Origin of the sequence: Brevibacillus antibioticus (assembly GCF_005217615.1) — a bacterium.
GTDB classification, from domain to species: Bacteria; Bacillota; Bacilli; order Brevibacillales; family Brevibacillaceae; genus Brevibacillus; species Brevibacillus antibioticus.
The window spans coordinates 6,092,579-6,150,249 of sequence record NZ_SZNK01000001.1; the positions used below are offsets into that span (position 1 = coordinate 6,092,579).

Sequence of the window (57,671 nt, forward strand, 5' to 3'; positions counted from 1 at the left end):
AGAAAGGAAGGAGGTTTTCTTATGAGAATCACAACCAAATTACCACAGTATCATGAAAATGTACATGTCGAGTTGATGAAAGATGAATGGGTTCCACTGAAAGAACCACAGAGTTTGAGCAGGGCCACTCTTTTATCGATTCCTTTCATGCTGATCAATGCCCTCATCGCCTTTGGGATCATCCATATTTTTTCGCCAATAACCTTTCAGGAATTGGGGCTGACATCTGACTCGCTATCCATATCCATTGACTTCAGCGTGATATTCTCTCTACTCGCCTTGGTCATTATTCATGAATGCTTGCATTTGATCTTTATCCCGAATTTCTTGAGATCAGAAAAAACATGGATGGGGCTAACGTTGTTTGGCGGGTTTGTAGCAACAGAAGAAAAGATTCCAAAAGCAAGCTACATCCTGATTACCGTCGCTCCATTCATTCTCATTTCGGTTATGTTGCCATTTCTTCTAGGTTTTTTGGGGCTGTTCACTACTGTATTAAAATTTATGATTTTGATAAACGCAATCGCTTCATCGGTTGATATGCTGAATCTTTTCCTGGTGATGAAGCAAGTTCCGAAACAAGCAATCTTGATCAGTAACGGACAAAAGACGTACTGGAAAGCGCTCGGAAACGATTAAAGCCAAAGGAGAAGCAACGAACAAATAAGTAAAATTCCTGCATTTATCGCCATGACGGGTTTATGCTTTGCCCGAAAAAGATGGGCATGGATAGCACCGAGCATGAGGATGGCGAACAGGATACAAGCGAATGTTAAGACTCCAGGAATCCAAAAGGAGCTAATTACGCCGATAACTCCGACCAGCTCAAGTGAGGCAATCACGTCCATAAACCAAAGGGGGTACCCATATTCCTTCCAGTGCTGAAGCATAGAGTTTGCGCGTAAAAATTTCATTAACACAGAGATGGAAAACATCAAAGCCAAAATCAGTGAAAGAATCATGATGAATGTGTTCAACGATTTACACTCCTTTGTTCATTCGAAATCCATTGCTTAACGAGGAGTATAATGGGAGTGATCCATACAATATGTAGTCCAGCCTACAGTGAGCAGGAGGAAGTACAGGGTGATCGAAAAGGAGAAATTTTTATCCCGCATCCATTTGTTTCAGTCGTTAAGTGAAGCAGAGCTAGCCCAATTGGAACCGGCGACTCCTATGGAAGTGGTCAAAAAAGGAACGATAATTTCCTCCCCTCATCTGGAGCTAAAAAGGCTGTTTTTGATCAAGGCTGGGAAGGTTCGCCTATACAAGCTTTCGGCTGACGGCAAAGAGCTAACGATTGATTTGCTCGGCACAGGCCATGTTTTTGGCGAGATCGGGTCTTTTACGATTAGTTCAACCAATATGTACGCCGAAGCGTGGGAAGATTCGGTGATTTGTTCGATTGATAAAGGACAATTTGAAGAGCTGATGCTGGAGAAACCGAGGCTTGCCTTGCATTTTATCGAGATTGTCTCGAATCGCTTGCAAGAGGTAGAAGAAATGATGGAGCTCATGGCGTATGGAAGTGTGCGACAGCGTCTTGTATATTTGCTCGACAGGCTGTGCGAAAAATATGGAGGAGAGCGCCAGGCTGACGCACCAGAATGGATCGAGCTGGCAGTGAACCTGACGCATCAGGAGCTGGCGACGATGATGGGGTGTATTCGTGAAACAGTAACAGAGACGCTTCATGAGCTAACAGTAGAAGGTATCGTGAAGAAAGCGGGACTGCGTAAGCCGTTATGGGTGCATCGGGAGCGATTGAGGGAAGCGCTGGCCCCTCATTCATTCACAAATGTATTCTTTACTCGTATGGACAAGCGGAAATAGGGAATCCAGATCATTGCGGTAATGCCAGTCTGGAGCAATCTTAGTCCTGATTGCTTGACAAGCTGACTTGTGTCTCCGAAAAGACTATCAAAGCTCGCCCAAGCCAACAAATCGATCACGTTTAAGATGATATAAAGAAGAATCATACCAACAAATAAATGGGGAGCACGTTTCTTTTTCTGGAAATAAAAAACGAGAAGGGTCAGTGAAAATGCGAGTAAACCTATCTCTAACAAAATGTTGCTGTAGTAATACAAAGTGAACGACAGACTTTGCTCCATAAACGGTTGGAGCTCTTCAATTGCTTCAGCATGATCTTGAAAAATGCCGATGATGGATGCAAGCACGGAAAATGGGCTGAGAACGACCATAATGGTCGGCCAGATTAACCAGCCGCCCAATCCGTTTGGCTTCTTTACAGTTTCTTCTACTTGGACATTCATTCGTGTTTTCTTACCTCTCTGTTCGTAATGTTGTGGGTACCAGATAATGGTATAGAATGAAAGGCAGAAGGTCAATTGTGAAAACTAAGATTTTTGCAAGGAAGCTGGCAAGAGGTAATCCCAAGATACGATAGAAGAAGGGAAGAAAAGCATGAACAAAATCCGTTACCATCGCAGAAAATACACGCAGGGTCATACACCAATCGAAAGGCTGGAGCGACTGTCCAAGGAGTTAGGCGGACCGAGCATTTCTATCAAGCGAGACGACATGCTTGGCTTGACAGCAGGGGGAAACAAGACGCGAAAGCTGGAGTATTTGGTGGCAGAGGCGATCGAACAAGGAGCAGACACGTTGATTACATGTGGAGCTGTCCAATCCAATCACTGTCGATTGACCCTGGCTGCGGCAGTTCGCGAAGGTCTGCACTGCCAGCTCGTGCTGTCCGCGCCTGAGACGGGCGACTACCAACCGCAAGCGAGTGGGAATCATCTGTTGTTCCACTTGCTCGGAGCAGAAAAAATCGAGGTCATTCCCGCTGAGGCAGATTTGCTTGCAGCTATGGAAGAGCTCGCTGAAAGTCTGAGAAAACAAGGCAGAAAACCATATCTGATTCCTGTAGGAGGCTCCAACGAAGTCGGGTCTTTGGGGTACATGGCGTGTGCGGAAGAAATCGAGCAGCAGGCCTGGGAAACGACGACTCCGTACGATTATGTCGTGACGGCAACGGGAAGTGGCGGTACGCAAGCAGGTCTCATTGTCGGTTTTATGGCGCGTCAGTCCAACACAAAAGTAATCGGGATCAATGTCAGCCGAGATCGGGCTGCACAAGAAGCAAAGGTGATGGGGTTGCTGCGCAGTACAGCGGCACGGATCGGTTTGCAAGGGGACATACGAGCAGAAGCTGTGCTTTGCGACGACAGATTTGTCGGGCCAGGCTATGCGATTCCGACGGATGGCATGATCGAAGCCGTTCGGCTGGTTGCGCGGACAGAAGGGATATTGCTAGATCCTGTCTATACCGGAAAAGGAATGGCAGGGTTGATCGGCTTGATTCGCGAAGGGCATTTTACCAAGAGTGATCACGTATTGTTCCTGCATACGGGTGGTTCACCTGCACTCTATACGGTACCACAGTTGTTTTTGCCGTAAAAAAACAGGCAGTGGCAGCGATGACGTACCATTGCGTTCAGAGCTACCACTGCCTGTTCAGCAACCACCCATCCGATAAGACCCTTCCCATTTATTTGGAGAAGGGTGGATTTGTTTGGGTGAATCTGTATAGAATGGTCGTATGTAAGGCTCGTCTAAATAGAAACGCAGAGGTTGGTTGATCGATGTTTAAAATCGGCGTGGTTGGTCCCAAGCAATCGGTAGAGAGAATCCTTGCGGTTGCCAAGGAATTCGATGAAGGAATGAATTTTATTCCCTATATCTATACAGAAACAAAAGAAACCGAAAAAATCGTTTTGGAAAATGACCAGTACGTGGATCATTGGCTTTTTTCGGGACCACTTCCGTACTTGATTGCCAAAAATGCCCTGGACGATGAAAAGCGGATGGAGCATATTTTTCCGACGGAATCCAGCATCTATAAAGGCTTTTTGGAAATGGTGTACACACGGGAAGAGCTTTTGGATCGGGTCAGTATCGATATGCTCTCATCTGCTAAGTACATGGAAGATTCCCTGTACAACAGCAGCATTTCCGTGAGCCAACTATACGTGAAGACATTTGAGGTTACGATTAATCCGCAAGAGCTGCTGGCCTTTCATCTCGATCTATGGAACAAGAAAAAGATTGATGCTGCGATGACCTGCTATCCGACCGTCTATCAATCGTTAGTTGATGCAGGTATCCCGGCCTATTGGATTTCTCCCAGTAATATGGACATTCATCAAACAGTCCGCGTGTTTGTCGAGAAAGTGCGGACGTCGTATTTCAAGGATACACAAATCGGGATCGAGATGATTGAGGTCGAGCAATTTGACAGAATCAAGGAAAGCGCAAAGACCCCGTATCATTTACAATATTTAGGACTGCGTATAAAAGAAGCCTTGATCAAGCTGTGCGAGCAAGTGGACGGATCACTTCTTGAGCAAGGCAATGGCCGATACGTCATCTTCAGCACGCGCGGGACGATTCACAGGGAGATTCCTACCTTGCAAAACACTGTAGAGTATTTGGCGAAGGAAGCAGATACGACGGTCGCAGTCGGAATCGGTTTTGGAGAGACGGCTTTTGCAGCAGAGATGAATGCCCATCGAGCCCTGCGCCAATCGAAGGAAAAAGCAGCGCGAGATATCGTCATGATTCAGGATGACGGAACGATCGTGGAGTGGGTCGGTCAGGAAGAGGAGCTCATCTATTCGTATCGTGCCTGCGATGATGAGGTTTTGGAAAAGCTGAAGAAGGGGAACATCAGCGTCAAAAGCTATAAAAAGCTCGATGCCTTGCTGCAAAAAATGGGTTGGACCGATTTCACGACAAAGGATCTGGCCAAATATTTGCAAATGAGCGAGCGAAATGCACAGCGAATCGTCGCGGATTTGTGCGCCGTTGAGCTGGCGGAAAGCGCAGGGGAGGAATCACAATCAACGCGAGGAAGACCCATCAAACGATACCGACTTTTGTAAGCACCCTGTTACGGGTGCTTTTTGCATTGCCCAGACACAACATGTTAAAAAAACCGTTGCCAATAGTCTCAACATTTCGTAGAGTATATATAACGACATGTCGTAATATATGCGGTAAATAAGAGAGCTGGACCATATTTGCGCGGATCGTCAGTCATCGAACGAGATGAATGCGCTTTCGCCGAAATGAAAGACTAGCTTCGTCATGCATCTAGAAGGAGGTATCCACACGTATGGTATCAGCACGCACGAGAAACTGGATTTTAGCGCTACTCTTCCTGGGCTGGGCATTAGGGAACCTGGATCGATACGTCATGAACTATGCCATTTTGTCGATCACACAAGACTTGCAGCTTAGTGCTTCATCCACAGGATTATTGCTCAGTAGTTTTTTTGCTGGTTATGCACTCATGCAAATGCCTGGAGGTTGGCTGGCAGACCGATTTGGTGCCAGAAAAGTACTCATCGCTTCTGTTGTCATGTGGTCTATTTTTACGGGGCTGACCGGAGCCGCTTGGTCTATGGCTTCGATGATTCTCATCCGTTTTCTCTTCGGGATCGGCGAAGGTGGTTTCCAACCAGCCAGCTCGAAGATTATCGCCACCATCTTTCCTGTCAAGGAACGCTCACGAGCTATGTCCGTCATGCTCTCTTCTAGTGCCATTGTTGGACTTTTCTCTCCGATTTTATCCGTTTGGATGATTCAAACCATGGGCTGGCGGACCATGTTCGTCGTCATTGGTGCAGTTGGTGCCGTGATTGCTTTTCTGTACTGGCGTCATATTAAACTTCCGCAAGATGAGTCTGCAACGAATACACTGAATGGCTCCGAGCAACGAAAAAGCTCCGTGTCCTTGTTGTTAAAAACGCCTTTGCTATGGAGTCTATTAATCGCTTACTTTAGCATATATGCAGTAAACTGGGGCCTCGCAACCTGGATGCCGACTTACTTGAGCAAGGTACGCGGACTGGATATGGTATCGCTCGGCTGGCTACAAACGATCCCAGGCTTCGCTACGTTGGTCGGTATTTATGTGAGCGGCTATGTACTGGACAAGCTGCCTAAAGGTCGCGAAAAACTGATTGGTAGTTTCTCCTGTGTGGTAGTCGCGGTCCTCTTGTACTTCATGTTTACTGCATCGAGCGTGACGATGTTTATTACGTACCAAGCAATTGTGTCGCTGTTCCTTGCCTTTGTGATCATTCTGTTGCCATCTGTTGTCCTGAAAAATCTTCCGGCTGCGGTAGCGGGAACAGGGATGGGCATCGTGAATACAGGTGGACAGCTAGCTGGCTTTATCACGCCAATAGCGATTGGTTTTATCGTAGAAGCGTTTAACGGTTCATTTGATGCAGCGTTTTGGATGCTGATCGGCTTCGCGATCATCTGCATCGGCGCACTCTTATCGTTGAACTATGAAAAAGGCGAGCTGTTGAAGCAAAACGCCGACAGTGCATCCGCCTGAATATCGAGAGAAAGGAGCGTATGAAATGAACAGAACCGAGATCATTTCTGCGTTAATTGAACAAAAAAGAGACGCGTTTATTCGCGTTAGCGATAAAATTTGGGAAACACCCGAAATTTACTTCGAGGAGCATCGCTCTGCCGAGTATTTGTGTCAAGCACTGGCAGCAGAGGGCTTTGCAGTGGAGAAAGGAATCGCTGGACTGGGCACTGGTTTTGTTGCCAGCTTTGGAAGCGGCAAGCCCGTCGTAGCCATCCTGGGTGAGTATGATGCGCTGGCAGGCTTGAGCCAGAAAAAAGGTGCGATCAACCATGAGCCGATTGTGACTGACGGTCATGGGCATGGATGTGGACATAATCTCTTAGGTGCCGGTGCGTTGGCAGCAGCCGTTGCCGTTAAAGATTACATGGAGAAAACCGGCTTACAAGGTACAGTTCGCTACTATGGGTGCCCAGCAGAAGAAGCGGGCTCTGGAAAAGCGTATTTGGCAAGGGCTGGCGTATTTGCTGACGTCGATTTTGCACTCTCTTGGCACCCTGCGACAGCGCCAAGCATCATGAACATCAGTTCGCTTGCGAACTACTCTGTTCGTTTTCAGTTTCACGGAAAAAGCGCGCATGCAGCCGCCGCTCCGCATTTGGGACGCAGTGCCCTGGATGCCGTGGAACTGATGAACGTAGGTGTGAACTACATGAGAGAGCATATGATCCCGGAAGCACGGGTTCACTACGCGATTACGAATACAGGCGGAATTTCGCCAAACGTCGTCCAACCGTTTGCGGAGGTTGTGTACCTGATTCGCGCTCCGAAAAAGCAGCAAGTGAAGGAACTGTATGGAAGAGTTTACGACATCGCACGGGGAGCCGCCTTGATGACGGGAACCACCATGGAAGCGGTGTTTGAGGGTACAGCTTCTGATCTCGTGCCGAATACGGTATTAGCGAAGGTCATGCACAAAAATCTGCTGGAAGTCGGCGTGCCTGTGTACGATGAAGCAGATCAGCAATATGCCAAACAAATTCAGGCTACCTTAACAGCAGAGGATATGAGAGCTTCGTTGTTCGGTTTGGATCGTGAAACAGCGAAGCAATTGAAGGACAAAGCGATTGCGGATGTGATCGGGCCACTTTCTACGCATGAGTTTACGCTTGCTGGGTCTACGGATGTGGGAGATGTCAGTTGGCAAGTTCCGACGATGCAATGCATGACGACATGCTGGGCACTGGGAACGCCTTTCCATACGTGGCAGGTCGTCTCACAGGGGGCTATGCCAATCGCACACAAAGGGATGCTGCAAGCAGGAAAGGTCATGGCTGCTACAGCGATCGAGGCGATGGAAAACCCGGCGTTGATCGAACAGGCAAAAGCCGAATTGCAGGAACGTTTGGAAGGAGAAGAATATTTCTCGCTCATTCCTGACGATGTTCAACCACCTCAAAAAGCGTAAATCGAAGGTGAAAAGGAAGTTGGTTAGTCAAGTGGCGCAGCAAACAAGAACGATTGAAACAGACTGCTTGGAACAATGGACCAAGCAATATCGCGGGGAATCTAGCAAGGGGAAATGCGCTGCCTATATCCCTGCTCTGAAAGAGGCTGACCCAACACAGCTAGGGATTTGTGTGATGGGACCAGATGGACAAATCAGCAGGGCAGGCAACTACGATGCTCCTTTCACCCTGCAAAGCATTTCCAAAGTCATCAGCTTTCTCGCAGCATGTACGCACCACGGGATTGCGAATGTCTTGGAGCAGGTGGATGTAGAGCCTACGGGAGACGCATTTGATTCGATGGTTCGGCTGGAAATGCACAAGCCGGGAAGGCCTTTTAATCCCATGATCAATGCAGGGGCCATTACGGTGTCTTCCTTATTGCAGGGGAACGGAGTCCAGGAAAAATTCCTATCCTTTCAAGACATGGTCGAGCGCATGACAGGACGCAAGCATCAGATCAACGAGGAAGTGTATCGCTCCGAGTGGCAAACGGCCAACCGCAATCGTTCCCTCGCCTACTATCTCGCAGCGACTGGCTTTTTGGCTTGCCCGGTAGAGGATGCTTTGGACGTGTACATCCAGCAATGCTCTCTGGAGGTAACGGCAGAGGATATCGCAAAAATCGGCTTGATCCTGGCGCATGATGGCTATGATCCGATACGCAAGGAACAGCTTTTCGGCAAAGAGCTGGCTCGCGTGACCAAAGCACTGATGGTCACATGCGGAATGTACAACGCTTCCGGCAATTTTGCCGCTTTTGTGGGTGTGCCAGCGAAAAGCGGCGTGTCAGGAGGCATTATGGCTGCCGTCCCTCCGCGTGGGCGTTCCCGGGAGCTGCCTTTTGCTGGTGGCTGCGGAATCGGTGTGTATGGCCCTGCTATTGACCAGTACGGAAACAGCGTAGCAGGTGTAGCGCTGCTCAAGCATATGGCAAGTGCGTGGGATTTGACGATTTATTAAAAAGAAAAGGCTAGAGATCACAGATCATGTCTGGATCTTTAGCCATTTCTTTTTGTCCATTGTACCTTGATTCATTTATAAACAACTAATTACTCAAGGAAATTGTCATTGTTCCTCTTATTCCTTTACCAGCACTTTGGTTTGTGTGAAGTACAATTTTATTAAAACCATTTGGAATGGATGTATTAGGATAATTGTAATTTTGACCTGAACCAGGTATAGGAATTTCTTTTCGCAATGTTGAATCTTGATAAAATTGCAGTACCGCTGGTTCAGTAGAAACATTTGCGGTTCCTGCTATAGAAATACGGCTGTTAATGGTATCACCTTTCCAAAGCGTTTTTGAAAAAGGATAACCATCCGGAGCATAAAGGTAGTATGGACCTGAAAATAAATTTGCATGAGTTTGAACTGGAACAAACTCAATCCGATCAATAAACAGATTACCCTGCGTTTGACTGGTGGATTGTCCGAGACGTACATCAATCTCTCCTAAAGGTAGGGAGATAGGATCAGGAAGAGAGAGTGTAAGCAACCTATAGTTTCCATTTTGTCCTGGCACGTATCCTTGATCTTGAACGTTTTTGGTACTTGGAAATGTAAAATTACCGCCTTGAAGAGTCTGATTTCCTGCATGAACGGATTGCCAAATATCAATGCTTGAATCTGAAGGGTTTGCATAACGGACACGAATATGGTACTGACCTGCTAGTTTATTTGTAATAGGTACAACGAGAGAAGGCCCGAGTGGAAGTTGAACCGCGTTGGTCCCGTTCAATCTTTCCTGTACAACGTTAAGTGAGCTACCATCCTCCATATAACCTTTTTCAGCTGGAATTCCTTTAATCGTAACTACTCCTGTTGTTGGATCTGATTGGCCTATTACATTTTCGGGATGGAGATTTTTGAAAACGAATGCATTTATCACTGCATCTTGGCCACCCAGTTCATCTGTCCATGGAAAGACAAAATGAACTTTATGGTTTTCAGGTGCTACAACCCTCTTGTCATATCCATAACTCCCTCCATTGGTAATACTCGTCCCATCTGCAAAATCCATCATGATTCCAACATACGGACTCATAACCCGTGGTGTTACTCCAATTAAAGGATTGTCTCTTGAAATGTTGATAGGGTCATTTGCACTTCCACCGGAACCGCCGTACGTATATGTTTGTGATTGATTGTATCCTCTATCTAATACTTGCTGAATCTGATCCACTCGATCCCATGTTCTCGTTGAAATTTGCGTCAGTTCACCCGGGAAATTTCCATACAGGTACGTGCTTGGATCACCAGCGGATGGATAGCCTCTCCAATCAAACCTTCCTACTAGATCAGAAAATAAGAATCTCGTTTGTTCTATATCTGTTTGTGTCGGGTAAACTTCCGGACTGTCATTCGTAGGCCATTTATCAAAGGTAGGCCATAATGCAGCAATATCAAACCCATATAATGTTGACGTATAGATAAAGTCGTCGGTGCTAATTTGACTAGATTCATCGTCTTTTATGTTTTGTAGCCCTGTTGCAAAAAGAGTATAAACATTCTCACTATGCTTCACGATCCACTGTTTTAGATAAGTCAGAAAGTTAGTTTTATCTGAATCACTAATTCCCCAATCTGTTTGTTTTGAAATGGCCTCTTTTAAAAGGCCTAGATGCATGGTTGCTGCTTGGACATATAAAGGAAGTGCATAGGCTGCATAGTCTTTTAGTGTAAATTGGGGTATGTCATGAACAAATTGGAGGTGAATCGTATTAACTGTGCTCCCTATAGTTGAGGTCTTCGGATCGGTTAAATTCTTTACTTCTGTAGCTAAAGCATCTAGTTCATTTTTCCAACCTTGTAGCAGTGCCTGTAATTTGTTCAATGTGTCTGTTGTTAACGCTTGGTTAATTAAATCTTGAATCTGCTGCCGCAAAATATCAAATAAATCAGGTTGTGAGGGGGGCCAAATTAAATCAATAATAGGAATAAAAAAGCCAATTACAGGCCCTACAAAAGGAACATAGGAAGAAGCATAGCTTAATATCGTTGTGACTAAAGCACGATAATCGATATTATTGTCTGTTGCAATCTGAAGGTAATCTTGTGTAATTTGTCCATGGTAAACATCATTCCAAACATCTTTTAATAATTGCTCCCAATCAAATCCGTCTGCCTTGTTAGCTAGATTGTTCAACTGTTGATAAGCAGATGTCGATAGTGTGTTATAAGGACCAGTTGATAAAAGATTTTTTTCCTGCATGGCATGATTCCCCCTTTTTGATAAATAAAAACTACGCTAATCAATTTCCTTATTTTAACATTTTCGGTGTATGCCAGTACATCCGCTGGCTTTCATTGGCAAAAAAAAGAACCTGTGACATACTGGAGCTATCACGGTCATCGGGGGAAATCAACATGATAGATGTGGTTGCATTTGGCGAGTTATTGATTGATTTTACACCTGTACAGCAGAAGGAAAAGCCGGGCAGCATTGCATTTGAGCAAAATCCTGGAGGAGCGCCTGCCAATGTACTTGGAGCCCTGTCTCGCTTTGGGAAACGGACTTCATTTATTGGTGCGGTGGGAAACGATGGGTTTGGGCGTTTTTTGCAACAGACCTTGATCCGACAGAATATTGGCACAGAAGGGCTCGTACTCACGGAGGAAGCGCCTACGACGTTGGCTTTTGTCCATCTCGATGAGACGGGCGATCGTTCTTTTCACTTTTACCGCAATCCGGGTGCAGACATGATGCTGCGGGAGCAAGAGGTGAGCGAGGCGCTGATTGCCCAGGCAGCTATTTTTCATTTCGGTACGTTGTCCTTGACGCATGAGCCAGCCCGATCAGCAACCTGGAAAGCAGTCGAGTACGCGAAAAAGCATCAGCGGCTCCTTTCCTTTGACCCGAATATTCGAGAGTCCTTATGGGGGGATCTAGAGGAAGCGAAGGCTATGGCCCTCAAAGGAATGGTGCAGGCCGATATCGTCAAGCTGTCCGAGGAAGAGCTGGCTTTTCTCATGGGGAGCGAGGATGTCGTGGAAGCGACAGCGTGGATGCTTGCGCAATATGATCTGCAAGCTGTTTTTGTCACGTTGGGGGAAAAGGGATGCTTGTACCGCACACGAAATCATTTCGGTACAGTCGGTGGATTTCAAGTAACCGCAATCGATACGACTGGAGCGGGAGACGCGTTTGTGGGCGCGCTGCTCTATCAGCTTCTTGAGGTGGGGGAAAGCATGCTGGATATCCCACAAGCAACGTTAGAGGACATCGTGCGCTTTGCTAATGCCGCAGGTGCACTCGCGACAACGAGATCAGGTGCCATTCCCGCCATGCCTACGCTGTCTGAGGTCAAAAGCTTCATGGAAGCAGCACGGTAGGAGGGAAGCGTCATGATTTTTGTGGAAGTGATCCTGCCTGTCCTGCTCATTTTTCTTAGCGGCTATATTTTGCAGCGCATTTTCAAAATGGATTTGAAGCCGATCTCTTCCCTGGCGATTTACATCTTGTCGACGGCACTCGTTTTTCGGACGTTTTACAAAACACAGCTCGACTTGCAATTATTTTATATCGTGGTGATTTCGCTGCTTTTGCTGGCTGCTCTCGTTGTGATCACGCAGTTGACGGCACGTATGTTCAAATACGATAAGCAACAGGAGAGCGCACTGATGCTCGCGACGGCCTTCATGAACAGTGGCAACTACGGGACGCCGATTATTTTGTTTGCCTTTGGGGAGGCCGGCTTTACGTATGCGGTGCAAATCATGGTTTTTCACGCGATCATGATGGGCGTATTCGGCGTGTATTTTGCCTCTCGAGGCGGGAATGGGATGGGGACGGCCATCAAGGCGATCTTCAAGCAGCCGTCTAATTACGCTGTGGTTCTCGCAATTTTGCTACAACAGCTGCAAATCGTCATCCCGCAAAGCTACTACCAGGCGATTGATCTCGTTGCACAGGCGGCGATTCCAGTTGTGATGCTCATCTTGGGCATGCAGCTCGCCAATGTATCGACCAAAGCGCTAGAGTGGCAGGGACTCAGTGCTGCGAGCGTCATTCGACTCGTGGCGTCACCACTTTTGGCGTACCTCATTTGTCTGTTATTCCCGATTGATCCGCTTCTGCAAAAGGTATTGGTCGTTCTGGCAGCCATGCCTTCTGCCGCCACTACTGCGATCTATGCGATCCAATTCAACATGCGACCGCAATTCGTCTCCAGCAGCGTGTTGGTTACGACGGTGATTAGCATAGGTACATTAACGTTTTTGCTGAACATTTTGCACTAGTTCTGACGTAGACAAGGGAGGAAGAAAACATGAACAAGACAGAAGTATTGCGGCTTTTTGACAAAGAGATGAGAGTGGAAATCACCTATCCGCCACTCCGGCGGGAGGAGACAGAACACCTGGTTCGCCACGTCTCTCCCACCCCGGATGATTCAGGAGTCGTCTTGTATTCCAGGTTGTCTGAAGAAAATGCAGAGGAAGTTATCAAGCAGGAACTCGAATATTTCTCAAGTCTACAGCAATCCTTTGAGTGGAAGCTGTTTGATTATGACCAACCAGCTAATTTGCTTGAGAGGCTGAAAGATCATGGTTTTACAGTTGATGAGGAGGAAGCGACGCTTGTGTTGGAGGTGGCGCAGGCAGAGGAGTTACGAAGCCTTGTCATTCCGCCAGAGATACGGCAAATCACTGACTCGGCGGGCATTGATGATATCATGCACTTGAAGGAACAGGTATGGGGCAGTGCGAATGAGGAGCTTGCTGCGAGATTAAAACGGGATTTGGCCGAAAATCCTGAGCATCTGCTCGTGTATGCAGCGTACAGTGGCGATCGAGCAGTGAGTGCTGCTTGGATGTACTTGCATGAGGATACGTCCTTTGGCAGTCTGTGGGGAGGCTCTACTCTGCCTGATTTCCGAAATAAAGGCTATTATACGGCCCTCGTAGCAGTGCGGGTACAAGCAGCACAGGAACGCGGGTATCCGCTACTGATGGTGGATGCGAGTCCGATGAGTCGACCGATTTTGGAGAAAAAAGGCTTTGAATTTCTCGCCTATTCTTATCCTTGCTTTTTTGAGTATAAATAATAGCGTGGAAAAGGAAGCTGCCCATTGCTTTGAGGGGCAGCTTTTCTTTTGTAGTTGCAGATAGTCGCCTGTGTAATTATTATGAGAATAAGAATCATTTGCAAAAGCATCCTACATATGGTTAGGCAGGGAGAAGGTCATGGAGCAAGCATCTGTACATTCCATATACGATAGCTATATCAATGCATTGCCCTCTACAAAAAGTGATCGCATTGTGTCCGAAGCGAATCGGTACACACTGACGAATAAGGATGGCTACTTTCGGAGAGTGATTCCTCGACCGGGATTGGAGCTGGTCGAATCGAGCTATTCCCTTCAGGAAAACCGCGTCATGGATTTACAGTCGCAGGCAGCCATGGTTGAGCTTAGCTTTTGCTTGGAGGGGAGCGGGGAGTTCGTCGTCTCGGGAAGCCAGCACGAGTTTTTGCCTGGGAGCTGTTCCCTTCAATTGATGAACGACTTTCATGCGCATTTTATGTACCGGGCGGATGTTCCTCATCGATCTGTCGGGATCGGTATTTCCGTGGAGCAATTTAATGAGTGGGTGGCGGAGAGCGATGTGGGAGCAGCATATTCATTTCAAGGGCTGCTTGGCAATCAAGCCTATCGTCTGTTTCGGATGCCGTTACAACCGAATATGGCTCGGATGCTCCAGCAGTTGAACGATTTTTCATCCTCTCATCTGAAGCTGCGAAGATTGCATACGGAAGGCAAGATTCTTGAGATTGTGTCGTCGGCGCTGGATACGTTTTTGTTCGAGCGGGAAGAGAATCGACCGAGGAGACAGTTATCTCGGAGTGATCGGGAAAAGATTCACAGCGCCCGTGACATTCTACTCGAAAATATGGAGTCCCCGCCTTCTCTGATCGAACTGGCGCGTTTGGCGCAGCTCAATGAATACAAGCTGAAGATTGGCTTTAAAGAAGAGTTCGGGACAAGTGTATTTGCCTATTTGCGGGAAAGGCGTTTGGAAAAAGCGCTTGGATTGCTGCGGGAGGGCCATCTGAATGTCAGTGAGGTTGCACTCATCGTCGGATTCTCCAACTTCAGTCATTTCTCCGAGGCGTTTCGCAAGCAGTATGGACTCAATCCTTCCGAAGTGAAGCGGGGGAGGTTTTGCTAGTTTTACAAGCCATCAGACCGTGTTATACGTCTTTCTCAGGTAGTTGGGAACTGACCCTACCAATCAAAACAGCGGTAGCCATGACCAGAAAATAAAGTCCTAGACTCCCGCTGTTTTATTGAACTATCGAACCCGTTAGCGTAACGGCCTGGTTGAACTTAATAACTGATTCTGTTGGTCTAAACTTCTTAAGGCATCATCTACTACTTCATTTGAGAAATTTCTTACTATTATTTCATTCTCCATCAAAAATACATTACCAAGCATGTTTCGCTCGATGTAGTCCCACAGTCCATTTTTCGTACAAATGGAACACCATCTCTTTTCGCCATTGCTAAATGTTACTGTAACCTCAATATGTTCTAATGATTCTTCACTGGGGTCATTTATTTCGTCATCAAATTTCCATGAAAGCATTGTGGTTACATTACTTCCGGCAGGTAAGAAATGACTTTTTCTAAACCACCTTGCTCGGTGATTATCGCCTACGATTTTTATCTGTTGTTTTTCATCATCTTCAACTAATACTTCATAATTCTTGCCTCGTGTCAAAGCATTTACATATGTCCCTACAAAATCACAAATTACAATTTTGTTTTTTACATTTTGATTGTTCATTTCCCACCCTCCTATATTGCATTTGAAATAAGCATATCAAAAACCAACAAATTACACGAAACTGCCCTTTCGTTGATAAAACGACAGCTATTTACGAAGGCTGCCGTTTTTCATGTGTATGAAGCTCTTGAACTCCGTTCGCGTAATGAGTCTCATCTAAATTCAAGCGTTAAACCCACTCCAACCTCCAATACATTCGCCACATCTGATAATGCAATTTTCGATTTCAAATCTGTACAATGACAAGCATGTAAATATTTCGGTTTGACAGTCTGAAAATATTCGACGGTTTTATTCATCTGATATTCTCCAGGGTTTAGCAGATGAAATCCTCCGATTATATCGAGAATCCTATCGTCTCCACAAACTTTTTTGGCATACTCAATGGTATTGCAGATTCCTGAGTGTGAACATGCAACAATGATGACAAGTCCGTTTTCAGCTTTATAAACCAGTGCAGAATCGTCCAACAGGTAGTCCTCTGAGATTTCGCCCTCTCTTGCAATTTGTCCAATAGCGTTATCCGCTTCAAAAGGCATAGTCCTTTCCATTTCACCTAGGAAGACCAACTTCTCCGTCAGCCACACCGGCTTTTTGGTGTATTCCAATTTAAAATGCCTAGTGATTTTCTCAGCAGTTAGCAAACTCCCTATTTCTTCACCATTCAAGAGTTTGCTGTAGAATACATCGGGATGAGCAATAATGGTTGGAAGTCTGAATTCTAATTGTTCAAGCTTCGCTTCAGAAAACATTCGAATGAGCGGATCTAATCCCCAGGTATGATCGTTATGTCCATGTGACAGCGCAACGTAATCAAGTTTTCTCAAATCAATTCTCATCTTTTCTGAATTGCGAATGAACGCATCTGAGTATCCTACGTCGAACAGTATCCTCTTATCTTCCTCTTCGATTAAATAAGAAACAGCTGGCTCACCAATAAAGTAGCGGTCGATGTAAGTGTTATTATCCACCAGCACAGTTAATTTCATTGAGATAACCTCCTCTTCATGTCGTAAGACCTACTGTCCCTCCACAAAACCAAACAATTATAGTATACAGAAATTTCTGCCGTCAAATGAAAGCACAATCAGCACAACCTAGCGATTCATCGATCACGTATAGTAGAATGATACAAAAAAGGGGAAAGAAGGTGTAAGCGATGTGTCGAAACATCAAAACCTTATTCAACTTCGACCCACCCGCGACAGAAGATGAGATTCAAGCAGCAGCCCTGCAATTCGTACGAAAGCTCTCGGGCTTCAACACGCCTTCGAAGGTCAATGAAGAGGCTTTTCACCGCGCGGTCCAAGAGGTTTCTGTTGTTGCGAAAAATCTCTTGGATTCGCTCGTGACGAATGCAGAGCCACGCAATCGAGAAGTCGAAATCGAGCGTGCTCGCGCGAGAAACGCCAAACGGTTTGGCATGACAGAGTAGTGAGACGATAAAGACATGAAGTCTATTCTAGTGGCAGTCCATTCGGGCAACTGCCCATTTTTTTATGTGAGAAATGAATACGGGGTGAGCCTATGGAGCGGTTAAATGAGTTGAACGATTTGCTAAACAAATTGGAGGAGAGGCATATCTTTTATCGCTTAAGTAAAATAAGGAGCGAAAGCATCATGATCGAAGTAGCTGTCCCTGGTCAAAGATGGGAGATCGAGATCATGGAGGACGGTACGATGGAGATCGAAAAATTTATAAGTAACGGTGAAATGTACGATGAGAAGGAATTGGATGTACTGTTTCGAGACTTCTCCGATTAATGTAATGGTACTCTTCTACCTTTAACCAGAAAATTCAGCATCTTATCATCGTCTTATCAGATGATTTATCATTTCGCTACTATGTCTCTCTCCGGTGGATTGTATTATCGTAGAGTGCAAAGGGGAGAGGATCATCATGGAAAAGGTGAACGTCGCACAACATTTATCGCACTTGCAAGATTCCTGGGGCTCTCTGGTTGTCGGAGAGTTGAATGATACGTCTATTAAGCTAGAGAAGCTGCAAGGTGAGTATCCTTGGCAACAAAATGACCAGAAAGATGAACTGCTGTTTGTCATCAAAGGCAGACTGCTACTGATGTACCACGAGCGTAATATATGGGTGGAAGCTGGAGAATTTATCGTTGTACCAAAGGGAGTTTCCTACAAGCTGTTTATCCCGAATGGCGACTGTCATCTACTGGCGATTGAACCGAAAAAATTTGCTGCTCTCAAGCGCTGCTCCTAAGACGATCAACATAGAAAATCGAGCGCTATTCGTTCGCGGATAGTGATGATATAGAGCTGTCAATCGACCGGTCACTTTCGTTGGCTGGACAATTGGCGGCTTTTTTGCTATTAATATATGTTCAAAAAAGTGTTGACATATGCGTAATTTACTATGTAATAAATACTGATAGCTCCAACTCTTTTCGAGGTGATGAATGTTGGACGACGGCATATATGTATTGATTAAAAAAGGAGACCCCGAGCAGCTTCAGAAGCGTCAGTTTCTTCAGAAGGAAGAGTGTGCGATTGGGAGACGGGGTAATCAATTACAACCAGACATTGCTTTTTCCAGTCCGTATATCTCCAGAAGGCATGCAGTGATACGGAAAATCAACAACCAATATACGATTTCTGATTTGCAAAGCAAGCATGGGACAGAAGTGAACGGAATGCCGATACAGCAGGCACCACATTTTCTTTATCATGGTGATCATATTACGCTGGCTAAAGGCGTAGTAGAGATGATATTTTTCGCAGAGGGTAGCGAGATGGATGTGACGAGGGAGTTCTCATTCCCTTTGACGATTCCAAAAGAAACTACCTCCACTTCCGGCTTGGTCATCAATCTGGAACGCAGAGAAATACGTCTCGATGGCACAAGAATCCATTTGACCGGAAAAGATATGGACTTGCTCATGCTTCTGTACCAACGTGCGAATCAGGCAGTTAGCTATGATGAAATCATGGTACTCGTCTGGCCGGAGAGATTACTGAATGCGGAGAGCAGCGTTCCGGATGTTGGACGAGCCGAGATCAACGCTCTCGTTTATCGCTTGCGTAAGCGGCTGGGTAGATATGGCGAGAACATCACCACGATCCCGCGCTTTGGTTACATGTGGGAAAAATAGTAGGCAGTACGACAGACACAGGATGAATTTCCTGTGTTTTTTTGCATTTGATGTAACTATCTGACACTTATCATCGTCCTATGATAATAGTCTCATCTTGTCATCATCTTTTTTCCATATATTATGGTATTCGACTGTAATATCGTGTGGTAGGGAAGGTGAATGACTAGTGAAAAAGACATGGATAGTATTTTGGACGGTTTTTGTCGTTGTTCTTTCAGGTTTTTTTTATCTTTTCTGGGACTTTTGGAAGGACACCACACAGTCGGATGGCGAGAGGGCAAAGGCAGCATTCACTGCGTATACGACAAAATGGGGAGAACAGAAATTCTCTGACATGTACGAGCAGCTTTCTTTACATACAAAAAAGACCATCAGCAAAGAAGAATTCGTATCGCGTTACCAAAATATATACGGAGGGATCGAGGCCAAAGCGATTGTGGTCGAGCCGATGTACAATGGCGACGTCATGCCAGGTGAGGATGGGCAGATCAACTTTCATTACAGGCTGACAATGGAAACCTTCATTGAACCGATTTCCTTTACGGGGAAAGCAGCGCTTGTCAAAGAAACGCAGAACGACCTGGAGGACTGGTACATTCATTGGAATCCTTCTTTTATTTTTCCAGAAATGAAAGAAGGGGACAAAGTAAGAGCCAATACGGTGTATCCCAGACGAGGTGAAATCACGGATCGGGCAGGGCGTCCATTGGCCACAGAGCGTGTCGTGGTAGATATCGGGATCAATCCGGGAGAATGGAGCCAGACGTCACAGACCGAGAAAATGGCGGTCAGCAAGCTTTTGCAAATTCCGTTGGATGACCTCACCTCGAAGGTCCAAGCTCCGACAAGCAAAACGGTCAAGTTTATCCGGATTGCCACGCTGCCGCAGGACGATGCACGCATCAAACAAATAGAAAAAACAGAAGGGCTCAAATTGAACAAAAAGAAAGTCCGCTACTATCCCTATCAGGACGCGACGGCCCATCTGGTTGGCTATGTAGGAGCGATCAATCAAGAAGAGTACGAGAAGCGAAAGGATCAGGGCTATAAAACGTCCGATGTGATTGGCAAATCAGGACTGGAACAGATTTTTGAGGAGAAGCTAAGAGGGAGTGCAGGTGGGCGTATCGTTATCACGGATGCGGATGGAACGGAAAAAAAGACCGTGGTGGAACGCTTCGCCAAGCATGGACAGCCACTGGTATTAACGATAGATGCTGATGTACAGAAAACGATTTACCAGGAGCTGAAAAACGAAGCAGGCACGGCTGCGGCCATCTCACCAAAGACCGGGGAAATACTGGCCCTCGTCAATTCTCCGTCCTTTGATCCGAATGCGTTTGTGCTTGGGATGTCGGCAACAGAGTGGAAGCAAATGAATGAAAACCCGCAAAAGCCGCTTCTCAATCGATTCGCGCGCGGGTTTGCGCCGGGCTCTACCTTCAAACCGATTACGGCAGCGATTGGACTTGAGTCAGGTGCAATTACCCCTGCGGACAGTATCCACGTCCGGGGACTGCATTGGCAAAAGGATGCGTCCTGGGGTGGATACGAGGTAACACGGGTCAGCGATTACGGGGGACCTGTCAATTTGGAAAAAGCATTAGTGTACTCCGACAATATTTATTTTGCGAAAGCGGCCCTCTCCATGGGGGAGGAGCAATTCGTGAAAAAGAGCGAGTTGTTTGGATTCCATGAAGCTCTCCCGGTTCCATATCCACTGGACAAGTCGAAGCTGAATAACGGCGGTTTCAAAAACGAGATTCAATTGGCAGACTCTGGATACGGTCAGGGCGAGGTAACGATGACGCCACTTCACCTCGCGTTGGTGTACAGCGCTTTTGCAAATGACGGGCATATTGTCTATCCGTCATTGTTGCAGGAAGACAAAAAAGGCGGGTATTGGAAGACGAATGTCATACCTGTTGATGTGGCGAGCACGGTGAAGCAGCATTTGATAAAGGTTATGGAAGACCCGCGCGGCACCGGACGAGGAGCACGCGTGCCAGGTATTCGCATGGCAGGCAAGACTGGAACAGCTGAGCTGAAACAGAAAAAAGGCGAGATCGGGTTGGAAAACGGATGGTACGCCGTTTTTAATGTAGATAATCCACATTTGCTGGTTACCATGATGATAGAGGATGTCCGTGGTCGGGGTGGCAGTCATGTACTCGATGCGCGTATCAAACGGATTTTCACGAAGGTACTGAAAGAGTAGGGAGAGTAACGATGAAGGAAGAAAAAAATGATCGTGTGAAACGGTTACAAATCGTATATATCGTCGTATTTCTGATGTTTGTGGTCATCATTTTGAGATTGGCGCAAATCCAAATCCAGCAAGGGAGCGAATTTGCAAATGAGCTGGCAGACAGATCGTATAAAAGGGATTACATTCCCGCTATGCGAGGAAACATTTATGACCGCAACGGGTATGTCATTGCCGAAAGTCGGCCTTCCCATCTCGCTGTCTTCCGTGAACAAGAGATCATGGAGAAGAAAGCGTACTTTGACCTGGTGGAAAAGCTGGAGAAAATACTGAGCCTCGACAAGGCCACGCTGTTAAAAAAGATGGATGTCGGATATGCCTACGAGAAAGGCAATTATGTGTTAGCGGCACGGCAATTGCCGCGCTATTTGGAAAAAGAGCTGAAGGTAGATTTGACGGGGAAAGAAATCGCGGTGTTGGGTGAGCATCGCGGCGATTTGCCGGGGATTGAAGTGGTGACAAAACCGATCAGAAAATACGATCCCAAGCAAATCGCTGTACAGGCGGTCGGGTATGTCCGGCCCTTTCATATTGCTGAAAATGTGAAGCTCGCCTCCTACAAGGATGAGAGCACGCGGTATTTGCCGAACCAGTTAGTCGGGCTCGATGGGATTGAGCACTCTTACGAAGAAGAGCTTCGCGGGAGCAACGGTTACCGGATGTATGAAGTCGCAGCAAATCAGACAGTTGTAAAGCAAGTGGAGGAAGTTCCGTCCGTCCCAGGCAATCATGTGTATCTCACCATTGATCAGCGGATACAGCTGGATATCCGGGATTCGATTCGAGAGTTTCTTCCGAAGATGCGTGCAACCATCCCTGAGGCGAGGGCAGCAAAGGGAGCGTACGTCGTGGCAGTCGAGGTCAAGACAGGTAAGGTCGTCGCGATGGTCAGTTATCCGGAATACGATCCAAACGTATGGATTGAGGGACCGGATCAAAAAACGTATGACGAGATAAAGCTGGCGGTGGTGAATGGGACGATTCGGGAAGCCCCACACGATACGCGGCCATTAAAGGGCGAGGCGGCCATCCAGGAGGGCTACAAGCACCCGGGCTCAATTGTGCCGTCGGGATCTGTCATCAAGCCGATTACGGTATTGCTCGGTTTGCAGGAAGGCATCATTACTCCCTTCGATCGTTGGAATGATGTAGGTGTGTATCACTATGGACGTGGTACGGATCGGATTAAGAACGACAGTTCCAAAGCGCATGGCATGATTACTCCTGCGATTTCCCTGCAAAAGTCATCGAATACGTACATGTCGAGAATCGGGGAGGAGCTGTCCCGTCGAAAAGGAAAAGAGTCAGCGTCCGTGCTGCAATCGTACTATCATGCATTCGGGTTAGGGGTTCAGACTGGCGTGGATTTGCCGCATGAAAACAAAGGCAAAGAAGACTATTTGGTGATGGATGAAAACTACGGACCATTAGCAGCGATGGTGCAAGCTTCCTTCGGGCAACAAGTTCGAGCAACGACGATGCAATTGGCACAATATGCGGCGACGCTTGCGAATAAAGGAGTACGTTTGCAGCCGCAGATGGTAGATAAGATCACAGACGCAGAAGGAAAACTGGTGAAAACGTACACACCCAAAACCATGAGCACCTTCCCTCACCCTGATAAATACTGGGACGTTCTGGAGCAAGGCATGGTGATGGTGACGAAACCAGGGGGAACAGCAGTCCGCGCGTATGCGGGAATGCCATTTCAGGTAGCTGCAAAAACGGGTACATCTGAGCAAGACATTTATGTACCGGTGACGGTGACAGATGAGAAAACAGGACAGAAAAAGACAAGGTGGAAAATGCACGGCCGGATTACGAATGGTGTCAGCATTTCGTATGCGCCTGTCGACGATCCTGTCCTGGCAGTAGCCGTAATCGTTCCTGAGGGTGGTTATGGGGGAAGATCGGCTGCGATCATTTCACGTTCTGTGTACGATGTGTATGACAAGCATATCGGATTGAAATAGCAAGCTGCTCGAAGTGGCTCTGTCGAGGATCTACTTCGGGCAGCTTTCTTTCAGCCATTAGACAGATTAGGAGGATGACTATGGTAGGGATGGAGATAAACGATTTATTAAATTTCGTCTTGATTACTTTTATCATAAGTTTACTCGTTATTTCCGTTGCTTTATTGCTTCAAAAGAAACGAGGGAATCTGGTCAATGGATTCACACTTAGTATAATTTCAGTAATTTCCGTAATCGTTTCTGGAACGAATCTAATGATTATGGGTTACATAGCCGATGAATTTAATCTAAGTGGAGATGCGATGTCCACCTATATGTTTTTCATCATTGTAGGGGTAAACATACTTAATTTCCTTCTTTACTTAAAAAAAGAATGAGGGCTCGAAGGTTAAAAAAACGGAAAAACTCGCATCGCTCGGTGATACGAAGTCTTTCCGTTTTTATTTATAGGCTAAGCTAGTGAGGCTGTGGTGTTGTTATTTCGTATCTGCTTTTTGCAAAAAGCTGCGGATAACCTGCACGTATTCATCTGTCTCTTCCAGATAGCCGACATGCGAGCTGTTTTCAAAGACATGGAGCGCGGCGTTTGGCACCAGAGATTGATAATAACCTGTAGATTCAGGCGTTGCTTCATCATAACGGCCGCAAACGAACAGGGAAGGGATGTTGATTTGATGCAGCTTGGGAGTATAGTCGAACGTTTTCAGATTCCCTGTCGGGCAAAACTCAGATGGTCCCCACATTGTCATGTAAACCTCTTTGTTTGCTTTTGGACGGCTTTCTGTCATAACTGTTGGCATTGGATCAAGGCGGCACACATGGCGCTTGTAGTACTCCTTCATGGCATCCTGGTATTCTTGTGAATCGGTTGTGCCCTGCTCCTCGTGTGTAGCGATGGTTTGTTGCACATCTGCTGGCAATTGCTCGATTAAACGATCTGCATCCTGTTTCCAACGCTCTGCGCTCAAGCAGGGGCTGGAGAAGATGATACCCTGTACCCCTTCCGGCTTGGCATCTACTAAATAAGCTGCTGCCAGCATCGTACCCCACGAGTGTCCTAGGATGTGAACCTCTTTTAAGCCAAGGGCTTGTCTGATGCAAGCCAGCTCTTCCACAAAGCGTTCGGTTTTCCAAAGAGTCAGATCCGTCGGGCGATCGGAATTTCCCGACCCGAGCTGATCGTAGAAAATGACGGGTCTGTCGTTGCCTAAGACATGAAGCGTTGATTTGAGCGGATCATGCGTATTTCCAGGCCCTCCGTGAAGGACGATCAGAGGTGTTTTCTCCCCTTCGCCGACACGACTGTACCATACTCTTCCGCCAGGAACTTCAATATAGCCTTCTTGCATGCTCATCGATAATGCCTCCACTTCAGGTTCATGCTGATCTTTCCTTCTATCAAATATAGCATATGGAATTGTTTTTACACTTTTTTTAGAATTGATTTAGAGCGTGTTTAGACCCTCTATTTATCATCACTGGTATAGAAAGCGATGACAGTTGCTTTCGATGAAACGAGGAGGGATCAGCATGCGAAAAAAATGGTTAGGTATCGGCTTGTCGGTTGGAATCACAGGAGCATTGATTTGGGGATACGGGGCATCAGCGAGTGCGGAGAGCACGGCGATGGGTGTTTATGAATCTGCCCTTCATCAAACGAAGGAAGCGAAGAGCATGACGGCTCACGCGCAGCTAGCGCTTACAGACAACGGTACGAAGCTGCTCACGCTCGACGGAGTCGCAAAGATCGATCATAACCAGCACATCGGAAATGTGAATGCGACTTTTACAGACACGCTGGGCGAGAAAAGCATGCAAGCCTTTCTGGAAAAGGATCAAGTTGTGATTAAAAAAGGGGATAGTAACGTTTATCGGGTCATGGAAAAATTGGAAAGAAGTCTCCAACCTGAAAATGACGCCGATAACAAACGCGGGGCCATGATGCATAAGATGTTTGCTACGGTATTCGGCGATCTCGGAAAATACGCGACCATTGAGAATCTACCAGATGGGGGCAAGAGCACGTCGCTTCAGCTCTCTGAAGAGCAAATTCCAGCATTTATTCAGGCAGCCGGACCTATTCTCTACGATAAGCTCGCCAAACATAGTCAAGAAGCGTCTTCCTCTGAAAACCTTCTATCTGTGAAGCTTCCTCGTTTGCAAGAGGATTTTCAAGTGGACCAAGTATTGCTGAACGCCAAGATCAACGAAAAAAATCAAATCGAACAGCAATCTGCTGTGGTACACCTCTCGGGAACGGACGCGTCTGGGAAAGAGCACAAGCTCCAGCTTTCTTTGGATATCCGCCTGTCCGATTTGGGTACGACCACACCGGATCGCATCGATCTTACCGGCAAGCAAGTCGAGAAGGTTTCCCGCGAGGACATGAAGAACAAATGGAGAAAAGACTGGACGAAGCATTCCGATTTCGAGTAAACCATGACTGCAAAGGGGGATGAAACATGTCAATTAAAACAAGACTTTTGCTCTCCTATATTGCCATGATTATCATCCCCCTTGTTTTGTTTGGAGTGGTGGCATCGGGATTGGCGAATTACTTTTGGGGGGAACGAGAAGCAGGCAAACCATTCCTTCGTGATACGCTCAATAAACGAGACGAGTTGTTTGCTGGTCTTACATTCATGGCCAAATACGCTCCCAATCAATTGACGAACCAGAACATGCTGACAGAGACGGATGAGCAGCTACAAGCAGTTGGCGGTGCATTGATTCTGACCAAGGACGAGCATGTGCTATTTGTTTCCCCGTCGATTGATAGCGCTGACGTACCTAATTATTTGCAGGATCAGCCGGATCAGGGGCGCATGCATAGCTGGCAGCCGTTTAAACAGGACGGCTACACATTTGATACGTACGAGTTTACTTTTGCTGATCAGAGGAAAGGAAAGCTCTACTTCCTTGCGAATTCTTTCCCATATATGCAGACAGGCATTTATTTTTTTATCGCATTGATTCTCAGTCTTCTCACGATTGTGGCGCTGACGAACGGTGTATTAACGTTTCTTGTTTCACGGAGTATCATTCGACCTTTGTACGCCTTAAAGCAGGCAGCGAACGAAATCAAAGAAGGCAATCTAGAGCGTCCTGTTCGACTCCATCGCAAAGATGAGCTGGGGGAGCTGGGAGAAGCATTTGAAGAGATGCGGGGTAGATTGTATGATTCTATCCATTTGCAGCTTCAGTATGAGGAAAATCGTAAACAATTGATTTCGAGTATCTCCCATGATCTAAAAACACCCATCACAGGAATCAAAGCATGTGTGGAAGCGGTGCAGGAAGGGATTGCGGATACGGAAGCGAAGCGGGAAAAATATATGAAGATGATTGCCATCAAATCAGAGCAGATGGACCGTCTGATTGATGAGCTGTTTTTATTCTCGAGACTGGATTTGAACAAGCTTCCCTTTCACTTTGAAGAAATCGATATGCGAGCATATATGGCACAGTTTGCCGAAGAGCTGCGACTAGACCCGCGGATGCACGGCATTCCAATTCGCTATGAGGAGGAGCATACAAGTCCGATTCCAGTCATGGCTGATCAGGAAAAACTCCATCGCGTGCTCATGAATATCGTGGACAATAGCCTGAAGTACTTGAACAAGGACGAGAAGCTGATTCGATTGGAAGTGGAGAAAGCCAACAGTGAAGTGCTATTGGCAATCTCCGACAATGGAACAGGGATTGAAAAAGAAGCAATGCCCCATATTTTTGACCGCTTTTATCGGGCGGACCCTGCACGTAATTCGGCCATGGGAGGCAGCGGTCTGGGACTCGCCATCGTCAAACAAATTGTGGAGGGGCACGGTGGTCGTGTATGGGCGGAGAGTGAGAGCGGACGCGGGACCCGTATTTGTTTTACCTTGCCAGATATCAAGAGAGTCGGGGGTGACACGGAATGAAGCACATTTTAATCATTGAAGATGACACGGTGATCGCAGAGGTGCAAAAGGATTATTTGGAGGCAAACGGCTATTCGGTCGATGTCGCTACATCCGGCGATACGGGCTTGCAAAAGGCACTGCAAGAGGAGTATGACCTCCTAATTCTAGACCTGATGCTCCCGATCGTGGATGGCTTTGAAATCTGCAAGCAAGTCCGGAAAGCCAAAAATATTCCGATCCTGCTCGTCTCTGCGAAAAAGGAAGACATCGACAAGATCCGTGGACTGGGTCTGGGTGCCGATGATCATATCAGCAAGCCTTTTAGCTTGGGAGAATTGATAGCGAGGGTAAAAGCCCATCTGGCCCGTTACGACCGCCTCGTCTCTGATTCTAAACCGCGTACGGCAACAGAGGAGATCAGGCTTCGTGGGATTCGCATCGACAAGCTGGCGAGGAGAGTTTACATCAATGGAAACGAAGTGGCGTTCACTTCCAAGGAATACGACCTTTTGCTCTTTTTGGTAACGCATCCCAACTGGGTATTTAGTAAAACAGAGCTGTTTGAAAAAATTTGGGGTCTCGATTCGTATGGGGATATCGCGACGGTGACGGTGCATATCAGCAAGCTGCGGGAAAAAATAGAAAGTGATCCGGCTAAGCCACAATACATCGAGACGGTGTGGGGTGTCGGTTATCGCTTTTTACTATAAGTAGGAGAAAAAAAGCGGCATACATAAACACTTGGGTATTTCGTACCAAGTGTTTATTCTGTTTACCAAAAATCGACAAACTTAGGTAAAATAAATGGCAGATGTCGAATAATGTGAGTCATGCGAGCTAAGGGAGACACAGATCATGGAGAGAAAAATCAAAATCCTCGGAACAGGGAAATACTTGCCCACTCGGCGAGTAACAGCGGCAGAACTAGAAGAAAAGCTGGGACTTGCGGCTGGATGGGTAGAGAAAAAGTCCGGGGTAAGCGTCAGGCATTTTGTGATGAACGAAACAGCAGCACAGATGGGAGCCATCGCTGCTAGGCGTGCTTTGGAAGCGGCGGGGCTTTCCCTTCACGATATCGATTGTATCGTATGTGCAAGCGGGACGGCACAGCAGGAAATCCCATGCACGGCTGCTTTGATTCAAGAAGAGCTTCAACTCAGCAAATCAGGTATTCCCTGCTTTGATATAAATGCGACATGCCTAAGCTTCGTCACTGCGCTGGATGTGATGTCGTGCCAGATGGCGGTTGGTATTTACGAGCGAGTCTTGATTATTTCATCGGAGATATCCTCCGTAGGTTTGAATTGGGAGCAAAAAGAGAGCTGCGTGCTGTTCGGAGATGGGGCTGCGGCTGTTGTCATCGGCAGGACGCCAGAAACAGAAAGCTCCCGCATCTTGGGTTCAAGCATGAAAACATACAGTGAAGGCGCGCACTATTCCGAAATAAGGGGCGGCGGTACACTGATCCACCCGAGCCAATTTGCGCAAGGAAGAGAAGCAGACTTTGCATTTGATATGGACGGACGGAAAATTTTTCGCCTGACCTCGCAGTTGATTACCGGATTTGTGGATCGCTTGCTGTCCACAACCTCCGTAACCAAGGAGCAAATTCGTACAGTCATTCCTCATCAGGCCAGTGGGATGGCGATGCGGATCATGGCAGACAAGCTCGGATTTAGCGACCAGCAAATGGTGAACATTCTGGCAGAGCACGGCAATGTCATCGCAGCTTCGATCCCGATGGCTCTGCATGAAGCGATTGGGCAAAATCGGGTACAGCGAGGAGATCACCTGTTGCTGCTGGGCACATCTGCCGGCTTGTCTCTCGGAGGAATTGTGCTTGAATACTAAACAATCAGTCTTGCTAACAGGAGGACGAGCTCCAGCTACGTTAGAGCTGGCGCGCTTGCTGGGTTCTGCGGGACATCGGGTCATAGTAGCGGAGAGTGCGCGGCGACATGTATGCCAGCACTCTCGTTATGTAGAGCGCTCCTACCAAGTGCCTCCTCCCCGACAGCAGCCGGATGCTTATATCGAAAAGCTGTGCGAAATCATGCAGCGTGAGCACATCGATCTGTTGATCCCGACTTGCGAGGAGATATTCTATGTCTCGCGTGGGCGGGATCGCTTGCTTGACTTTGGTGAAGTGCTTGTGGAAGGAATCGAGGTACTGCGTTCGTTGCATGATAAATGGCTTTTTGCCGAAATGGCGCGCGAGGTGGGAGCACTGGTCCCACAGACAGTACGCGTACAATCTCCTGCTCAATTGCGGGAGGCCATGCTGCAAGCAAGAGGACCTGTTGTGCTGAAGCCCGTCTATTCTCGCTTCGCCGCTCATGTACAAATCGTGGTAGACCCGTCCTCTGCGGCAGTGCAGTCCACGCTGCCCGAACCGACAGTCGGGCAACCATGGCTCGTCCAACAGTTTATAAAAGGGAAGCAGGTGTGCAGCTACGCGGTTGCTCAGGCTGGACAGCTCACCTTGTACGCCGATTACGAAACAACACATACAGCAGGGCAGGGTGCCTCGATTCACTTCGCCTATTCAGACCATCCACAGGTAAGAGATTTTGTTAGTCGCTTCGTGCAACGGCATACGTTTCGTGGACAAATCGCATTTGATTTTATAGAGAATGAGCAGGGAGAGCTATACGTGATCGAGTGTAATCCACGCCTGACAAGCGGTGTTCATTTGTTTACAGGACAGCAAGAGGCGGCTACTGCCTATTTTTCTGATCGGGGAAAAACCGTTGTTCCTGCTGGAAAACAAGCGAGTATGCTAGGGATGGCGATGCTGACATACGGTCTTGCCGGAATGACGAATGGCAAGAAGGCAAAGCGTTGGGTGAGCGACCTGCTTTCTGCAAGGGATGTACTGTTTAGGCGGGATGATCCACGGCCTTTTTTTGATCAGTTCTCCATGCTGGCAGACTTGGTTTGGCAGAGCTTTCGAACGGGAAAGAGCATGATCACTTGCAGTACGAGCGATATCGAATGGAACGGAGAAGAGGCGTAAGGACGTGAGGAAGAAATGAACAAGCGAGTTCTAGTAACAGGGGCGACCGGGTTTCTCGGGCAGAAGCTGGCTACACGACTGCATGAAATGGGCTATGAGGTAACAGCGCAAGGACGAGACGAGCGGATCGGTCGACAATTGCAGGATCGAGGCATTCGATTCCTTCGGGCAGACGTAAGAGACAGAGAAGCCATGGTGAAGGCTTGCCGGAATCAGGACATCGTGCATCACGCGGCTGCCTTTTCCTCTCCGTGGGGAACGTATCGTGACATGTACGAGACGAATGTGACAGGAACCATTCATGTCATCGAGGGCTGCAAGCAACACAGCATAGAGCGTCTAGTCCATGTATCGACGCCGAGTATTTATTTTGCTTTTAACGACAAACTGGGAATCCGCGAAGATGAGCCGATGCCCGTACTATTTGCCAATACATACGCACAGACCAAGTATCAGGCGGAGCTGGAAGTCGACAAGGCGTTTCTTGCAGGGCTACCTACGATCGCGATTCGTCCTCGGGCCTTGTTTGGCCCAGGGGACAATGCCATCCTTCCCAGATTGATCCGCGCCAATGAAAAGAAATTCGTTCCGCTGATTAACGGAGGCAAGGCGATCATTGATTTGACCTATGTGGAAAATGTCGTGGACGCGCTGATCTTGTGCATGGACTCCCCAGCGCACACATTGGGACAGGCTTACAACATTACAAATGGGGAGCCAGTGACGATGATCGAGGTGTTGTCAGATGTGTTTCGACGCTTGGGGGTTCCGCTGAAAACGCGTGAGCTACCATATTGGAAGGCGTACGCCGCAGCTTGGGTGCTAGAGACACTCTCCAAGACCGTTTTGGGCTATCGCGAGCCGGTTTTGACGCGTTACTCAGTCGGTGTGCTCGCCAAATCACAAACCTTGGATATCTCAAAGGCGAAGCGCGATCTGGGCTATGAACCGAGGGTGAGCATTGCCCAAGGTATCGAGACGTTTACAGAATGGTGGAGGACGCAGGATGGACGTTAAACTGACGCTGATGGACACGGGTTACTGCCAGCAGCTCGAGATGTTTTCACGAAAAGGCGGGCGGCTGAAAAAAATCCCGTTTCACGCCATCGCAGGGCTTATAGAGCATCCCGTCCACGGCTTGCTGCTCTTTGATACGGGCTATTCGCAGCGCTTTTTTGAAGCCACGAGCAATCTTCCTTACTCGCTGTACGGCAAAATAACGCCCGTATTCTCGGAGGCACATGAGAGTATTTCTGAACAGCTCGCAGCACGCGGAATCAAAACGACAGACATAGCGGGAATTCTCATTTCTCATTTTCATGCCGATCATATCGGCGGTTTACGTGATTTTCCACATGCGCGACTATACTGCTTCGAGCGTGCATACAACCACGTAAAGGGCAAGACGGGGTGGGAGGCGCTACGGGAGGCGTACTTGCCTGATTTGATGCCGGATGATTTCGAAGAACGGGTGACTTTCATTGATCGAGAAAGGCTTGTGGCATTGCCCGAAGCTTACGCGCCATACACCGAAGGCTATGATTTATTTGCGGATCAGAGTCTGTACATCGTCGATTTGAATGGACATGCAATCGGGCAGTTTGGTGTGCTCCTGCGCGATCGGGATCATGGAGATGTATTTTTGTGCGCCGATGCCGCTTGGTCGAGTGAAGCCTATCGCAGCAACCTGCTGCCTCATCCACTGGCTAGGTTGATCATGGCGGATCGACAGGCGTATCGTGAGCATTTGCACAAGCTGCATGTGCTATTTCGCCAACGTCCCGACATGAAAATCATGCCGACACACTGCGGGGAAGTCTGGCAGGCCAGCAGAGGAGCGTTCACATGGAGATCATGACGCTCTTGAAGCAGTATGTAAAAACGAAGTGGCTTGCCCGTCGTTTTTCCTCGCGTGAGCAGCTGGTGAAATGGCAAGAAGCGCAGGTCAGAGCGATGTTGACTCGCATTTTGCCAGCCTCTCCTTTTTATCGAAAAAGACTGGGAACGCCAGAACAATGGAGACAGATGGAGCCGATTGATAAAAAGCGCATGATGGACCATTTTGACGAGCTGAATACGTGCGGGATCAAGAAGGAAGAAGCATTTGCGATTGCAAGGAAAGCAGAAACAACACGCGATTTCACTCCTCAATTAAACGGCGTGACCGTAGGCTTATCTTCAGGGACATCTGGCAATCGCGGGCTGTTTCTCGTGGGACCGCAGGAGCAGGCGAGATGGGCAGGGGTGATTTTGGCGAAAGCACTGCCTGGTCAGCTATGGTCGACGCAGCGGATTGCTTTTTTCTTGCGAGCGAATAGCAACCTGTATACGGCGGTCGACCGGCGTCGCATTCAATTCTCGTTCTTCGATCTGCAAATCCCGCTCGATCAGCACCTTGATCACCTGAATCAGTATCAGCCGACGGTGTTGGTTGCGCCCGCCTCGATGTTGAGAATGCTCGCGACTGCCCAGCATCGGGGGAAATTGCGGATATCTCCGATCAAGGTGATCTCGGTGGCGGAAGTGTTGGACCCGTTGGATCAAACGTACATCGCAGAAGTGTTCGGGCAGCTCGTGCATCAAATTTATCAATGCACAGAAGGACTGCTTGCGGTGAGCTGCTCACACGGGACCTTGCATATCAATGAAGATCTCGTGGTAGTGGAAAAGGAGTATCTTGATGAGCAAAAGGAGCGATTTTTTCCGATCATTACAGACTTTTCCCGTACGACACAGCCGATTATTCGTTATCGTTTGAACGACATTTTGACGGAAAAACGTACACCATGTCCGTGCGGCTCGGTGTTTATGGCGCTAGAATCGATTGAGGGCAGGGCAGATGATTTGTTTGTTTTTCGTCATGAAAATGAAGCTCGATGGGTATCGGTCTTTCCTGATTTCATCCGTCGTGCTGTCATTACCTCGTCTGATGAGATAGAAGAGTATACAGTACGGCAGCTAAGCTACGAGCAAGTCGAGGTAGCACTGCTCATGAAGGATGGGGAAGGACCGTCGATGCGAGAGCAGGAGCGAGTACGCCAAAGTCTTGAGCAAGTCATTGCCGATCAGCAAGGACAATTACCTGCGATTGAGTTTGCGCCGTACGAATTGAATCTCGGTACGAAAAAATTGCGGCGGGTAGAGAGGATGTTTGTTCAAGGTGAGCAGGCCATTGATTGAATGGTATGAAGGGAGCTCGGCGGGGCAAATCCCTTGGGAACAGGTGCAGGATGCCGACTACGTCAAAAGCTATTTGTTGCCCATGATGACGGAACAACCATCCCGCTATGTGCAAAATGTACAGACGCGGATGCATGCACTCCGTGTAGGCGATCGGATCATGCCCGTAACGGTGAACGAAGCCGAGTACGATAATTCGTATGTCAGTTCGGTGTTTACCCATTATGTGACGTATGCGAAGGAAGAGCTAGGTATGCTCGATTCAGGGGTATTGAGGCGGGTATTGTCGACTGTACTCACAGGGCTTGGACGCTGGATGAAAAAAAGCCAATGTAACCAAATGGTCATCGTCAACAACTGGCTGTTATCGACGAATCTGTATTATGATGTGCGTGCAGAGGAAGTGAAGGACATCACAGAAAACTTCATCCAAAAGTTCCCGGGTCATATCATCGCGTTTCGATCTGTTTGTCGCAGGCTATATCCGGATTTCCACAAGGGACTCGTAGAGAAGGGCTATCTCATGGTCCCTAGTCGCTACGTCTATCTTTTTCACCCCGATTGGCCAGCGCAGGGCAAGTGGCGGGTCCGCAACACGCTCAGTCGCGATCGGAAAATGCTTGCCAAATCCGGCTATCGCATCCTGCGTCATGAGGAGCTGGGAGAACAGCATGTCGAGCAAATCGTTGCCCTATACAACGCGCTGTATCTGGATAAATACTCCCGGCATAATCCGCAATTTTCGGTGGAGTTCGTACGGCTGGCGATGCAAAAGAGGACATTGACCCTCATCGGCTTGGAAAAAGACGGACAGCTGGACGGCATTCTTGGCTATTTTGAGCGAAATGGTGTGATGACGACACCGCTATTCGGTTATGATACGGCGCTCCCCAAAGAGACCGGGCTGTATCGGATGCTGTCGTGCCTCTTGGTACAAGAAGCAGAGAGCAAGGGCATCCTGCTCCATCAAAGTGCGGGTGTAGGTGCATTCAAAGCGGACAGGGGAGCCGAGGGGGAACCGGAATATACAGCGGTGTATGTCAAGCATTTGCCGTTTTATCGTCAAACAGTCTGGAAGGTGCTCGCTGTTTTGCTGAATCAAATCGGGATCAAGATGGTGGAGAAGTACCGACTGTAAACATTGGCACACTTCGACCCTCATCGAACTAACCGTCAGGTACACTACATGTAAGAAGAAACAAGTAGCTTGCCTGAAACGGGGGAACAACGCCATGAATCGAATTTTGTTCGGGATACTTGTCGTCGTGACGACATCATTGATGGGTTCGTCTTTTGCGGTAGGAAAGATTGGATTGGCCTATTTTTCACCATTGCTGCTGGTAGGACTGCGTTTTACGCTGGCAGGACTGATCATGGGAGCGTGGGTATGGAAAAAGCCGCTCCCGAAGTCGGCGGGTGACTGGGGGAAGCTGTGTTTGATCGGATTTTTGCAGACAGCCGCCGTCATGGGGTGTATCTTTTTGAGTCTGCGTACAATTACAGCGGGTGAATCCTCGATCCTGACGTTTATGAACCCACTGCTCGTGGTCATATGGGGAACGGTCTTTCTAGGCATATCCTATCGGCTGCCACAATGGATGGGGGTTCTGATTGGACTGGTTGGGGTATTCATCACGCTTGGCTTCCATCTGCAATGGGAAACGGGAACGCTGTTTGGCATCGGGTCCGCCCTTGCGTGGTCAATGGCCACGATCCTCGTCAAAAAGTGGGGAGTCCGCTTCCATGTGTGGGTGATGACTGCCTATCAAATGTTGTTCGGAGGAATTCTTCTCCTCGTGATGGGGTTCACGCTGGAAACGCCGAAGCTGATTGTGACACCGACCGCTGTGTTTGTCGTCCTATGGCTCGCGATCATGGCTTCCATTGTGCAGTTTGCGACGTGGTTTTACTTGCTGAATCACGGAGATCCGGGCAGGACGAGTGCTTTTTTGTTCCTCGCTCCGTTCTTTGGTGTTTTGTCGGGGTGGGTGTTGCTCGGTGAGGTCGTGCAATGGCATGTGTATGTGGGAGGGTTGTTGATTTTCGCAGGGATTTTTCTCGTAAATTGGACGTTTGCCCCACGGAGGCAAGTACGTGAGAAAGCACAGCTGGCAGAGTAGCTAGCTGTGCTTTTTGCATTCATCCACATGCAGTCCGAACTCGGTCATAAATCCTGAGCTACCCAAAGGTGTGACACGGACTGCTCTCCCTCCTGGCACTCGCTCGATCCAGCCAAGCTCAAAAAATCGGTTGGTGAGTGAGGCTCCGAGGCTGCCTGCCAAGTGGTGGCGACGCTCACTCCAATCCAAACACGGACGGGCAAAGCGACGTCTGCTCTTTGGCTTGACCACAAGGTCTACGCCGAGTGATTGTAGCTTGGTTTTCCCCGCTTCACTGAGCACGTAGTCTTGATCAGACGCCTCGATCAACTGCACCTCCAGCATTTTCTGCGTCAGGGCAACGCCTACTTCACCAGCGAGATGGTCGTAGCAGGTACGCGCATAGCGGATGGCTCGTAATTGGTCAGACTCGCGCAAGGAACGAACCGGCTTAGGTGCAGCGATCGTCATTAACGATTCCAGAGCATGGGCGACATCAGGGCTGGCTAGGCGATAGTAGCGATGTCGACCGTGTGACTCGCTGACCAAAAGACCGCCTTCCACCAGCTTTGCCAAATGCGTGCTTGCCGTTTGGGGGGTGACTTTTGCGTTTCGGGCGAGTTCACTGGCAGGGAGTGCTTTGCCGTTCATCAGGCTGACGAGGATGGAGACGCGAGATGGTTCTCCTATGAGGGACGCGACCTCTATAATATTGGGGCTCGTACTCATCAGACAGTGGACCTCCTCCATCATTTTTCTCTTCTTATCCATGACTCTAGCAGATTCTTACAGCGAAAAAAACAAGAGATATTCCACAAATAGTTGTTGTAAAATATATCCAAACGACGAATAGGGGAGATCCACATGGAGACCAAGCAATGGCAAGTAGGAATTTTTTTATTTGACGATGTGGAGGTGTTGGATTTTGCAGGTCCGTTTGAAGTATTCTCGGTGACATCTATGGAAAACGGCAGCCATATACCTTTTCGTGTACAAACGGTATCGGAAAAAGGGGACATGATTCAAGCGCTGAATGGTCTGAAGGTTCAACCTGATTACAGCTTTGCCAATATGCCTGTTTTTGATATTCTCATCATTCCTGGTGGGGTAGGTGCGAGGGAACGAGAAATGCATAATGAGCAGGTGATCAATTGGATTCGAGAGCAAATGCAGCAGGTGGAGCTGATGGCCTCTGTATGTACAGGAGCTTTTTTACTTGCAAAAGCAGGCTTATTATCGGGCAAAAAAGCAACGACCCATTGGGCAGGTCTCGAACGAATGGAAAAGGAATTTCCAGAAGTCGACGTGCAAAGAGGAGTAAAATTCATCGATGAAGGAAATATCGTGACATCTGCAGGAATCTCAGCGGGTATCAATATGTCCTTTCACATCATCAAACGATTAGTAGGCGCGGAAGTAGCAGAACAGACTGCGAAGGTAATGGAGTATGATATTGTCCTCTAAATGAAAGCGGCAGTCCATCTCTTTGCATACAAGACAAAAGGATGGACTGCTGCTGTTCAACAGCTATACCATTTATTTCGCGGTAATGCTGTCACTTTGACGCGGATTCACTCTGTTTTCCCACTGCACGCGAATGGATTTGCTATTGAACAAATCCTTGCCGTCAGAAACCTGATAATGCAGATGAGCCTCGCTGGAATTGCCAGAGTTGCCGCATAGCCCAAGCAAATCCCCTTTCTCCACACGATCCCCAACCTTTACCTTAGCGGAGCCTTCCTTCAGATGGGCGAAGTAGCTGAATTCTCCGTTGCCATGATCGAGGATGACGACGTTGCCAGCGGGCTGCTGTGCGTTCATCGCTCCGACAGGGACGTTATCCTTGATATCATTAACGACATGCACGACGGTCCCTGCCTGTGGTGCGAGTATTTCTTGTCCGAATGCGAAGTAGCTCTCGTTTTTCGCAGGGTCCCCCTTGTAGGAAAATCCGTCTTTGACCTGAATCAGATCGTATGCATAGCGTTGGCTCTCCACCGCGTAGTGATAGTTTGAAAGAACATTCTGACCTCCCCAGAGCACATACCACTCACCTGTAAACGGGGCGCTGTACGCTAGCTTTGTCAAAGCATTGTCGGTGTCAGGGAAGCTTTGCAATGGCTTTAATAAAACGCCTGTAATGATCCCTTTTTCATCCGTCGTAAGGACGAGTCCCCGTTTGGCGTCCTGATCCACCCAGGTATCGTAATAGCTGCCGCTTACGTACGTGTGGGAATGGTGATTCCACGACTTCAATCCCTTGCTAAAAGTAGTATACGCTTCTACCAATTGTGCTTTTGAAACCTGTTGTTTGAATGACGGGCTTGTTTGCTCATACACATCCTCTATTTTTCCGTTAAGGAGAGCTTGCACAAAAGATTCCGCCTTTACAGTCATCGTCTTTCCACCTTCTTTTTTCTTTGTGGGTGATTCAGTAGTAGAGGGTATTGCGGTTGCTTCTGATGGTGCAGCACATCCTGTCAACAGAATTGCTCCTACACCGAGTGAAATCCAAACTTTTTTCATGTCGTCACTCCTATCTTGTTCTAAGCGCTAGCTCCATTATAGAAAGCCACTCTTATCGGACATGAAACGCAGGCTTACAGGATGCTTAAATCTGACGTATGCAAAATTATGATTCCGTTAAGGTTGTTGCGGACGCGCACTGACACTACGCATGATAAAATGGAGGATAACGCAAAAGTGCAAAAGGAGCGAAGTGATCGTGAAAGATGCAGCTATCCTTCTCGTGGACGATGAGCAAGCCATTCTCCAATTGCTTGAGACCGTATTGCACAAAGAAGGCTTCCACTCGATCGACAAGGTGAAAACATCCGAGGAGGCGCTCTGTGCATGCGAACGAAAAAGCTATGACCTGATCGTCCTGGACGTAACGCTTCCGAACATGAGCGGCATAGAGGCTTGTCCATTCATCCGCCGTCTGACGGACGCGCCGATTCTGTTCTTGAGTGCGAGAGATACCGATTTTGACAAGCTGACCGGATTTGCCGTTGGCGGGGATGATTACGTGACGAAGCCGTTTAACCCGATGGAAATCGTCGCACGCATCAAGGCATTGCTTCGCCGTACGCGCAAACCGAACGCGGTTGTACCGACAGCACCCGTTCAAGGGGTCTATGATTTTGGACGTTTTCAAGTCTATGAAGCAGCAGGGGAGCTCTATGTGGAGGGGAAAGTCATTCCTTGTCCGTCCCTTGTTTTTCAACTGTTGCTATTTTTGTGCAAAAATCCGAATCGGATATTTTCGAAAAGCGAGCTGTACGAACGGGTATGGGGCGTGAATAGCTTACGTGACGACAACACCATCATGGTACATATCCACCGGATTCGGGAGCGCATCGAGCCCGATCCAGCACAACCGGAGTTTTTGATGAACGTCAGGGGACTCGGGTACAAAATGGTGAAAAAGGGCCTTCCTTATGAATATTAAGAGCAGAATCGCGCTCCATCTGATCATGTGGCTGGTGCTGGTTGGTCTCATTCTCTTTGTGCTAGCCGGGTTTACGTTATATTGGACACTTGAAGAAATTTCAAAAGTGCAGTCCTCACGTCAATTTGAGAGTGTTGGCTTGCAGAGGTTGATCCAGACCATAGAAGTAGAGGGAGAGGATGTTCACTTTGACCCGGAGCTGCTGGAGAAGGTGCGAGATAGCGGAGGGTGGCTTCAGCGGATTGATGAAAAGGGGTATGTCACCGACGCTTTCTTTACCCCGCCAGAGGTACCCAGCTACTACGGTCCTGGTCAATTAACCGCTTATTGGCTCCGTAAAAGCCCATTCCCCTATCAGCTATCGTTATGGATACAGGAAAAAGACGGCGTGGTACACACCTTGTTGTATGGGATGACGAACCGCGATGACGATTTCTTGCAACAGGTGATCGAGGAGGCTGAGCAGAAAAATAACGAGATCATGCTTCCTCCAAGCATCCAAAATCAACTGAAGAGGAAAGCGGGCTGGGTGCAGCTCCTGGACTCGAAGGGAGCAGAGCTGGCTTCCTTCAATAAGCCTGCAAAAGCAATCAAGGATTTCTCGGTGGAAGAGCTGGCCCTGCGCTCGATATACCCGGATCGCTACGGAGCAACAATCGTATCGCATTATGATCAAAAAAGCGGCCAAACCTGGGTACTCAGTTATCCGTTGCCAGGAACGACTCCCGGGGAAGAACCGTTATTGAAACCGGAAAGTAAGGCTCTTTTCATCGGGATGGGCATGTTGCTCTTGTCGGCAATGCTCGTCTTCGGGATTGTGTCCTACTTTTTCGGACAGCGATTTGGCGCACCGATTGTTCACGTATTACGGTGGCTGACCTTTTTGCGTGGAGGAAAGTACGAGGAGCCTGCCAATGCGGATGGTGTTCCGCTCAGTCAAGACAAGCGAGGGAAGAGAAAGCGCAAATACCGTATCTACCAAGATGTGATTGATTCGATGGACTCCTTGTCGCAAACGCTTAACCGCAACGAAAAGCTGCGCCATGAAACGGAGCAATTGAGAAATGAGTGGATCGCAGGCGTTTCCCATGACCTGAAAACGCCGCTGTCCTCTGTCAAAGGGTACGCGCATCTGTTAGGAAATGCCGAGTATACGTGGACGACAGAAGAGGTACATACTTTCGCGAAAATTATTTTGGACAAGTCAGCGTATATGGAAGACTTGATCAACGATTTGGCGCTGACGTATCGATTGAGGAACGGACAAGGTGCTCCTACGGTTGAGCTCGTTGACTTGAATGTGTGCACAGCTGAAGCCATTACGGAAGCAGCAAAACATCCGTTGTACCCAGAAGGCTGCATCCAGTTTACCCCCTCTGCCGAACCTGTTTACATGCTCGTCTACAAACCGTGGTTTCAGCGTATCGTGGATAATTTGGTAGCCAATGCCTTGATTCACAACGAGAGCGGTACGATTGTGTCCATCAGCGTACAGGCAGTCGAGTCATCAACAGCTGTACTCATTTTTAGCGATAATGGTAGTGGGATGGATGAAGAAACAGCAGACCGACTATTTGAGAGGTATTATCGGGGCACAGACACAGAGTCACGCACGGAAGGCTCAGGCCTTGGGATGGTCATTACCAAAGCATTAGTGGAAGCGTTTGGTGGTTCAATCGAGGTGAAAACAGCTGTCGGGCAGGGGACGACGATTTCGATTGCGTGGGAAGCGGAGCAACCGCCTCGGTCTTACATAGGCTGTTAGGGAGAGGAAAAGGCTGCGTTTGCGAGGTCAGGGGTGACCAGCAAAGGCAGCCTTTTTCGTTTCAGGAATGATAATTACACTTTAAATTGTTGAATCGATTCATGCAGCTCATCTGCCATTTTTGACAAGGAAGCAGCAGAGGACGAAATTTCCTCCATAGAGGCTAATTGCTGTTCAGCGGCAGCCGAAATGTTTTGTGTTCCGAAAGCCGTTGTCTCCGCAGTGGTGGCAATCGTTTCAATGGAATGGACAGCTTGCTCTGCTCCGGTTGTCATGTGATGAGTGGCAGTGGTAACTTGCTGAATCTGACGTGCTACTTCTGTCGTTCCAGACAAGATTTCCTGGAAGGCCTTGCTGGCTTCATGTACGACTTCGATTCCAGCCGAAACCTCAGATGTCGTCGTCTGCATTACGTATACGGCTTTGTTCGTATCGACCTGAATCGCGCTAATAAGGTCTTTAATTTGCTGGGTAGATTTTGCTGATTGCTCAGCCAAGATACGTACTTCATTGGCGACGACAGCAAATCCACGTCCATGCTCTCCAGCACGGGCCGCTTCGATCGCAGCATTTAGCGCCAACAGGTTCGTTTGTTCGGCAATCGAGGTGATGACCTCTACAATATTGCTGATTTCTGAAGAGCGGTGACCAAGCATTTTGATTGATTCTGCCAGCTCTTGGACAGTTGTGTTGATAGAATTCATTTGAGCGATGGCACCGACAATTGCTTCATTGCCGTTTGAGACCAGCATGTTCGTTGTATCGACTGTCAGGGAGACTTGTTCGGAGCTGGACGCAATTTGTTGCAGACTCGAGGACATGTCGTTGATCGTCTTGACTGTTCCATCGATCGTTTTGGACTGATCCTCTGCCCCGACGGCGATCTCTTGCATCGTGACGGCAATTTGTTCGGTTGCCTTACTCGTCTGTTCTGCACTCGCCGTCAACTCCTCAGAGGTAGAAGCGACATGCAGAGAGCTGGTGCGGACACGAGAGATAAGCTCGCGCAAATTCTCTGTCATATGGGTCACGTCATGTACCAATTGTCCGATTTCATCACGGTTTTTTACGACGATGTCTTTCCCGGACAGATCGCCACCAGCAATTTCTTTCACGCGCTCAGCAACCAAGGAGATGGGCTTGGAAATGAACCCAGAGGCATACCACGAGACGAAGAATCCGATGATCAAGGAGATTCCCAGCACGATCAGCAAATCAGACAGTACACTTTCGGCAGGGGCATTGAAGTCTTCCATGTAGCTGCTTGCGCTTACGATCCATCCCCACTGAGGGTCTAGCTTGGAGTAGGCGATTTTCGGATAGAGAACATCGGGCTCCGTTGGCTTCGACCATTGATAGTATGTAAAGCCGCCACCTTCCTGACCGCGCTTAATCATTTCTTGGGTAAAAAAGGTACCATCAGGATCTTTTGCATCCCACTGATTTTTCCCCTCAATCGCAGGAGAAGCGATCATGACACCTTTCTCATCCAAAACGAGCATGTATCCGCTGGCACCGGAATCGATATTTTTGTTAATCGAGCGGGTTCCATCCGATTGCTTAGGCCCGAGGATGTGAATTTTGACTTGCTCCTGTGCATCTTCTTTGCTGATTTTGCCCGCCTCGACCTGTTTCTGGAGAACATCAATCATTTCAATCGTCAGGTTCACGTTGTTTTTTAAGATGCGGCTGCCCAAGTCGTCCAAGCTGTTGCTCGCAGAATAATAGCCCTGAAATCCGATGACGAGACAAGGCATCGCCAATAGCAGGAGACATAGCAGGACGAGTTTCGTACGAAGAGAGCTGGAACGGGAGAACTTGGCTGTTTTCATAAAGAACACCTCGTTGGTCCATAGTATTAGATCTAGAAAAGAAAACACCAAGATGATTACACCTAGACATACGTCCATTATCGACATTACGAAAACGTTTTTATAGAGCATTTTCAAAAAAAACACAAAAATATTAGATAAGTAAACGGTGCTGCATTTATGAACAGATTCGAAAGCAGTACAGACCAGCAGGAAATGGTATGATAGAAAGATAGAACGCTTACGGATGGAGGCTATCGAATGAAATTCATCGATAATCAAGGGATAACAGATCCGCGGATCAATTTGGCGATTGAGGAATACGCCCTGAAGCATTTGCCCAACAGTGACGACTACTTGCTGTTTTATATTAATGAACCTTCTATTATTATCGGGAAAAACCAAAATACAATTGAAGAGATTAATGCGACTTATGTAGAGGAAAATCATATTCACGTCGTTCGCAGACTGTCTGGAGGCGGCGCCGTTTATCACGATCTGGGCAATCTCAACTTCAGCTTTATTACGAATGATGACGGCGAGTCCTTCCACAATTTCCGCAAATTCACGGCTCCAGTGGTACAAGCCTTGAAAACATTAGGGGTAGAAGCAGAGCTGACAGGACGAAATGACATCCAGGTCGGGGAACGGAAAATTTCTGGCAACGCGCAGTATTCGACCAAAGGACGCATGTTCAGCCACGGCACGCTGCTTTTTGATTCGGAAATGGAAAACGTCGTGTCTGCGCTCAAGGTAAACGCAGAGAAGATCCAGTCCAAAGGGATCAAATCTATTCGCAGTCGTGTCGCCAACATCTCGGAGTTTTTGGAGATGAAGATGACCATTGAAGAGTTCCGTCTGGCGATTCTCCGTTCGATTTTTGGAGAAGGCGAGATCGAAGAATACAAGCTGACTGACCAGGATTGGGAGAATATTCACGAGCTTTCCCGTTCCCGTTACCAGACTTGGGAGTGGAACTACGGCAAGTCACCGAAAAGCAATTACCGTCAATCCAAACGTTTCGATATCGGCACCGTGGAAATCCAGCTAGCTATTGAAAAAGGCAAAGTGAAAGACGCGAAGATATACGGAGATTTCTTCGGTGTACGTGATGTAGCGGAGCTTGAAGCAGTGCTGCGAGATACGCCGTACGATCGCTCATCAATCAGTGAGCGACTCGCAGACATCAATCTTCAGGCGTTTTTCGGGAATCTGGATCAAGCATCTTTTGTCGATTTGTTACTCGTCTAAAAAAAGAACGTCAAAAACCTAACTTTTGTTAGGTTTTTTTCATTTCCTCCTCTGATAGCATTAGTTTGCATGATTTTGTCCTACAAAAGAAAAAAGAGGGGGTATTTACATATGGGCAAACAGCAGCCAAAAGCCAAAACAATCCTAACAGCCGTTGTTTCCACGGGTTTTTTGCTTTCTTTTGTCGGCAATGCCTATGCAGCCGTTTCGTATCCGATTAAAGAAATCCAGACAATCGGGACAGCCAGCGCGTCAGTAGCAGAAGACCAAACGGATGAGGAAGTACGAGAGGTATCAGAGGAAGTAGTAGAAGAAGATAATCAGTCATGGGAGTCCTTGCTAGAGTCAGAGGGGCACACAGCGACGAATGGCTTTATTGCCTATCGATTGGAGAATGCTCCAGACAAGGCACCTGCTGCTAAGAATTTCCGTTTGACGGCCGCCATAGATGATCGAAATCCTACACGGATCAAAATCCAAAACTTTATTTGGCTAGAGAAAGAGCAGCTTGTATTGCTCAGCTTTTCACCGATTCGTGCTACGAAAAAAGAACAGACGGTTTCCTTGCGCTTGCAGTATGACGGTGAAGAAGAGGAATTTGAACCATACGTGATCGCGGAAAAAGGGACAAAAGCAGAGCGGATCGAGCTGGTAGCGATCGCAGAGGATGCCCAGCTATCTACCAAAGATCGTACGGATAAATCGTTGCCGCTGGTCGCCGTTGCATTCGATGAAAATAACCGTATCGTTACGGGACGGGAGTTGCTCTGGAGCTCTAGCAATAAACGAATTGCGTTCGTCAACATCGAGGGCAAGGTAACAGCCAAGAACGAAGGACTCGTTGAAATTACAGCAAAAATGGATGATGCAGAAGCCGTCTTTGAGATAGCCGTAGATGGAGCTGAGCTGCCTGATTTGCCAGCGCTTTCTGTCAGCGAGACAGTGATAGAAGAAGCAGGGGCAAATGATGGTAGCATCACAGCCAAACAAACACTCAAGCTATCAAATGGCAAGTTCATTGGTGAACTATCAGCTGATGATATCGAAGTACATAATCTGCCTGAGGGCTTGGCTATTGAGGTCAACCAAGAGAGCGACGACGAGCTCATCATCTTATTTACGGGACAGGTCAAAAAGCATAGTGTCGCGGACACGGTAAAAGAGGTCAGCTTCACGATCGACAAGCGAAACATCAAGCGAGCACAGAAAGATGTCACAAGTGACAGTTTTTCCATCCGTTTCAGAGACCCCGTCATCGTGATTCCGTCTCCAATCGATCCTCCACCGATCCCGGCTCTGCTAAAGGCGAAGAGAGCTGTCGAAGAGCTGTTTACGGATGGGAAGAAAGAGGAGCTGCGGGAAGGAACGACCCAGAAACAGATCGATGATGCCAAGAAGCTGGTCGAAGGTCTGGAAAATAGCGTGCAGGAAAAGCCTGGTCTGCTTGCCGATATCGAGAAGGCACAGGACCAGTATGACGACTTGCTGCTCGTTGAAGCCAAAAAAGCCGTGCGTGACCTGTTCACCGATTCAAATGGGGCAGCACTAAAACCGGAAGTGACACAAAGCACGATTCATGCAGCCAAGGAAAAGGTAAATAAGCTAAACGATGGTTCGGAGACAAAGGTATTGCTGTTGGCAGACATCCAAAAAGCACAGGAGCTATTGGAACTAGGGAATACTCCCCCGGAGGAAGTGAAGCGAGCAGTTGAGGGACTTTTTACAACGAATGATATGATCGAACTAAGGCCCAAGGTCACGCAGGAAATGATAGATGCAGCCTATTCCAAGGTCAAGCTTCTGCGTGAAGGTCCAGAAAAAACACACTGGATGTCCTATGTAGATAAAGCACAAATGTTGTTCAACAATCCACGCGTAGATCGTTGGCCGGATGCAAAGATCGAGCTGCCAATTGCTCCGACCCAGAACCGTCAAGTTACGATTGGCGACAAATGGGAGCCGGCAATGGACAAAAGGGCACTGAGCGAATATCTTGAGGTATCTGTAAAAAACCAGCCTCTCTCGTACAACTATGATAAGCAGTTGGATCGTTTTGTCATCAATGAAAAGGAGTACATCACCGTCGAGGTTGACGAGTCTTTACTGGAAATGACCCATGGAGAATATGGAGTGACGTTTAAGGCCAAACCAGCGGTTACAGAAGATGACAACTCTTATGCAGTGTTCAAGCTGTATCGCGGCCAAGATTTGCTGGATACAGAGGAGATCGGTGTCGGGTTTGATGCTACAAACCCACAATTGTCCCCAGACGTTACCGAAGAGGGAACAACCTATACATTGTCGGCGTCAGAGCCACTTCGTAATGACCCAAATCCCAATTTGCGGTTGTTATTCTCACCTTCCGGGAATTTTGACGACAAGAGAGAAGTGACGGGGTATGCCAGATTCCAGGTATCAGGAAACACCATTCGCGTAACGTTTCAGGATACGTTCTACAACTTGTTCGGGTCTCTCATCACAGAACAGAGCAAGGTTTCCTTTGAGCCAGGCTTCATAAGGGATAAGGCTGGGAACCTCATACAAGGTACAGCAACAGCACCTGTAACACCCAAGCAATGAGTAAGCCAAAGTCCATCGAGGAGGTACGAACATTGCAACTAGAGGAACTGACTGCTAGCACTGCACGGGCGTATAAATCGTTGGTGCACCCCAAGCACCTGGAGTGGCTGGACCAGATCAACGGCGCATCTGTTTGGGGATTCGGGGCTTCTAACAACAATCAGCCTGCGGGCATCGTTTTGGGGAGATCTGCTGTAAGCGAAGGACAGGCCAAGATCATCGAGCTTGTGGTAGCAGAGGGGCATCAACGGCGGGGAATGGGGATGAAGCTGTTGTGGCACGCTGAGCAAAAAATGAGAGAGCAAGGCATCAGCGACGGACAGTTTGCTGGTTTCATCAAAGCACAAGATTTTCCATGGCTCTCCAAAATCGCGATCAGGGAAGGCTGGCAGTTGCCAAAGGTAAAAACCTATATGTACACACTCGGCTCGATGCGGCTGGGGGAGTGCCAGTGGGTAGAGAGGCTGTCTCTCCCAGAAGGTTTTACCCTCTTTCCATGGAAAGACCTGACCCCAGCAGAGCGTCTGGAAATTGAGCAAGGTGAAGGGAAATGGTACACGTCGCTTTTGTCGCCATTTTTTGAAGAAGGAAAATTCGATCCCGATTACAGTACAGGCTTGCGCTATCAGGGGAAAGTCATTGGCTGGGTGATCGTACAGCGAATGGCCGGGAATCTGCTTTTATACAAAACGATGTTTGTCCAGGAAAAGTATCAGAAGCAGGCTAGAGGAATTACGCTGTTGATGAAAACCATTGCACAGGCTCAGCCAGCGTTTCCTTTTGGCATTTGCTTTATCGAGCATGACAACGAGCCCATGCTGCGGTTTATGGAAAGAAGATTGGGTCCGACGATTTTGCACCGGAAGCTCTGGATTGAAACGACGAAGGTACTAGTTGGACAATATTCGGATTACTTCTGTTAAGAGCTGATGTTAGCAGCGATCGTGGACATAACAAAAGGATAGAGATTCAGGGCTTCCTGAATTTCTATCCTTCCTTTTTTAGGCTACATGGACGGAACTTTTCTTCCACTCGGTTGTTGCTTGGTGACGGAACGGTATGGTAGTTGCTTTCTTTGGAAGTGGTTGTTCCCGATTAGGGCAAGGATCACGAGCAAGGTGCCGCACAATTCGTAACGGCTGATCTCATAGCCTTGAAACGCCATCATGGCAAAGGTCGTGATCGGAACCAGGTTGATAAACAAAATGCCGTTGAGCGGAGTGAGCAGCTTGATACCTGCATTCCAGCTCAAAAGAGCTACAAAGCCGGGTAAAAGAACCATGAATGCCATTTCGTATTTGATGGATATCACCGTTTCCACGGTAGGAACCGGAAGCCATTGAAAGAGTGAGGCAGTCGTGACAATCACGAAATTCACTCCTGTTCCTAAGAGACACGTCAACGTGGAGTAGCGAAGCGTAGACCACGTGTTAAAACGCCCGCCGCCGATCGAGTAGACGACCCAACCCACGACACCAATAAAAATGAAGAACAACGGAATCAAATGCTCACTTGCTGTAGTAAAGAAGGTAAGATTGCCATTAGTAATAACAAGAACAGCGCCGACCAAAGCTATCAGAATCGTCGCCAACGTATAGTACGGCGGTAGTTTTCTAGTAGTAATGGACAAAAGGACAATCGAGATCATCGGCATGAGCACTTCCATAATGGACGCTGCAATCGTGCCTGGCTCTCCCATTAAATCTTGCCCGAGAAATACTCCCATATTGTAGACGGTAAACGCCATTGTTCCAAAAAACAGCAGAGACTTCCCGCGCCCCTCAAAACGAAAGGCAGACAAGCCTTCTTTTGCCCAGAGCAAACCGCACAAAATGACCGTTACGAAAAAATAGCGCAGAAATGAGAAGTAAAATGGATCGATTTCTTGCAGTGCGATGTGCGCAACCGGAAACATCGCCCCCCATGACATACTGGCCACCATGCAGAAAATAGACCCCAAAAGTAGTTGCTTGTTCATTATGCGATTTCTCCCTTTTCCTATGTGTTCAAAAAGTCGTCTTTTTGAACTTTCTCTTAGTTGCTGACTTACCACATCATACTGGATGGAAATATGTTAGTATAATGATTGATAATAACTTTATGTATCATTTTTAGTGATGGATGAAAAGAGGGAGAGAAAACGTGGAGATCAACGATTTGAAAATATTCCAGATGGTCGCCACATTGGGCAGCGTGAGCAAGACCGCAGCCGAGCTGAGTTACGTTCAGTCGAATGTGACGGCGCGGATCAAGCTGCTGGAAAAAGAGCTGGGGACACCTTTGTTTTATCGCAACAAGCGAGGCATGACCTTAAATACAGAAGGGAAGCGCCTGCTCGAATATTCGCGAGAGATCATCGCCAAATTCGAAGAAATGCAAAAGTACTTTCATCGGGCTTCCGAGCCGTCTGGGGTGTTGGAGGTTGGGATGGTCGAGACGATCAATGCCCTTCCGAGGTTGCTATCCTCGTATTGCAGCCAGTATCCGCATGTGGATATCTCTCTCAAGGCAGGTGTGACAGAGAATTTGCTGCAAAAAGTATTGGATCTCGCGCTGGATGGAGCGTTCGTGAGTGGACCGATTAACCATCCTTTGATCGAGCAGGAGCAAGTGTTTCAAGAGGAGTTGGTGTTGGTAACGAAAAACAGTTCCTTCACCGCCAGTGATATCACAGGGAAAGCTCTTTTGCTCTACAAAAAGGGCTGCGGGTATCGAGAACGGTTAGAGACTTGGATGAAGGTGGAGGGCTTGATTCCAAAAAAAGTGATGGAGTTTGGAACGTTTGAGACCATTATCGGGGGCGTAGCAGCGGGGATCGGCATTACCATTTTGCCGAAGTCGGCGGTACATCACTTGGTCGAGAGCGGAACGGTTCATATTCATCGCATCCCGGAGCCTTATCATGAGGTGATAACCGTTTTTATTCGTAGAAAAGATTCATTTGTAACGAACACGATGCAAGCGTTTCTGGACGAAATCCGCTTGCAGAAAACGAAAGCGTAAGTGCTGCAATTTTCTCTTCCATATGTCAGAAAAATATGGTAAATTTCATTTTAGAACAAATGTTCTGTGTTTGCTGTGCAGAAGAAGGAAGGAGCGGCTCAATTGATGGACAGGTATACCGAAATTGACGAAGTGATCGCTTATATACATCGACATTTAGATGAGCCGTTGCCACTTTCCCGGCTGGCGAATCATGTTGCGTATAGCCAGTATCATTTTGCGCGGATTTTTAAAGAAAGAATCGGTCTCCCGCCGCTTTATTACGTATCAACCATGCGACTCCAAAGGGCAAAGGATTTACTTTTACGCACGAACATGAGTGTTCGTGACATTGGTCTGGAAATTGGCCAGCAGAGCCTGGGGACGTTCTCTACCCGTTTTACGGAGCGTGTCGGGGTATCGCCTAGCGAATTTCGAGAAACGGCTCAGCTAGCGGAAGACCGTCTCCGTTCCTTGCAGCAGTTGATAGAGTGGAACTGGTTTTATCCGGCCCCCGAGCGACCGATGACGATAGCAGGGACAATCGAGTCCACAGAGCCTTTTCAAGGCGTCATTTTGATTGGGTTGTTTGCCAAGCCGATCCCAGAAGGTCTTCCTTTATACGGAACATTGCTGCCCTCGCTAGGTAATTTTTGTTTTACCAATGTCAAGCCGGGCACGTATTACTTGATGGCAACGTCTGTTGCCTGGGGCATGCAGGCGATGGATTTTCTCTTGCCGTACGAGACCTTACGCACACGTTCCAAGAAACCAATCATTGTCACACCAACTACGATCGTCCCTCATCAGCAAGTTACTCTTCATGTGCCTCATCCGGACGACCCTCCCATCTTGATTTCTCTTTCCTTGCTCATGAACAGATTCATTCAACAGTTTCCTCAATAAGAACACCTTTTCGGCATGGTCTGGTTAGAATGGAGCTTCTTGGGAAAGCCTACTATCACAATAGTCAAACTTTTACCCGTGGGCAGGATATTGGACGAAAAAGCGAAATGATAACTAGGCGCGAATATCATGCGCAAAAGAAAGGAAAGCAGGGAACGAGAATGTCAAAGCCTTACAAAAAAGTTTTTTGGGCAGCCGGTTTTGGCTGGATGTTCGATGCCATGGATGTTGCACTTTTATCTTTTATTATGGTGGCATTACGACAGGAATGGGGTTTGACAGGGGAAGCGGCCGGGCTCTTAGGGACGGGCAATCTCGTAGGTATGGCGATTGGGGCGATTGCAGGTGGCTATTTGGCTGACCGGATTGGACGCAAGCCAGTGTTTTTGCTCACCTTGGTCTTATTTGGCTTGGCGAGCTTTGCGAGCGCTTTCGCAACGGGTTTTGCGACCATGCTGCTATTCCGCTTCTTGATGGGACTCGGTTTGGGTGCTGAGCTGCCGGTAGCCTCGACGCTCGTAAACGAGTTTGCGCCACCGGAGAAGCGAGGGAGTACGGTTGTGCTGTTGGAGAGCTTTTGGGCGGTCGGTTGGATCGCGGCAGCCGTCATATCGTACTTCATCATTCCGGAATACGGCTGGCGCGTGGCTGTTATGATCGGGGCGTTGCCCGTCGTGTACGCCTTGTTTGCCCGGCGAAGCATTCCTGAATCTCCGCAGTTTCAAAAGCAGGCCGAGAAGATTCCTGTTACAACGCTGTTGACGTCCCATCGGACAGAGACGATTACGCTGTGGGTCGTCTGGTTTGCGATTGCGTTCTCGTATTACGGCATGTTTTTATGGATGCCATCTGTTTTGGTCGACAAAGGCTTTACAATGATCAAAAGCTTTCAGTATGTACTGATCATGACGTTGGCCCAACTGCCAGGCTATTTCGCGGCAGCCTATCTCGTGGAAAAATGGGGACGGAAATGGACGCTGGCGACCTTCTTGTTCATGACTGGTGTGATGGCCTTCGCTTTTGGACAAAGCAGTGGCACCATGGAGCTGTTGGTGACGGGAGCCTTCTTGTCCTTCTTTAATCTGGGTGCTTGGGGTGCTTTGTACGCGTACACGCCGGAAAATTATCCGACACCGCTGCGCGCTACCGGTTCTGGTATGGCATCTGGTGTCGGAAGAATCGGCAGTATTATCGCGCCATATCTCGTCGGTTACTACTCCTCGCATCATTACAGCTACACGTTCATTTTTAGTGTATTTACCGCGGTGTTGATCGTGGGAGCTATCGTCCTGCTCATGTACGGACGAGAAACAAAAGTCCTTGCTAATTCGGGGCCTCGTACAGGCCAAGCATAGCACGCACCTGCTCTATGACCTCACGTTTCAATTCTTGTGGCTCTACCACTTGAATGTGCGGGCCGAAGCTGAGTACGAGCGAGCATGCTGACGCAAGTGTATGAAATTCAACCTCTGCTTCCATCCAGTCGTCTGTTACGGCGTGGGTGGAAGCTATTTTTATATAACGCTCCTGTTTTACGGCAGGCAATGTCTCTTTTTTGACGAGCAACCGCGCAGGATAACGTGGGAGGCTGGACTTGAAGTCTAAAGTGGATTGTTCCCAATAAGAAGCGAGGTCGAAATCGCTTGGGCGGAGGAAGCTATCATCTAGGAGTTGTGCATCCAATAGTCGTGAAATCCGGTACGTTCGCATGTCCTCGTCCACTTTTGCGACCAAATACCAAATGCTTCGCTTGGCGACGAGTCCGAGCGGGCAAACAATGCGCTCTACGGCCATATCCTCGCGCATGTAACGAATGAACAGCTTGCGGGAGAGCCATACGGCATCTTGAACAGTAGACAAGAAAGGAAACGTCTCCGTCGATTCATGCCAGCCAGCCCCATCGATATGAAGGAGCTGACGTACATGGATGGCATCCTGCTGAACGGTTTTGGGCAGCGCGGACAGCAGCTTGAGAAAAGCAGCTTCATAGTTTTCATGTAGCCCGAGATCATTCAACAAGGCAGCAGGGGAGGCTACGAGCAGTGATTGCAGCTCATCTATCTTCATTCCGGTCAAATTACTGCGATACCCTTCTGCCAAAGCCCAGCCCCCATCTGCACCGCGCAGCGCATAGACGGGAATGCCTGACGCACTCAAAGCTTCCATATCACGATGAACGGTTCGCTCGGACACCTCCAGCCTTTCTGCTAATTGCTTGGAAGTCATGCGACCATGGTTTTGCAAGAGTAACAAGATCGTAAGGAGTCGATCTGCCCGCATAAAAAGCCCTCCTAGAAGTTAAAAACAACATTACTTTGATTGTATCGTAACGAATATGACAGCGGTTGTCATATTTCCTTCGTTATTCTTGGTGCATGAATGGATAAAGGAGGCATTACGAATGAAACCATTACAAGGCAAAGTAGCAGTGGTAGCAGGAGGAACAAGAGGAGCAGGACGGGGGATTGCGGTCAGTCTGGGAGAAGCAGGGGCGACGGTATATGTGACGGGACGGACGGTGCGTGGTCAGCACTCTGATATGGCACGACAGGAGACGATTGAAGAGACAGCAGAGCTCGTGACGGCAAGCGGCGGAATCGGGATCGCTGTGCGAGTCGATCATACGCAGGAAGAAGAGGTAAAAGCGTTGTTTGAGCGAGTAAAAGCGGAGCAAAATGGACAGCTCGATCTTTTGGTCAATGACATCTGGGGGGGAGATCCGTTGACTCACTGGGGGACGCCGTTCTGGGAGCAGCCATTGGCAGACGGTCTACTGATGCAAGAACGCGCCATTCGTACACATTTGATCACCAGTCACTATGCGGTTCCACTCATGGTCGCACAAAAAAAGGGGCTGATTATCGAGATCACGGACGGAATCGACTATCGGTATCGCGGAAATCTGTACTACAGCTTGGCAAAAATCTCGACGATTCATCTAGCTGCGTCGATGGCAGAGGACCTGCGCCCGCACGGGGTTACCGCGTTGGCTTTAACACCGGGCTTCCTGCGCTCAGAAGCGATGCTCGATCATTTTGGCGTGACAGAAGAGACGTGGAGAGAGGCAGCGAAGCAAGATAAGCACTTCCTCATGTCGGAAACACCGACGTACATCGGTCGAGCGGTGGTTGCGCTGGCTTCGGACCCGGCTGTCGCAGAAAAAACAGGGAAAACGCTCAGTACATGGGGCTTGTCGGACGAGTATCCTTTTACGGATCGAGACGGCAGTCGCCCGCATTGGGGAAATTACGCCGAGGAGCAAGGGTTTTACCGCTAGTTTTCAGGAAACATACAAGACGGCTCCTCAGATGTATTTGAGGAGCCGTTTCTTAGATTGCATTCAGTACATCCTCTTCCGTAATAGAGGGAATCTCGTCTGACACAAACACGTTCTTATATTCGGTGCCACTGCCCTCATCAGTCGCTTTAAATAACTGATTGGGGGTATTTGGAAACCATCTCACGTGACCAACTTCTTCATCATAACCACCGTTAAGAAACAGAAGATACTCGCCTTCTGGAATTTCAGTCTGCTTATGATCCGCAATCGGAGCGATCTCTTTATCTTTATCGGGTTGAAAACCTACGATGCGGTACAGCTTGATCGTATCTCCCGCCTTAATCTGGTGATCGGTGTGGTTTTGAAACACGTTGTCCACGGCTACTTCATACACATAGTATAAGAGGAATTCGCTTTTTTCTTCTTTATATGCTTTGGGAACGGAGCCTTTTAAAATTACCATGGCGTCTTGGGTGATTTCTTCTGTGGAGGAAAAAGTTTTCGATAGCGCAAAACCACCTGAGGAGTGTGTGGACTCCTTTGTCGTGCAAGCAGAGCCGATCGCTAAAAGGAAAGCTGAAAGAGTGATGACACCTAGCCATTTTTTCATGGGACTCTCTCCTTACGTTCAGACAGCTATTCCAACGGCTGCGTATTCTTCTTTTTCCCAAACCAGCTTTTTACATTGCCATTCAAAATCAGATGGGTGACCACCCCCGCAATCAAGCCCCAGAAAGCAGCGCCGATTCCGCCAATGGAGATGCCGGAAATCGTAACGAGAAACGTAACCAAGGCGCATTCCCGTTCCTTCGCTTCGCTCATCGCCTGTGCGAGGCTGGAACTGAGCGAGGCAAAGAGAGCCAAGCCAGCAATGACAGCAATCAATTCTTTGGGCAAGGCAGCGAACACCGAAGCCATCGTAGCGCCAAACATCCCGAAGAGTAAGTAAAAACCCCCGCAGGCAATCCCGGCAATGTAGCGCTTGGTATGATCCAGATGAGCTTCTTTTCCCGTGCAAATGGCAGCTGTAATCGCCGCGAGATTGATGCCTGGTGATCCAAAAGGAGCGAGCAATAGAGAAGCGATGCCAGTAGTCGTTATGAGCGGTCCAGCAGGTGTATCGTACCCGTCTGCTTTTAAGACACTCATTCCTGGGGCGTTCTGAGAGGCAAGCGCGACGATGCACAAGGGAATCCCCAAGCCGATGATCGCATCGAGAGAAAACGTCGGCATCGTAAAGACGGGCTGGACGAGGGACATCTGGACAGTGTCCATTTGCAAACGCCCCAAAAGAAAGGCGACAACCAAGCCGACCAAAAGCGTAAGCACGACCGCATACCGTGGCGACCAGCGTTTGGCGAACAGGTAGCAAAAGATCATCGGCAGAGCCAATGCAGGCAGATGCTGCATGGAAACAAAGACATCAACGCCAAATGACAGAAGAATCCCCGCGAGCATGGCGGTCGTAATCGACTGCGGGACGTATTTCATTAAGACGGAAAATACGCCGGAAACACCAACGAGTGTGATGACCACGGCTGAAAAAATATACGCGCCAATGGCGTCGGGAAAGGAATATACCGTCAAGCTGGTGACTAACAGAACTGCCCCTGGCGTCGACCAAGCCGTAATGATCGGGGTGCGAAACCAGAAGCTGAGCACCATGCACGTCAAGCCGCTCCCAATCGAGATGGCCCAAATCCAAGAGGCGAGGACTGCATCGCTGAGTCCGGCACCCTTGGCAGCTTGAAAGACGATCAGCAATGGTCCTGCATAGGAGACCATTGTGGCGATGAGTCCAACAATAACAGCAGATAGAGAGAAGTCAGCAGGGATTTTTTTCAAGGTCGAGAAAGGTTTTTCGGAAACCACGACGTGAATGCCTCCTAGATGCCCCAATGCAGACGCTATGCTTTTTCGTTCATAATGTAGCGAATCGTCCGTTTGGTGATGTTTAATTTTTTGCTTAAAAGCTGCCTGTTTCCATTCGTTTCGGCCAAGCCCTTTTCGATAATCGCTCGCCCGATCTCGCCTTCGAGCTGTTTAACCCGCTTGATCAAATAATCGAAGTCGATCCCGTCTACAGAGTTGACAAGGCGGAGTACCGTATCGACAAAGCGCTCACATTCGTGCTCGATCATTTGCTCGATCCGTTTGGGGACAGTAGGCGGATGCACCTGTACCGTGCGGCTCTGCAAACTCGCTGGCAAGTGCTCGGCACGCAGTCTTTCGCATTCGTGCAACGCGATGGTTTGATTCAGTACGTTGATCAGTTGGCGGACGTTGCCCGGCCAATCATAGCGCTGCAAGAGTTCGATGGCATCCTGATCGATTTCGCAGGGACCTCCACTGCGCTTTTGCAAGTAGGAGTGCGCGATTGTGGGGATATCCTGAAGGCGTTCGCGAAGTGGTGGAATCGACAGCTTGATTCCTTCCAGACGATACAACAGGTCACTGCGGAAACGATTCATCCCGACTTCATGCTCCAAATCGCGGTTGGTAGCAGAAATAAAGCGAATATTGCTCTGACCGATCTGCTCGCCACCGACGCGCATGAACTCTCCCGTCTCTAGCGTACGCAAGAGCTTCACTTGGATGGAAGGGGGAGCCTCCCCGATCTCGTCAAGAAACAGCGTTCCGTTATGAGCCAGCTCGAACAAGCCTTTGCGAGATTTGAGCGCTCCCGTAAAAGCGCCTTTTTCATAGCCGAACAGCTCACTTTCCAGTAAGGATTCCGGCACGGCCCCGCAGTTAAAAGCGACAAAAGGCTGCTGGGCGCGATTACTTGCTCCGTGGAGAAAACGGGCCATCAGCTCTTTGCCAGTACCCGTTTCGCCTTCAATAAGTACATGGATCGCCTTTTTTGCTAATTTTTTGGCAATTGCGCATACATTGGCCATCGGACTGTCAGATGAATACACGATACCATATTGGGCGGCTTCTTGGGATAGGTGATCGCTGTGTTTGCTGGAAGAGTAGAGCACCGCGTCGATGACCTGCTCCAGACTGTCCAGATCGTCGAACGGCTTCTCCAAGTAATCACGCGCCCCCCATTGCATCGCTGTGACAGCCGATTTAATTGTACTGAAGCCCGTCATGATCAAGACTTCGCAGGCGGGAAATACGGCCTTGATCTGTTTGAGCAGCGACAATCCGTCGGCATCTGGCAGCTTGAGGTCCACGAGTGCAGCGTGAAAGCCGGTAGAATCCGAATGAAGCAGCCGTTCCACGTCCCTGCCAGAATTGGCGACGACGATATCGCAGTCTTTTCTCTTGAGGAAATAGGTGAAAAAGGTAGTCACTTCTGTTTCATCATCCACGATCAAAACCCGTTTTCTCTCCATCGTTGTCCTCCTCGTCAGCTACCAGTGGCAAAAGCATCGTAAACTTGCTGTATTCTCCCTCCACGCTTTCAGCAAACAGCCTCCCGCCGTGGGCTTCTGCAATTCCAAGACTGACGGAAAGCCCGAGACCTGTTCCTTTTGTCCGTTCCTTCGTCGAGAAGAAGGGCTGAAAAATCTGCGAAAGCTGTTCTTCACAAATCCCTGTGCCGTTATCGTAAACGGATAAGCCTACGTAAGAGCTATTCTCCTCTTGTACGAGGAAGGAACGGATGACGATGTGTGGAGGTTCCCTGCCTGCGACAGCGTCCCGTGCATTTAACAGGAGATTGATCACAATTTGCTCGATCTGATGACGACTTCCATGAAACAGCAGAGGGGGCTCAGACATTTCTCGGGTTATGGTCAAGCCGGAAACAGACAGCTGGTAGCCAATCAGCCCCAGTACGTCCTCTACGACTTCGTCAATAGAGGTAGTGGAAAACAAGTACTCTTCCTGCCGCGAGAAGGTGAGCAGGTTTTGAATGATCTTTTTGCAGCGCACCCCGCATCCATAGATGTCTTTTATCAAGGGAGCTTCTGGGGCATCTGTCATCTCGCGCATGAGCAATTGGGAGTTTCCGAGGATGGCCGTGAGCGGACTGTTCAGCTCATGGGCAATGCCAGCAGCCATCTCACCAATCGCCGCCATTTTTGCAGATTGAATCAGTTGGGCTTCGATTTTAATCCTTTCATTCACGTCTTGAAAAAGCAGGCTGTTTTCTACGACGACACCGACATGGCTGGCGACGAGCTGGATCAATTCGGCTTCGTCCCGATCGACTAGCTGCTTCGTTTGTCGTAAGAGCGTCAGAAAACCAAAGGTCTGATTCAACTGACTGCGCAACGGAACAGAGGTGGGGTGATGCTCAGGCAGCACTTCGGCAAGCGTAAGATGAACTTGCCCGGTGAGCACAGAGGCGTCCACTGAAACGGTCTGCGTCAGCGTATGGCATTGCCAATCCCCGTCATTCCACTTGGCAAGATAGGAGGAGAGCATGCTTCCCTTCACGATGGTCAGGGCAAAATGCTCGAACACGAGAATTTGCGAGAGCT

General features: G+C 48.3%; 53 protein-coding genes (1 of these 53 cut by a window edge). 38 read left to right on the forward strand and 15 right to left on the reverse strand.

Annotated elements, in window-relative coordinates; translation table 11 throughout:
• The first annotated feature begins 21 nt into the window (after positions 1-21).
• On the forward strand, positions 22-639 hold the full coding sequence (locus E8L90_RS29360; RefSeq protein WP_137033080.1) for a DUF3267 domain-containing protein: 618 nt from the start codon (positions 22-24) through the stop codon (positions 637-639).
• Here the strand turns inward: E8L90_RS29360 and E8L90_RS29365 are convergent.
• Positions 636-977, reverse strand: coding sequence for a DoxX family protein (locus tag E8L90_RS29365; protein ID WP_016742213.1), 342 nt, complete (start codon positions 975-977; stop codon positions 636-638). The two genes, E8L90_RS29360 and E8L90_RS29365, sit on opposite strands and share 4 nt — an antisense overlap.
• Positions 978-1,086: 109 nt before the next feature.
• On the opposite strand from E8L90_RS29365, the gene E8L90_RS29370 reads away from it, so the two are divergent.
• A complete protein-coding gene (locus E8L90_RS29370; RefSeq protein WP_137033081.1) occupies positions 1,087-1,833 on the forward strand; it encodes a Crp/Fnr family transcriptional regulator in 747 nt (248 codons plus the stop codon).
• Here E8L90_RS29370 and E8L90_RS29375 read toward each other — a convergent pair.
• Positions 1,785-2,276, reverse strand: coding sequence for a DUF2569 domain-containing protein (locus E8L90_RS29375; protein WP_137033083.1), 492 nt, complete (start codon positions 2,274-2,276; stop codon positions 1,785-1,787). The genes E8L90_RS29370 and E8L90_RS29375 overlap by 49 nt on opposite strands.
• Positions 2,277-2,427: 151 nt before the next feature.
• On the opposite strand from E8L90_RS29375, the gene cuyA reads away from it, so the two are divergent.
• The 5 genes from cuyA to E8L90_RS29400 all read left to right on the forward strand — a co-directional run bounded on the left by cuyA (position 2,428) and on the right by E8L90_RS29400 (position 8,826).
• Positions 2,428-3,426 carry a D-cysteate sulfo-lyase gene (gene cuyA, locus E8L90_RS29380; protein ID WP_137033085.1) on the forward strand — a complete coding sequence of 333 codons (999 nt, stop codon included), beginning with the start codon at positions 2,428-2,430 and terminating at the stop codon, positions 3,424-3,426.
• Between the two features lie 185 nt (positions 3,427-3,611).
• The gene (locus tag E8L90_RS29385; protein ID WP_137033087.1) at positions 3,612-4,910 is read left to right on the forward strand and encodes a hypothetical protein; all 1,299 of its coding nucleotides are present in this window, start codon (positions 3,612-3,614) and stop codon (positions 4,908-4,910) included.
• Positions 4,911-5,143: 233 nt separating this feature from the next.
• Positions 5,144-6,376, forward strand: a complete 1,233-nt coding sequence (locus tag E8L90_RS29390) for an MFS transporter (RefSeq protein ID WP_137033089.1) — start codon at positions 5,144-5,146, stop codon at positions 6,374-6,376.
• A 25-nt stretch (positions 6,377-6,401) separates the two neighbouring features.
• Positions 6,402-7,823, forward strand: coding sequence for a M20 family metallopeptidase (locus E8L90_RS29395; RefSeq protein WP_137033091.1), 1,422 nt, complete (start codon positions 6,402-6,404; stop codon positions 7,821-7,823).
• Between the two features lie 19 nt (positions 7,824-7,842).
• Positions 7,843-8,826, forward strand: coding sequence for a glutaminase (locus tag E8L90_RS29400; RefSeq protein ID WP_425267123.1), 984 nt, complete (start codon positions 7,843-7,845; stop codon positions 8,824-8,826).
• A gap of 85 nt (positions 8,827-8,911) precedes the next feature.
• Here E8L90_RS29400 and E8L90_RS29405 read toward each other — a convergent pair whose 3' ends face one another.
• Positions 8,912-11,077, reverse strand: coding sequence for an insecticidal delta-endotoxin Cry8Ea1 family protein (locus tag E8L90_RS29405; protein WP_137033093.1), 2,166 nt, complete (start codon positions 11,075-11,077; stop codon positions 8,912-8,914).
• Positions 11,078-11,232: 155 nt separating this feature from the next.
• Between E8L90_RS29405 and E8L90_RS29410 the strand changes: the two genes are divergently transcribed.
• The 4 genes from E8L90_RS29410 to E8L90_RS29425 all read left to right on the forward strand — a co-directional run bounded on the left by E8L90_RS29410 (position 11,233) and on the right by E8L90_RS29425 (position 15,033).
• Positions 11,233-12,198 (forward strand): PfkB family carbohydrate kinase, encoded by a 966-nt coding sequence (locus E8L90_RS29410; protein WP_137033095.1) that lies wholly within the window; start codon positions 11,233-11,235, stop codon positions 12,196-12,198.
• Positions 12,199-12,210: 12 nt separating this feature from the next.
• Positions 12,211-13,104, forward strand: a complete 894-nt coding sequence (locus tag E8L90_RS29415) for an AEC family transporter (RefSeq protein WP_137033097.1) — start codon at positions 12,211-12,213, stop codon at positions 13,102-13,104.
• Between the two features lie 29 nt (positions 13,105-13,133).
• The gene (locus E8L90_RS29420; RefSeq protein ID WP_137033099.1) at positions 13,134-13,910 is read left to right on the forward strand and encodes a GNAT family N-acetyltransferase; all 777 of its coding nucleotides are present in this window, start codon (positions 13,134-13,136) and stop codon (positions 13,908-13,910) included.
• 139 nt (positions 13,911-14,049) lie between these two features.
• Positions 14,050-15,033 (forward strand): helix-turn-helix transcriptional regulator, encoded by a 984-nt coding sequence (locus E8L90_RS29425; RefSeq protein ID WP_137033101.1) that lies wholly within the window; start codon positions 14,050-14,052, stop codon positions 15,031-15,033.
• Positions 15,034-15,168: 135 nt separating this feature from the next.
• Here the strand turns inward: E8L90_RS29425 and E8L90_RS29430 are convergent, their stop codons facing one another.
• Both E8L90_RS29430 and E8L90_RS29435 read right to left on the reverse strand, forming a co-directional pair.
• Positions 15,169-15,651, reverse strand: a complete 483-nt coding sequence (locus tag E8L90_RS29430) for a hypothetical protein (protein ID WP_137033103.1) — start codon at positions 15,649-15,651, stop codon at positions 15,169-15,171.
• 152 nt (positions 15,652-15,803) lie between these two features.
• Positions 15,804-16,640 (reverse strand): MBL fold metallo-hydrolase, encoded by an 837-nt coding sequence (locus E8L90_RS29435; protein ID WP_137033104.1) that lies wholly within the window; start codon positions 16,638-16,640, stop codon positions 15,804-15,806.
• 170 nt (positions 16,641-16,810) lie between these two features.
• On the opposite strand from E8L90_RS29435, the gene E8L90_RS29440 reads away from it, so the two are divergent.
• From E8L90_RS29440 to E8L90_RS29470, 7 genes are all read left to right on the forward strand, one after another.
• On the forward strand, positions 16,811-17,086 hold the full coding sequence (locus E8L90_RS29440; RefSeq protein ID WP_137033106.1) for a DUF2277 domain-containing protein: 276 nt from the start codon (positions 16,811-16,813) through the stop codon (positions 17,084-17,086).
• 92 nt (positions 17,087-17,178) lie between these two features.
• The gene (locus E8L90_RS29445; protein WP_137033108.1) at positions 17,179-17,415 is read left to right on the forward strand and encodes a hypothetical protein; all 237 of its coding nucleotides are present in this window, start codon (positions 17,179-17,181) and stop codon (positions 17,413-17,415) included.
• 136 nt (positions 17,416-17,551) lie between these two features.
• Entirely contained in the window at positions 17,552-17,881 is a 330-nt protein-coding gene (locus E8L90_RS29450) for a cupin domain-containing protein (RefSeq protein WP_137033110.1), read from the forward strand.
• Positions 17,882-18,077: 196 nt separating this feature from the next.
• Positions 18,078-18,770 (forward strand): FHA domain-containing protein, encoded by a 693-nt coding sequence (locus E8L90_RS29455; protein WP_137033112.1) that lies wholly within the window; start codon positions 18,078-18,080, stop codon positions 18,768-18,770.
• A gap of 169 nt (positions 18,771-18,939) precedes the next feature.
• Complete coding sequence (locus tag E8L90_RS29460; RefSeq protein ID WP_137033114.1) at positions 18,940-20,991, forward strand: penicillin-binding transpeptidase domain-containing protein; 2,052 nt, start codon at positions 18,940-18,942, stop codon at positions 20,989-20,991.
• Between the two features lie 11 nt (positions 20,992-21,002).
• A complete protein-coding gene (locus E8L90_RS29465) occupies positions 21,003-23,012 on the forward strand; it encodes a peptidoglycan D,D-transpeptidase FtsI family protein (RefSeq protein WP_137033115.1) in 2,010 nt (669 codons plus the stop codon).
• A gap of 80 nt (positions 23,013-23,092) precedes the next feature.
• Entirely contained in the window at positions 23,093-23,389 is a 297-nt protein-coding gene (locus E8L90_RS29470; protein WP_137033117.1) for a hypothetical protein, read from the forward strand.
• Positions 23,390-23,488: 99 nt separating this feature from the next.
• On the opposite strand, the gene E8L90_RS29475 is transcribed toward E8L90_RS29470, so the two are convergent.
• Entirely contained in the window at positions 23,489-24,367 is an 879-nt protein-coding gene (locus E8L90_RS29475; protein WP_137033119.1) for a proline iminopeptidase-family hydrolase, read from the reverse strand.
• A 175-nt stretch (positions 24,368-24,542) separates the two neighbouring features.
• Between E8L90_RS29475 and E8L90_RS29480 the strand changes: the two genes are divergently transcribed.
• The 10 genes from E8L90_RS29480 (at position 24,543) to E8L90_RS29525 (ending at position 35,230) form a co-directional block, all read left to right on the forward strand.
• Positions 24,543-25,448, forward strand: a complete 906-nt coding sequence (locus E8L90_RS29480; protein WP_137033121.1) for a hypothetical protein — start codon at positions 24,543-24,545, stop codon at positions 25,446-25,448.
• A gap of 26 nt (positions 25,449-25,474) precedes the next feature.
• Complete coding sequence (locus E8L90_RS29485) at positions 25,475-26,932, forward strand: sensor histidine kinase (RefSeq protein WP_137033123.1); 1,458 nt, start codon at positions 25,475-25,477, stop codon at positions 26,930-26,932.
• Positions 26,929-27,624 (forward strand): response regulator transcription factor, encoded by a 696-nt coding sequence (locus E8L90_RS29490; RefSeq protein WP_137033125.1) that lies wholly within the window; start codon positions 26,929-26,931, stop codon positions 27,622-27,624. Before E8L90_RS29485 ends, E8L90_RS29490 begins: the two co-directional genes overlap by 4 nt.
• Positions 27,625-27,769: 145 nt before the next feature.
• Positions 27,770-28,765, forward strand: coding sequence for a beta-ketoacyl-ACP synthase III (locus E8L90_RS29495; protein ID WP_137033127.1), 996 nt, complete (start codon positions 27,770-27,772; stop codon positions 28,763-28,765).
• Positions 28,755-29,930, forward strand: a complete 1,176-nt coding sequence (locus tag E8L90_RS29500; RefSeq protein ID WP_137033129.1) for an ATP-grasp domain-containing protein — start codon at positions 28,755-28,757, stop codon at positions 29,928-29,930. The genes E8L90_RS29495 and E8L90_RS29500 overlap by 11 nt, the downstream gene beginning before the upstream one ends.
• A gap of 15 nt (positions 29,931-29,945) precedes the next feature.
• Positions 29,946-30,947 carry an NAD-dependent epimerase/dehydratase family protein gene (locus E8L90_RS29505; RefSeq protein WP_137033131.1) on the forward strand — a complete coding sequence of 334 codons (1,002 nt, stop codon included), beginning with the start codon at positions 29,946-29,948 and terminating at the stop codon, positions 30,945-30,947.
• Positions 30,937-31,788, forward strand: coding sequence for an MBL fold metallo-hydrolase (locus E8L90_RS29510; RefSeq protein ID WP_137033133.1), 852 nt, complete (start codon positions 30,937-30,939; stop codon positions 31,786-31,788). The genes E8L90_RS29505 and E8L90_RS29510 overlap by 11 nt, the downstream gene beginning before the upstream one ends.
• Complete coding sequence (locus E8L90_RS29515; protein ID WP_137033135.1) at positions 31,776-33,110, forward strand: F390 synthetase-related protein; 1,335 nt, start codon at positions 31,776-31,778, stop codon at positions 33,108-33,110. The genes E8L90_RS29510 and E8L90_RS29515 overlap by 13 nt, the downstream gene beginning before the upstream one ends.
• A complete protein-coding gene (locus tag E8L90_RS29520; protein ID WP_137033663.1) occupies positions 33,103-34,248 on the forward strand; it encodes a GNAT family N-acetyltransferase in 1,146 nt (381 codons plus the stop codon). The genes E8L90_RS29515 and E8L90_RS29520 overlap by 8 nt, the downstream gene beginning before the upstream one ends.
• 94 nt (positions 34,249-34,342) lie before the next feature.
• A complete protein-coding gene (locus tag E8L90_RS29525) occupies positions 34,343-35,230 on the forward strand; it encodes a DMT family transporter (RefSeq protein ID WP_137033137.1) in 888 nt (295 codons plus the stop codon).
• Here the strand turns inward: E8L90_RS29525 and E8L90_RS29530 are convergent, their stop codons facing one another.
• Complete coding sequence (locus tag E8L90_RS29530) at positions 35,231-35,938, reverse strand: ArsR/SmtB family transcription factor (protein WP_137033139.1); 708 nt, start codon at positions 35,936-35,938, stop codon at positions 35,231-35,233. It abuts the gene before it with no gap.
• A gap of 135 nt (positions 35,939-36,073) precedes the next feature.
• Between E8L90_RS29530 and E8L90_RS29535 the strand changes: the two genes are divergently transcribed.
• Entirely contained in the window at positions 36,074-36,673 is a 600-nt protein-coding gene (locus E8L90_RS29535) for a DJ-1/PfpI family protein (RefSeq protein WP_137033141.1), read from the forward strand.
• A gap of 72 nt (positions 36,674-36,745) precedes the next feature.
• Here the strand turns inward: E8L90_RS29535 and E8L90_RS29540 are convergent, their stop codons facing one another.
• Positions 36,746-37,735 carry a M23 family metallopeptidase gene (locus E8L90_RS29540; RefSeq protein WP_137033143.1) on the reverse strand — a complete coding sequence of 330 codons (990 nt, stop codon included), beginning with the start codon at positions 37,733-37,735 and terminating at the stop codon, positions 36,746-36,748.
• Positions 37,736-37,934: 199 nt separating this feature from the next.
• Here E8L90_RS29540 and E8L90_RS29545 point away from each other — a divergent pair, with 199 nt between their 5' ends.
• A complete protein-coding gene (locus E8L90_RS29545; RefSeq protein WP_137033144.1) occupies positions 37,935-38,660 on the forward strand; it encodes a response regulator transcription factor in 726 nt (241 codons plus the stop codon).
• Positions 38,650-40,425: a sensor histidine kinase gene (locus E8L90_RS29550; protein WP_137033146.1), complete on the forward strand. Its 1,776-nt coding sequence runs from the start codon at positions 38,650-38,652 to the stop codon at positions 40,423-40,425. Before E8L90_RS29545 ends, E8L90_RS29550 begins: the two co-directional genes overlap by 11 nt.
• A 74-nt stretch (positions 40,426-40,499) precedes the next feature.
• Here E8L90_RS29550 and E8L90_RS29555 read toward each other — a convergent pair whose 3' ends face one another.
• The gene (locus tag E8L90_RS29555; RefSeq protein WP_137033148.1) at positions 40,500-42,257 is read right to left on the reverse strand and encodes a methyl-accepting chemotaxis protein; all 1,758 of its coding nucleotides are present in this window, start codon (positions 42,255-42,257) and stop codon (positions 40,500-40,502) included.
• A gap of 240 nt (positions 42,258-42,497) precedes the next feature.
• Between E8L90_RS29555 and lplA the strand changes: the two genes are divergently transcribed.
• The 3 genes from lplA (at position 42,498) to E8L90_RS29570 (ending at position 46,990) form a co-directional block, all read left to right on the forward strand.
• Positions 42,498-43,487: a lipoate--protein ligase gene (gene lplA, locus E8L90_RS29560; RefSeq protein WP_137033150.1), complete on the forward strand. Its 990-nt coding sequence runs from the start codon at positions 42,498-42,500 to the stop codon at positions 43,485-43,487.
• A 111-nt stretch (positions 43,488-43,598) separates the two neighbouring features.
• On the forward strand, positions 43,599-46,067 hold the full coding sequence (locus E8L90_RS29565) for a toxin Cry1Ac domain D-VI-related protein (RefSeq protein WP_137033151.1): 2,469 nt from the start codon (positions 43,599-43,601) through the stop codon (positions 46,065-46,067).
• Between the two features lie 32 nt (positions 46,068-46,099).
• Positions 46,100-46,990, forward strand: a complete 891-nt coding sequence (locus tag E8L90_RS29570) for a GNAT family N-acetyltransferase (RefSeq protein WP_137033153.1) — start codon at positions 46,100-46,102, stop codon at positions 46,988-46,990.
• An 83-nt stretch (positions 46,991-47,073) separates the two neighbouring features.
• On the opposite strand, the gene E8L90_RS29575 is transcribed toward E8L90_RS29570, so the two are convergent.
• Positions 47,074-48,045, reverse strand: a complete 972-nt coding sequence (locus E8L90_RS29575) for a DMT family transporter (RefSeq protein WP_137033155.1) — start codon at positions 48,043-48,045, stop codon at positions 47,074-47,076.
• Between the two features lie 164 nt (positions 48,046-48,209).
• Between E8L90_RS29575 and E8L90_RS29580 the strand changes: the two genes are divergently transcribed.
• The 3 genes from E8L90_RS29580 (at position 48,210) to E8L90_RS29590 (ending at position 51,310) form a co-directional block, all read left to right on the forward strand.
• Positions 48,210-49,070 carry a LysR family transcriptional regulator gene (locus tag E8L90_RS29580; RefSeq protein WP_137033665.1) on the forward strand — a complete coding sequence of 287 codons (861 nt, stop codon included), beginning with the start codon at positions 48,210-48,212 and terminating at the stop codon, positions 49,068-49,070.
• A 105-nt stretch (positions 49,071-49,175) separates the two neighbouring features.
• On the forward strand, positions 49,176-49,955 hold the full coding sequence (locus E8L90_RS29585; protein ID WP_137033667.1) for a helix-turn-helix domain-containing protein: 780 nt from the start codon (positions 49,176-49,178) through the stop codon (positions 49,953-49,955).
• A gap of 161 nt (positions 49,956-50,116) precedes the next feature.
• Positions 50,117-51,310 carry an MFS transporter gene (locus tag E8L90_RS29590; protein ID WP_137033157.1) on the forward strand — a complete coding sequence of 398 codons (1,194 nt, stop codon included), beginning with the start codon at positions 50,117-50,119 and terminating at the stop codon, positions 51,308-51,310.
• Here E8L90_RS29590 and E8L90_RS29595 read toward each other — a convergent pair.
• A complete protein-coding gene (locus E8L90_RS29595) occupies positions 51,279-52,235 on the reverse strand; it encodes a helix-turn-helix transcriptional regulator (protein WP_137033159.1) in 957 nt (318 codons plus the stop codon). The two genes, E8L90_RS29590 and E8L90_RS29595, sit on opposite strands and share 32 nt — an antisense overlap.
• A 121-nt stretch (positions 52,236-52,356) precedes the next feature.
• Here E8L90_RS29595 and E8L90_RS29600 point away from each other — a divergent pair, with 121 nt between their 5' ends.
• On the forward strand, positions 52,357-53,232 hold the full coding sequence (locus E8L90_RS29600; RefSeq protein WP_137033161.1) for an SDR family oxidoreductase: 876 nt from the start codon (positions 52,357-52,359) through the stop codon (positions 53,230-53,232).
• 52 nt (positions 53,233-53,284) lie between these two features.
• Here E8L90_RS29600 and E8L90_RS29605 read toward each other — a convergent pair whose 3' ends face one another.
• The 4 genes in view from E8L90_RS29605 to E8L90_RS29620 are tightly spaced (at most 35 nt apart) and all read right to left on the reverse strand, a layout consistent with a single transcriptional unit that may run on beyond the window.
• On the reverse strand, positions 53,285-53,845 hold the full coding sequence (locus E8L90_RS29605) for a hypothetical protein (protein ID WP_137033163.1): 561 nt from the start codon (positions 53,843-53,845) through the stop codon (positions 53,285-53,287).
• Between the two features lie 26 nt (positions 53,846-53,871).
• Positions 53,872-55,107, reverse strand: coding sequence for a benzoate/H(+) symporter BenE family transporter (locus tag E8L90_RS29610; RefSeq protein WP_137033165.1), 1,236 nt, complete (start codon positions 55,105-55,107; stop codon positions 53,872-53,874).
• 35 nt (positions 55,108-55,142) lie between these two features.
• The gene (locus E8L90_RS29615; RefSeq protein WP_137033167.1) at positions 55,143-56,579 is read right to left on the reverse strand and encodes a sigma-54-dependent transcriptional regulator; all 1,437 of its coding nucleotides are present in this window, start codon (positions 56,577-56,579) and stop codon (positions 55,143-55,145) included.
• Positions 56,548-57,671, reverse strand: the 3' portion of a protein-coding gene (locus E8L90_RS29620) for a sensor histidine kinase (RefSeq protein ID WP_137033169.1). Its footprint extends 190 nt past the window's final position; the window shows 1,124 of its 1,314 coding nt (coding positions 191-1,314); its start codon lies beyond the right edge, outside the window; its stop codon occupies positions 56,548-56,550. Before E8L90_RS29620 ends, E8L90_RS29615 begins: the two co-directional genes overlap by 32 nt.

Bases quoted from the DNA above. Each gene is read 5' to 3' on its own strand.
- E8L90_RS29360 (WP_137033080.1), top strand. From the start codon at position 22: ATGAGAATCACAACCAAATTACCACAGTATCATGAAAATGTACATGTC.
- E8L90_RS29375 (WP_137033083.1), bottom strand. From the start codon at position 2,276: ATGAATGTCCAAGTAGAAGAAACTGTAAAGAAGCCAAACGGATTGGGC.
- cuyA (WP_137033085.1), top strand. From the start codon at position 2,428: ATGAACAAAATCCGTTACCATCGCAGAAAATACACGCAGGGTCATACA.
- E8L90_RS29385 (WP_137033087.1), top strand. From the start codon at position 3,612: ATGTTTAAAATCGGCGTGGTTGGTCCCAAGCAATCGGTAGAGAGAATC.
- E8L90_RS29390 (WP_137033089.1), top strand. From the start codon at position 5,144: ATGGTATCAGCACGCACGAGAAACTGGATTTTAGCGCTACTCTTCCTG.
- E8L90_RS29395 (WP_137033091.1), top strand. From the start codon at position 6,402: ATGAACAGAACCGAGATCATTTCTGCGTTAATTGAACAAAAAAGAGAC.
- E8L90_RS29405 (WP_137033093.1), bottom strand. From the start codon at position 11,077: ATGCAGGAAAAAAATCTTTTATCAACTGGTCCTTATAACACACTATCG.
- E8L90_RS29410 (WP_137033095.1), top strand. From the start codon at position 11,233: ATGATAGATGTGGTTGCATTTGGCGAGTTATTGATTGATTTTACACCT.
- E8L90_RS29415 (WP_137033097.1), top strand. From the start codon at position 12,211: ATGATTTTTGTGGAAGTGATCCTGCCTGTCCTGCTCATTTTTCTTAGC.
- E8L90_RS29420 (WP_137033099.1), top strand. From the start codon at position 13,134: ATGAACAAGACAGAAGTATTGCGGCTTTTTGACAAAGAGATGAGAGTG.
- E8L90_RS29425 (WP_137033101.1), top strand. From the start codon at position 14,050: ATGGAGCAAGCATCTGTACATTCCATATACGATAGCTATATCAATGCA.
- E8L90_RS29430 (WP_137033103.1), bottom strand. From the start codon at position 15,651: ATGAACAATCAAAATGTAAAAAACAAAATTGTAATTTGTGATTTTGTA.
- E8L90_RS29435 (WP_137033104.1), bottom strand. From the start codon at position 16,640: ATGAAATTAACTGTGCTGGTGGATAATAACACTTACATCGACCGCTAC.
- E8L90_RS29440 (WP_137033106.1), top strand. From the start codon at position 16,811: ATGTGTCGAAACATCAAAACCTTATTCAACTTCGACCCACCCGCGACA.
- E8L90_RS29445 (WP_137033108.1), top strand. From the start codon at position 17,179: ATGGAGCGGTTAAATGAGTTGAACGATTTGCTAAACAAATTGGAGGAG.
- E8L90_RS29450 (WP_137033110.1), top strand. From the start codon at position 17,552: ATGGAAAAGGTGAACGTCGCACAACATTTATCGCACTTGCAAGATTCC.
- E8L90_RS29455 (WP_137033112.1), top strand. From the start codon at position 18,078: ATGTTGGACGACGGCATATATGTATTGATTAAAAAAGGAGACCCCGAG.
- E8L90_RS29465 (WP_137033115.1), top strand. From the start codon at position 21,003: ATGAAGGAAGAAAAAAATGATCGTGTGAAACGGTTACAAATCGTATAT.
- E8L90_RS29470 (WP_137033117.1), top strand. From the start codon at position 23,093: ATGGTAGGGATGGAGATAAACGATTTATTAAATTTCGTCTTGATTACT.
- E8L90_RS29475 (WP_137033119.1), bottom strand. From the start codon at position 24,367: ATGAGCATGCAAGAAGGCTATATTGAAGTTCCTGGCGGAAGAGTATGG.
- E8L90_RS29480 (WP_137033121.1), top strand. From the start codon at position 24,543: ATGCGAAAAAAATGGTTAGGTATCGGCTTGTCGGTTGGAATCACAGGA.
- E8L90_RS29485 (WP_137033123.1), top strand. From the start codon at position 25,475: ATGTCAATTAAAACAAGACTTTTGCTCTCCTATATTGCCATGATTATC.
- E8L90_RS29490 (WP_137033125.1), top strand. From the start codon at position 26,929: ATGAAGCACATTTTAATCATTGAAGATGACACGGTGATCGCAGAGGTG.
- E8L90_RS29495 (WP_137033127.1), top strand. From the start codon at position 27,770: ATGGAGAGAAAAATCAAAATCCTCGGAACAGGGAAATACTTGCCCACT.
- E8L90_RS29505 (WP_137033131.1), top strand. From the start codon at position 29,946: ATGAACAAGCGAGTTCTAGTAACAGGGGCGACCGGGTTTCTCGGGCAG.
- E8L90_RS29510 (WP_137033133.1), top strand. From the start codon at position 30,937: ATGGACGTTAAACTGACGCTGATGGACACGGGTTACTGCCAGCAGCTC.
- E8L90_RS29515 (WP_137033135.1), top strand. From the start codon at position 31,776: ATGGAGATCATGACGCTCTTGAAGCAGTATGTAAAAACGAAGTGGCTT.
- E8L90_RS29525 (WP_137033137.1), top strand. From the start codon at position 34,343: ATGAATCGAATTTTGTTCGGGATACTTGTCGTCGTGACGACATCATTG.
- E8L90_RS29530 (WP_137033139.1), bottom strand. From the start codon at position 35,938: ATGAGTACGAGCCCCAATATTATAGAGGTCGCGTCCCTCATAGGAGAA.
- E8L90_RS29535 (WP_137033141.1), top strand. From the start codon at position 36,074: ATGGAGACCAAGCAATGGCAAGTAGGAATTTTTTTATTTGACGATGTG.
- E8L90_RS29540 (WP_137033143.1), bottom strand. From the start codon at position 37,735: ATGAAAAAAGTTTGGATTTCACTCGGTGTAGGAGCAATTCTGTTGACA.
- E8L90_RS29550 (WP_137033146.1), top strand. From the start codon at position 38,650: ATGAATATTAAGAGCAGAATCGCGCTCCATCTGATCATGTGGCTGGTG.
- E8L90_RS29555 (WP_137033148.1), bottom strand. From the start codon at position 42,257: ATGAAAACAGCCAAGTTCTCCCGTTCCAGCTCTCTTCGTACGAAACTC.
- lplA (WP_137033150.1), top strand. From the start codon at position 42,498: ATGAAATTCATCGATAATCAAGGGATAACAGATCCGCGGATCAATTTG.
- E8L90_RS29565 (WP_137033151.1), top strand. From the start codon at position 43,599: ATGGGCAAACAGCAGCCAAAAGCCAAAACAATCCTAACAGCCGTTGTT.
- E8L90_RS29575 (WP_137033155.1), bottom strand. From the start codon at position 48,045: ATGAACAAGCAACTACTTTTGGGGTCTATTTTCTGCATGGTGGCCAGT.
- E8L90_RS29585 (WP_137033667.1), top strand. From the start codon at position 49,176: ATGGACAGGTATACCGAAATTGACGAAGTGATCGCTTATATACATCGA.
- E8L90_RS29590 (WP_137033157.1), top strand. From the start codon at position 50,117: ATGTCAAAGCCTTACAAAAAAGTTTTTTGGGCAGCCGGTTTTGGCTGG.
- E8L90_RS29595 (WP_137033159.1), bottom strand. From the start codon at position 52,235: ATGCGGGCAGATCGACTCCTTACGATCTTGTTACTCTTGCAAAACCAT.
- E8L90_RS29600 (WP_137033161.1), top strand. From the start codon at position 52,357: ATGAAACCATTACAAGGCAAAGTAGCAGTGGTAGCAGGAGGAACAAGA.
- E8L90_RS29605 (WP_137033163.1), bottom strand. From the start codon at position 53,845: ATGAAAAAATGGCTAGGTGTCATCACTCTTTCAGCTTTCCTTTTAGCG.
- E8L90_RS29615 (WP_137033167.1), bottom strand. From the start codon at position 56,579: ATGGAGAGAAAACGGGTTTTGATCGTGGATGATGAAACAGAAGTGACT.